At 38.0% G+C, this 57,671-nt stretch carries 55 protein-coding genes and 1 other RNA gene (1 of these 56 running past the window's edge); 51 read left to right on the top strand and 5 right to left on the bottom strand.

What is annotated here, in order from left to right:
• The 10 genes from map to N3I35_14890 form a co-directional block, all read left to right on the top strand.
• Positions 1-285, top strand: partial view of a type I methionyl aminopeptidase gene (gene map / locus N3I35_14935; protein ID MCX8131374.1) — the 3' end only. 480 nt of this gene lie to the left of the window's left edge; the window shows 285 of its 765 coding nt (coding positions 481-765); the start codon falls outside the window, past its left edge; it ends in the stop codon at positions 283-285.
• 147 nt (positions 286-432) lie between these two features.
• Complete coding sequence (locus tag N3I35_14930) at positions 433-720, top strand: KOW domain-containing RNA-binding protein (protein ID MCX8131373.1); 288 nt, start codon at positions 433-435, stop codon at positions 718-720.
• 86 nt (positions 721-806) lie between these two features.
• Positions 807-1,025, top strand: a complete 219-nt coding sequence (gene infA, locus N3I35_14925) for a translation initiation factor IF-1 (GenBank protein MCX8131372.1) — start codon at positions 807-809, stop codon at positions 1,023-1,025.
• Between the two features lie 18 nt (positions 1,026-1,043).
• Positions 1,044-1,157, top strand: coding sequence for a 50S ribosomal protein L36 (gene rpmJ, locus N3I35_14920; protein ID MCX8131371.1), 114 nt, complete (start codon positions 1,044-1,046; stop codon positions 1,155-1,157).
• A gap of 449 nt (positions 1,158-1,606) precedes the next feature.
• A complete protein-coding gene (gene rpsM / locus N3I35_14915; protein MCX8131370.1) occupies positions 1,607-1,978 on the top strand; it encodes a 30S ribosomal protein S13 in 372 nt (123 codons plus the stop codon).
• A gap of 22 nt (positions 1,979-2,000) precedes the next feature.
• Positions 2,001-2,405, top strand: a complete 405-nt coding sequence (rpsK, locus tag N3I35_14910) for a 30S ribosomal protein S11 (protein ID MCX8131369.1) — start codon at positions 2,001-2,003, stop codon at positions 2,403-2,405.
• A 105-nt stretch (positions 2,406-2,510) separates the two neighbouring features.
• Positions 2,511-3,137 (top strand): 30S ribosomal protein S4, encoded by a 627-nt coding sequence (rpsD, locus tag N3I35_14905; protein MCX8131368.1) that lies wholly within the window; start codon positions 2,511-2,513, stop codon positions 3,135-3,137.
• A gap of 201 nt (positions 3,138-3,338) precedes the next feature.
• The gene (locus N3I35_14900; GenBank protein ID MCX8131367.1) at positions 3,339-4,286 is read left to right on the top strand and encodes a DNA-directed RNA polymerase subunit alpha; all 948 of its coding nucleotides are present in this window, start codon (positions 3,339-3,341) and stop codon (positions 4,284-4,286) included.
• A gap of 29 nt (positions 4,287-4,315) precedes the next feature.
• Complete coding sequence (locus N3I35_14895; protein MCX8131366.1) at positions 4,316-4,840, top strand: 50S ribosomal protein L17; 525 nt, start codon at positions 4,316-4,318, stop codon at positions 4,838-4,840.
• 193 nt (positions 4,841-5,033) lie between these two features.
• The gene (locus tag N3I35_14890) at positions 5,034-5,906 is read left to right on the top strand and encodes an energy-coupling factor transporter ATPase (GenBank protein ID MCX8131365.1); all 873 of its coding nucleotides are present in this window, start codon (positions 5,034-5,036) and stop codon (positions 5,904-5,906) included.
• 30 nt (positions 5,907-5,936) lie between these two features.
• On the opposite strand, the gene N3I35_14885 is transcribed toward N3I35_14890, so the two are convergent.
• Positions 5,937-6,533 carry a methyltransferase gene (locus tag N3I35_14885; GenBank protein ID MCX8131364.1) on the bottom strand — a complete coding sequence of 199 codons (597 nt, stop codon included), beginning with the start codon at positions 6,531-6,533 and terminating at the stop codon, positions 5,937-5,939.
• 202 nt (positions 6,534-6,735) lie between these two features.
• On the opposite strand from N3I35_14885, the gene N3I35_14880 reads away from it, so the two are divergent.
• The 16 genes from N3I35_14880 (at position 6,736) to N3I35_14805 (ending at position 25,227) form a co-directional block, all read left to right on the top strand.
• A complete protein-coding gene (locus N3I35_14880; GenBank protein ID MCX8131363.1) occupies positions 6,736-7,587 on the top strand; it encodes an energy-coupling factor transporter ATPase in 852 nt (283 codons plus the stop codon).
• Complete coding sequence (locus N3I35_14875; protein MCX8131362.1) at positions 7,584-8,378, top strand: energy-coupling factor transporter transmembrane protein EcfT; 795 nt, start codon at positions 7,584-7,586, stop codon at positions 8,376-8,378. The genes N3I35_14880 and N3I35_14875 overlap by 4 nt, the downstream gene beginning before the upstream one ends.
• 214 nt (positions 8,379-8,592) lie before the next feature.
• Positions 8,593-11,253, top strand: a complete 2,661-nt coding sequence (locus N3I35_14870) for an extracellular solute-binding protein (protein MCX8131361.1) — start codon at positions 8,593-8,595, stop codon at positions 11,251-11,253.
• 10 nt (positions 11,254-11,263) lie between these two features.
• Entirely contained in the window at positions 11,264-12,163 is a 900-nt protein-coding gene (locus N3I35_14865; protein ID MCX8131360.1) for a sugar ABC transporter permease, read from the top strand.
• Positions 12,160-13,047, top strand: a complete 888-nt coding sequence (locus tag N3I35_14860; GenBank protein MCX8131359.1) for a carbohydrate ABC transporter permease — start codon at positions 12,160-12,162, stop codon at positions 13,045-13,047. Before N3I35_14865 ends, N3I35_14860 begins: the two co-directional genes overlap by 4 nt.
• A 64-nt stretch (positions 13,048-13,111) precedes the next feature.
• Positions 13,112-14,410, top strand: coding sequence for an efflux RND transporter periplasmic adaptor subunit (locus N3I35_14855; protein MCX8131358.1), 1,299 nt, complete (start codon positions 13,112-13,114; stop codon positions 14,408-14,410).
• Positions 14,411-14,415: 5 nt separating this feature from the next.
• Positions 14,416-15,825 carry an ABC transporter permease gene (locus N3I35_14850; GenBank protein ID MCX8131357.1) on the top strand — a complete coding sequence of 470 codons (1,410 nt, stop codon included), beginning with the start codon at positions 14,416-14,418 and terminating at the stop codon, positions 15,823-15,825.
• A gap of 243 nt (positions 15,826-16,068) precedes the next feature.
• Complete coding sequence (locus N3I35_14845; protein MCX8131356.1) at positions 16,069-17,385, top strand: hexokinase; 1,317 nt, start codon at positions 16,069-16,071, stop codon at positions 17,383-17,385.
• A gap of 264 nt (positions 17,386-17,649) precedes the next feature.
• A complete protein-coding gene (truA, locus tag N3I35_14840; protein MCX8131355.1) occupies positions 17,650-18,384 on the top strand; it encodes a tRNA pseudouridine(38-40) synthase TruA in 735 nt (244 codons plus the stop codon).
• 303 nt (positions 18,385-18,687) lie between these two features.
• Positions 18,688-19,122 carry a 50S ribosomal protein L13 gene (gene rplM, locus N3I35_14835; GenBank protein MCX8131354.1) on the top strand — a complete coding sequence of 145 codons (435 nt, stop codon included), beginning with the start codon at positions 18,688-18,690 and terminating at the stop codon, positions 19,120-19,122.
• 23 nt (positions 19,123-19,145) lie between these two features.
• Positions 19,146-19,538, top strand: coding sequence for a 30S ribosomal protein S9 (gene rpsI / locus N3I35_14830; GenBank protein ID MCX8131353.1), 393 nt, complete (start codon positions 19,146-19,148; stop codon positions 19,536-19,538).
• A gap of 106 nt (positions 19,539-19,644) precedes the next feature.
• Positions 19,645-20,841: an amidohydrolase gene (locus tag N3I35_14825; protein MCX8131352.1), complete on the top strand. Its 1,197-nt coding sequence runs from the start codon at positions 19,645-19,647 to the stop codon at positions 20,839-20,841.
• Positions 20,842-20,855: 14 nt separating this feature from the next.
• A complete protein-coding gene (gene tsaE, locus N3I35_14820; protein MCX8131351.1) occupies positions 20,856-21,329 on the top strand; it encodes a tRNA (adenosine(37)-N6)-threonylcarbamoyltransferase complex ATPase subunit type 1 TsaE in 474 nt (157 codons plus the stop codon).
• Between the two features lie 56 nt (positions 21,330-21,385).
• Positions 21,386-22,093, top strand: a complete 708-nt coding sequence (gene tsaB / locus N3I35_14815) for a tRNA (adenosine(37)-N6)-threonylcarbamoyltransferase complex dimerization subunit type 1 TsaB (GenBank protein ID MCX8131350.1) — start codon at positions 21,386-21,388, stop codon at positions 22,091-22,093.
• Between the two features lie 3 nt (positions 22,094-22,096).
• Positions 22,097-22,552: a ribosomal protein S18-alanine N-acetyltransferase gene (gene rimI / locus N3I35_14810; GenBank protein ID MCX8131349.1), complete on the top strand. Its 456-nt coding sequence runs from the start codon at positions 22,097-22,099 to the stop codon at positions 22,550-22,552.
• 251 nt (positions 22,553-22,803) lie between these two features.
• Positions 22,804-25,227 (top strand): AAA family ATPase, encoded by a 2,424-nt coding sequence (locus tag N3I35_14805; GenBank protein ID MCX8131348.1) that lies wholly within the window; start codon positions 22,804-22,806, stop codon positions 25,225-25,227.
• A 69-nt stretch (positions 25,228-25,296) separates the two neighbouring features.
• On the opposite strand, the gene N3I35_14800 is transcribed toward N3I35_14805, so the two are convergent.
• Complete coding sequence (locus N3I35_14800; GenBank protein ID MCX8131347.1) at positions 25,297-27,432, bottom strand: methyl-accepting chemotaxis protein; 2,136 nt, start codon at positions 27,430-27,432, stop codon at positions 25,297-25,299.
• 78 nt (positions 27,433-27,510) lie between these two features.
• Complete coding sequence (locus N3I35_14795; GenBank protein ID MCX8131346.1) at positions 27,511-27,885, bottom strand: DUF192 domain-containing protein; 375 nt, start codon at positions 27,883-27,885, stop codon at positions 27,511-27,513.
• Between the two features lie 469 nt (positions 27,886-28,354).
• On the opposite strand from N3I35_14795, the gene N3I35_14790 reads away from it, so the two are divergent.
• The 20 genes from N3I35_14790 to N3I35_14695 all read left to right on the top strand — a co-directional run bounded on the left by N3I35_14790 (position 28,355) and on the right by N3I35_14695 (position 51,917).
• Positions 28,355-28,909: a sigma-70 family RNA polymerase sigma factor gene (locus N3I35_14790; protein MCX8131345.1), complete on the top strand. Its 555-nt coding sequence runs from the start codon at positions 28,355-28,357 to the stop codon at positions 28,907-28,909.
• Positions 28,906-29,505 (top strand): zf-HC2 domain-containing protein, encoded by a 600-nt coding sequence (locus tag N3I35_14785; GenBank protein ID MCX8131344.1) that lies wholly within the window; start codon positions 28,906-28,908, stop codon positions 29,503-29,505. Before N3I35_14790 ends, N3I35_14785 begins: the two co-directional genes overlap by 4 nt.
• 229 nt (positions 29,506-29,734) lie before the next feature.
• Entirely contained in the window at positions 29,735-30,148 is a 414-nt protein-coding gene (locus N3I35_14780) for a hypothetical protein (GenBank protein ID MCX8131343.1), read from the top strand.
• A 62-nt stretch (positions 30,149-30,210) separates the two neighbouring features.
• Entirely contained in the window at positions 30,211-31,056 is an 846-nt protein-coding gene (locus N3I35_14775) for a VanW family protein (GenBank protein MCX8131342.1), read from the top strand.
• Positions 31,057-31,346: 290 nt separating this feature from the next.
• Positions 31,347-31,601, top strand: a complete 255-nt coding sequence (locus tag N3I35_14770; GenBank protein ID MCX8131341.1) for an HPr family phosphocarrier protein — start codon at positions 31,347-31,349, stop codon at positions 31,599-31,601.
• Positions 31,602-31,784: 183 nt separating this feature from the next.
• Positions 31,785-33,683, top strand: coding sequence for an excinuclease ABC subunit UvrC (uvrC, locus tag N3I35_14765; protein ID MCX8131340.1), 1,899 nt, complete (start codon positions 31,785-31,787; stop codon positions 33,681-33,683).
• Positions 33,684-33,731: 48 nt separating this feature from the next.
• Positions 33,732-34,436, top strand: a complete 705-nt coding sequence (locus N3I35_14760) for a metallophosphoesterase (GenBank protein MCX8131339.1) — start codon at positions 33,732-33,734, stop codon at positions 34,434-34,436.
• 299 nt (positions 34,437-34,735) lie between these two features.
• Entirely contained in the window at positions 34,736-36,022 is a 1,287-nt protein-coding gene (gene tig, locus N3I35_14755; GenBank protein ID MCX8131338.1) for a trigger factor, read from the top strand.
• A 253-nt stretch (positions 36,023-36,275) separates the two neighbouring features.
• Complete coding sequence (clpP, locus tag N3I35_14750; GenBank protein ID MCX8131337.1) at positions 36,276-36,860, top strand: ATP-dependent Clp endopeptidase proteolytic subunit ClpP; 585 nt, start codon at positions 36,276-36,278, stop codon at positions 36,858-36,860.
• A 12-nt stretch (positions 36,861-36,872) separates the two neighbouring features.
• Positions 36,873-38,168, top strand: coding sequence for an ATP-dependent Clp protease ATP-binding subunit ClpX (clpX, locus tag N3I35_14745; GenBank protein ID MCX8131336.1), 1,296 nt, complete (start codon positions 36,873-36,875; stop codon positions 38,166-38,168).
• A gap of 235 nt (positions 38,169-38,403) precedes the next feature.
• Complete coding sequence (gene lonB / locus N3I35_14740; GenBank protein ID MCX8131335.1) at positions 38,404-40,080, top strand: ATP-dependent protease LonB; 1,677 nt, start codon at positions 38,404-38,406, stop codon at positions 40,078-40,080.
• Positions 40,081-40,241: 161 nt separating this feature from the next.
• On the top strand, positions 40,242-40,886 hold the full coding sequence (locus N3I35_14735; GenBank protein MCX8131334.1) for a thermonuclease family protein: 645 nt from the start codon (positions 40,242-40,244) through the stop codon (positions 40,884-40,886).
• Between the two features lie 199 nt (positions 40,887-41,085).
• Positions 41,086-41,898, top strand: coding sequence for an undecaprenyl-diphosphate phosphatase (locus N3I35_14730; GenBank protein ID MCX8131333.1), 813 nt, complete (start codon positions 41,086-41,088; stop codon positions 41,896-41,898).
• A gap of 299 nt (positions 41,899-42,197) precedes the next feature.
• Complete coding sequence (locus N3I35_14725; protein MCX8131332.1) at positions 42,198-43,229, top strand: LacI family transcriptional regulator; 1,032 nt, start codon at positions 42,198-42,200, stop codon at positions 43,227-43,229.
• Positions 43,230-43,418: 189 nt separating this feature from the next.
• Positions 43,419-44,750 (top strand): maltose ABC transporter substrate-binding protein, encoded by a 1,332-nt coding sequence (locus N3I35_14720; GenBank protein ID MCX8131331.1) that lies wholly within the window; start codon positions 43,419-43,421, stop codon positions 44,748-44,750.
• Positions 44,751-44,872: 122 nt separating this feature from the next.
• Complete coding sequence (locus N3I35_14715) at positions 44,873-46,174, top strand: sugar ABC transporter permease (protein ID MCX8131330.1); 1,302 nt, start codon at positions 44,873-44,875, stop codon at positions 46,172-46,174.
• Positions 46,171-47,022, top strand: a complete 852-nt coding sequence (locus N3I35_14710; GenBank protein ID MCX8131329.1) for a sugar ABC transporter permease — start codon at positions 46,171-46,173, stop codon at positions 47,020-47,022. Before N3I35_14715 ends, N3I35_14710 begins: the two co-directional genes overlap by 4 nt.
• 63 nt (positions 47,023-47,085) lie before the next feature.
• Positions 47,086-48,837: an alpha-glycosidase gene (locus tag N3I35_14705; protein ID MCX8131328.1), complete on the top strand. Its 1,752-nt coding sequence runs from the start codon at positions 47,086-47,088 to the stop codon at positions 48,835-48,837.
• A 257-nt stretch (positions 48,838-49,094) separates the two neighbouring features.
• Positions 49,095-50,114, top strand: a complete 1,020-nt coding sequence (tsaD, locus tag N3I35_14700) for a tRNA (adenosine(37)-N6)-threonylcarbamoyltransferase complex transferase subunit TsaD (protein MCX8131327.1) — start codon at positions 49,095-49,097, stop codon at positions 50,112-50,114.
• A 435-nt stretch (positions 50,115-50,549) separates the two neighbouring features.
• Positions 50,550-51,917 (top strand): DUF512 domain-containing protein, encoded by a 1,368-nt coding sequence (locus tag N3I35_14695; GenBank protein MCX8131326.1) that lies wholly within the window; start codon positions 50,550-50,552, stop codon positions 51,915-51,917.
• Positions 51,918-52,013: 96 nt separating this feature from the next.
• On the opposite strand, the gene N3I35_14690 is transcribed toward N3I35_14695, so the two are convergent.
• On the bottom strand, positions 52,014-52,670 hold the full coding sequence (locus N3I35_14690; protein ID MCX8131325.1) for a lytic transglycosylase domain-containing protein: 657 nt from the start codon (positions 52,668-52,670) through the stop codon (positions 52,014-52,016).
• 204 nt (positions 52,671-52,874) lie between these two features.
• Positions 52,875-53,192, bottom strand: coding sequence for a hypothetical protein (locus N3I35_14685; protein MCX8131324.1), 318 nt, complete (start codon positions 53,190-53,192; stop codon positions 52,875-52,877).
• A 375-nt stretch (positions 53,193-53,567) separates the two neighbouring features.
• Here N3I35_14685 and N3I35_14680 point away from each other — a divergent pair, with 375 nt between their 5' ends.
• The 5 genes from N3I35_14680 to ssrA all read left to right on the top strand — a co-directional run.
• Positions 53,568-55,094: a methyl-accepting chemotaxis protein gene (locus N3I35_14680; GenBank protein MCX8131323.1), complete on the top strand. Its 1,527-nt coding sequence runs from the start codon at positions 53,568-53,570 to the stop codon at positions 55,092-55,094.
• Between the two features lie 88 nt (positions 55,095-55,182).
• Positions 55,183-55,665, top strand: a complete 483-nt coding sequence (locus tag N3I35_14675; protein MCX8131322.1) for a DUF402 domain-containing protein — start codon at positions 55,183-55,185, stop codon at positions 55,663-55,665.
• 9 nt (positions 55,666-55,674) lie between these two features.
• Complete coding sequence (locus N3I35_14670) at positions 55,675-56,532, top strand: PHP domain-containing protein (GenBank protein ID MCX8131321.1); 858 nt, start codon at positions 55,675-55,677, stop codon at positions 56,530-56,532.
• A gap of 466 nt (positions 56,533-56,998) precedes the next feature.
• A complete protein-coding gene (gene smpB, locus N3I35_14665; protein MCX8131320.1) occupies positions 56,999-57,463 on the top strand; it encodes an SsrA-binding protein SmpB in 465 nt (154 codons plus the stop codon).
• A gap of 29 nt (positions 57,464-57,492) precedes the next feature.
• Positions 57,493-57,671: a transfer-messenger RNA gene (gene ssrA, locus N3I35_14660) on the top strand; the annotation flags it as partial.

Here is a 57,671-nt window from a genome sequence, read left to right as displayed (position 1 = left end):
GAAAGTAATGGATTTTCCGTAGTGCGGGAGTATGTAGGTCATGGTATAGGAAAAGAAATGCACGAGGCACCACAAATACCTAACTACCGTACGAGAGAGAGAGGTCCAAGGCTTCAACCCGGAATGACACTAGCTGTGGAACCTATGGTTAATGCTGGAAAATACTTTGTCAAATTACTTGAAAATAAATGGACTGTTGTTACTGAGGACGGTAGCTTGTCTGCCCATTATGAAAATACTATCGCCATTACAGATAAAGAGCCGATTATTTTAACAAAAATCTAGTGTGCTGAAATCAACTTTTAATTGCAGTTTGGAACAAAGTATTTTATTATAGTAATGTTGACTGCAATTATTCGGTAAGTGCCGACAGTTAAAAGCGTTTGATAAAACTTGAAAGACTAGCTTATGCAGTTGACAGAGGTGATTTTTTTGGATATTGCCTTAGGCCAGGTTGTTTATTCAAAGGTAGGAAGGGATGCCGGAAGAAAATTCATTATTTATGATATAATTGATGATGCATATGTGGTGATTGCAGATGGTGATCTCAGAAGGATAGATAAACCTAAAAAAAAGAAACTAAAGCATTTGGGAATAACAAGTGAAATAATAGTTACTTTAAATGAAAAATTGGTAAATAAGCATAAGGTGACAAATTCTGAAATTAGAAAAGCCCTTGCAGCATTGAACAGTGATGAACAGGCTGCTTGTGAACAATAAATGTTGTTAGCTTTAATGAGTAATGCACAGAAAGAGTAATTACAGTTTTATATATAGACTGAGATTACGTAAGGAGGTTTTAAGTTTTGTCGAAAGAAGATGTAATTGAAGTTGAAGGCAAAATAATTGAAGCATTGCCAAATGCAATGTTTCAGGTAGAACTAGAAAACGGACATAAAGTTTTGGCTCATGTATCGGGAAAACTAAGAATGAACTTTATTAGAATTTTACCAGGGGATAAAGTGACTATAGAACTTTCTCCTTATGATCTGACCCGTGGTAGAATAACATGGAGAGCTAAGTAAGAAAAGGAGGGAGTAACAATGAAAGTAAAACCATCAGTTAAAGTAATTTGTGAGAAATGTAAAATAATAAAGAGAAAAGGCAGAGTAATGGTTATCTGCGAAAATCCAAAGCATAAGCAGAAACAAGGTTAGTATCGAAAGTAATATGGGATATTATCTGAAGCCAGTGACAATAATGGTTTTCAGGTAAAGATAATTACAAAACAATTGATAATTGACAGTTGACAATGTATAATGAATACAATGCCAATTTAGCCTGGCATTTTAACTATTATAAATTGTCAGTTATCAATTGAAAGCTAAGTTTAGAAATTACATCTGGGAGCGGCTGCACGATTGTATATAATTGTGTCCTGTGATGATAATTTATATAATTTGAACCAGTAAGATTTAAACTTGACCCTTTATATTAGGGAGACAACTATATTGCTGGTTAGTAAGAAGTTTGGGTGAAAGAATCCGATTGGATTGTCCGAATTTCATATGTTCATGAAAGCAAGGTAAACATAGCTTTCATGTATTCAATTTGTCAATTGTCAAGTATCAATTGTCATTAAGATTTAGTGGAGGTGTAGTAAAGAATGGCTCGTATTGCCGGAGTTGATTTACCCAGAGAAAAAAGGGTAGAAATTGGGTTGACTTATATATTCGGAATTGGTAGGGCTAAATCAAATGAAATTCTTGCTCAGACTGGCATAAATCCTGATACAAGAATTAGAGATTTAACAGACGACGAAATAAGCAAACTCAGAGAAATGATAGACAAAGAGTACAAAGTTGAAGGTGACTTAAGAAGAGAAATTGCTTTAAACATTAAAAGACTTATAGAAATCGGTTGCTACAGAGGTAGAAGACACAGAATGGGTCTTCCTGTAAGAGGCCAGAGAACAAAGACTAATGCAAGAACAAGAAAAGGTCCTAAGAAGACAGTTGGCGTACAGAGAAAGAAATAGTAATAAGGAGGTTGGCTACTAAATGGCAACTAAAACTGCTGGTGCTAAAAGAGTTACCAGAAAAAGAAGAGAACGTAAGAATATTGAACGTGGTGCAGCGCATATCCGTTCAACGTTTAATAATACAATCGTTACCTTGACTGATACTGCTGGAAATGCTTTATCATGGGCAAGTGCAGGCGGTTTAGGTTTTAGGGGTTCAAGAAAAAGTACTCCGTATGCAGCTCAGATGGCTGCGGAAACAGCTGCAAAAGCAGCTATGGAACATGGTTTGAAGTCAGTTGAAGTATATGTAAAAGGGCCTGGTGCAGGTAGAGAAGCTGCAATCAGAGCTTTACAGGCTGCAGGTCTTGAAGTTAGCCTTATCAAAGACGTAACTCCAATTCCTCACAACGGCTGTAGACCACCTAAAAGAAGAAGAGTGTAAGAAAGGCAATTTGCAATTTACAATGTACAATTGACAATGAAGGAAAATTAATTGTCAATTGTCATCTGTCAATTGTCAATTAATTTATGGAGGTGTAGAAATTAGATGGCTAGATATACGGATGCATCTTGCAGGCTTTGCCGTAGGGAAGGTGAAAAGCTGTTCCTGAAAGGTGAAAGATGCTATACTAATAAATGTTCGGTAGCGAAGAGAGTTTATGCTCCAGGTCAACATGGTCAGCAAAAGAAAAAGCTCTCTGAGTATGGAATCCAGCTTCGTGAGAAGCAAAAAGTCAGAAGATTCTATGGTGTACTTGAAGGCCAATTCAGAAAATATTTTGAAATGGCAGCTAGCAAAAAAGGAATTACAGGTGAAAACCTTCTTCAGACACTTGAATTGAGACTTGATAATGCAGTTTACAGACTTGGCCTTGCTACATCCAGACCGGAAGCAAGACAGTTGGTTAAACATGCACACTTTACTGTAAATGGACAAAAGGTTGATATACCTTCCTATTTGCTAAAAGTAGGAGATGTGATTGCAGTAAAGGATAAGAGCAAAAGCTCACCCAAAATAAAGTCAGTTACTGAAATAACTGGAAGCAAAGTTATTCCGAAGTGGATGGAATTTGATGCTGAGAATCTGACTGGTAAGGTTGTTGCAATGCCTTCAAGAGAAGACATTGATCTACCAATCAAGGAACACCTTATAGTTGAGTTATATTCCAAGTAATGAATTAAAGATAACTATACTTGGAACAGCAACTGAAGATTCTACACAATCAGGAATAAAGTATTTTGTTATATATACGCCAGAAATAACGAATTATGAATCAGTTGCCCTCAAAAGAATAGAAGTTTTGCTTAGTTTAAACGCGGAACAGTTTAAACGGATGAAAACTTGTTTAAAAAGTTTGATAAGGGAGGGTTTTTGGTGATAGAAATAGAAAAGCCGAAAATAGAATGTGTAGCTAGCAGTGAAGACAACACTTATGGAAAATTTGTTATTGAGCCGCTTGAAAGAGGATATGGAATAACTCTTGGAAATTCATTAAGAAGAATTCTTTTATCTTCCTTGCCAGGTGTTGCTGTAACCTCTATAAAGATTGATGGAGTTTTGCATGAATTTTCAACAATTCCTGGAGTTGTTGAAGATGTTACAGAAATAATACTTAACATCAAAGCGTTGTCTCTAAAGCTTCACAGTGAAGGACAGAAGATAGTATATATTGACGCTGATGGTGAAGGACCGGTTACAGCTGCAGATATTAAAGCAGATGCAGATGTAGAGATTTTAAATCCTGATATGCACATTGCTACATTAAATGGTGACCATAGATTATATATGGAAATGACCATAAGCAAAGGAAGAGGTTATATATCGGCTGAAAAGAATAAACAGCCGGGACAGCCGATTGGAGTTATACCGGTAGACTCCATTTATACTCCTGTAAAGAAAGTGAACTATACAGTGGAGAATACCCGCGTAGGACAGGTAACTGACTATGACAAGTTGACACTGGAAGTTTGGACTAACGGAAGTATAAAACCTGATGAGGCAATCAGTTTAGGAGCAAAAATATTAAACGAACACCTTAATCTGTTCATTGATTTATCTGACAATGCTAAGCATACAGAAATCATGGTAGAGAAGGAAGAGACTAAGAAAGAAAAGGTTCTGGAAATGACTATAGAGGAACTGGATCTTTCAGTTAGATCCTATAACTGCTTAAAGAGAGCAGGTATAAATACTGTTGAGGATCTGACAAATAGAACCGAGGAAGATATGATGAAAGTAAGAAATCTCGGACGGAAGTCTCTTGAAGAAGTTCTCCAGAAGCTTCAAGCTTTGGGATTATCACTTGCTCCAAGTGAAGACTAAGATTTCTAAGTGAAGGAGGGAATTAGCAAATGGCACTTCAAAGGAAGTTAGGACGTGCTACCGATCAAAGAAAGGCTATATTAAAAGGCCTTGTTACATCTTTGTTTGAAAATGGTAAAATAGAAACAACTGAGGCTAGAGCCAAGGAAGTTAAAAATATTGCTGAAAAACTGATAGCAACAGCTATCAAAGAAGTTGATAACTTTACTTCAAAGCAGGTTAAAGTTACAGTTGCTAAACTCGATAGTGCTGGTAAAAAAATTACTAAAACTGCTACATCTAAAAACGGTAAGAAGTATGAGGTAGTTGACAGGGAAGAGAAGACTGATATGGTTACAGTAGACAGCCCTACAAGACTTCATGCAAGAAGACAGGCTATGGCATGGCTTTACAGAGTTAAAGATGCTGATGGTAAAGCAGTAAACCTGGCAGATAAATTATTCAATGAAATAGCTCCGAAATATAAGGACAAAAACGGCGGGTACACAAGAATATACAAACTCGGACCTAGAAGAGGAGACGCTGCTGAAGTAGTTCTTCTTGAATTAGTTTAATTAATATAAAATGATAAAAGTGGGATTAGGTTATCGTAAGTGATTTAACTTATGTGAGCTTAATCCCTAATTTTATTTGTATGCAGGTTATAGATAAAGGAAATTTAGTTGAGCCTTTTTATTAGAAGAAAATAATGATAAAATTTTATGGAAGACAAACTTAGAAATATTATCTTATAAGAGTGGTGTTAGTATGAAGAGATTTATATCCGTGGAAAATGTAAGCTATATATATAAATCACATAGCGAAGAAAATGTTGGAGTCCGTGCTTTGACGGATATTGACATAAATATTGATGAGGGCGAATTTGTTGTAATTTTAGGGCGAAACGGTTCAGGAAAGTCTACTTTTGCCAGACTTGTCAACGCGCTTTTGCTTCCTGCAAGCGGTACTGTTTATATAAAGGGTATAAGTACCAGAGATGAACAGTTAGTATGGGACATAAGAAGAACTGCTGGTATGGTGTTTCAGAATCCTGACAACCAGATTGTAGGGACAGTAGTAGAAGAGGATGTAGCATTTGGGCCTGAAAATCTTGGCATCCAGCCTGAGGAAATAAGGGAAAGAGTTGATGCAGCACTAAAAACGGTAGGTATCTCTGAATACGCAAAAAATGCACCTCACCTGCTATCGGGTGGACAAAAGCAGCGAGTGGCAATAGCTGGTATTCTGGCAATGAAACCAAAGTGTATAGTATTGGATGAAGCAACATCAATGCTTGACCCAATAGGTAGAAGAGAAGTAATGAATGTTCTTAAAAAACTAAATGAAGAAGAAAAAATTACAATTATACATATTACCCATCATATGGATGAAGCAACTCTGGCGGATAGGGTTATTGTAATAGATAAAGGACAGTTAGTGATGCAGGGGACGCCAAGGGCAGTATTCAGGGATGTTCAAAAAGTAAAGGGATTAGGACTTGATGTACCTCAGGTGACGGAGCTTCTTTATGAATTGAGAAAAGAGGGTATAAGTCTGCCTGAGGATATACTGAATGTGGAAGAGGCATATGAGTATCTTGTAAACCTGCTTAATAAGAATAGTGCAAAAACATATACGTAAATAGGGCAGTCATTGCTCTACTTATAGATACTATCGATTAACTGCTTTGTACACCCGTATTCCGCCGCTCTTTTCTATATCTTCTACATTGCCGAAGGCTTTGTTCATGATTTCCTTTAGAGTTGAGCCGCCCTTGTTGTGGAATGCAACAAGCCATAATGATCCGTTTGGGTTCAAATAATTTTTTGAGTCATTTATAAAGCCGGTCAGTAGCTTTTTTCCAGCAGCAATAGGAGGATTTGACACTATATCGTCAAATTTCTTGTTAGTCAGATTTGAAAAAAGGTCACTCTGACATATGTTTACTTCAAGCCTGTTATTTTTTGCATTGAGTTTTGCATATTCAATGGCTCTATTGTTTATATCTGTCATATATACTCTTTGATCAGGGAATATGCTTTTGATAAACAGTCCGATAGGGCCATATCCACATCCCATGTCCAGTATTGAAGAAGCCGATGGAGTAAAATTTTTTATAAGGAGCTCAGAAGCCTTATCTACTCTTAGGTCAAAAGAGAATACCCCACTTACTGCAACAAAACTCAAAGTTTTGTCTTTTATTGTGTAGGAATAGCTCTTCTCTTTTATTTCTGATGTAGGGTTTATGGTATAGTAATGTTCGTCCATCCAGGTCATCCTTTCAGTTGATATACTCGCTTGCTTAATTTTTGAATACTGTTTCTTTATTAATTATATCCTATAAATACCTGTTGTGGGGTAGTATTTTCGCTACGAATATAAAATATACTTGAAGTTATAAACGTAATCTATATAATTAATATAGAGTAATTGTTAATTTTAAAACAATTATTGGAATTAGGAGATATACATGTCGATTGTTATTGAAAACCTTACACATATATATATGAAAGGCAGTCCCTTTGAAAGGAACGCTTTAAACAATGTAACCCTGAAGATAAATACAGGTGAGTTTGTGGGGATTATAGGGCATACTGGGTCTGGTAAATCCACCCTGGTACAGCATCTGAATGGATTATTAAAGCCTACTGCAGGAAGAGTTATAATTAATGATATAGATACTTCGGGTAAGAATCTTAAGGAGCTCAGACAGCATGTAGGTATCATATTCCAATACCCTGAACATCAGCTTTTTGAGGAGACAGTATACAAGGATATTGCCTTTGGGCTTATTAAGCAGGGGTTAGGGGAAGATGAGATAAAGAAAAGGGTGTATGATACACTTAGCATTGTAGGGGTGGATGAATCTATTCTGCAAAAGTCTCCGTTTGAATTATCCGGAGGTCAGAAGAGGCGGGTAGCTATTGCAGGGGTTCTTGTTATGAATCCGGGTATACTGGTGCTGGATGAACCGACAGCGGGTCTTGATCCCAAGGGACGGGATGAGGTTTTTAAATTCATATCAGGAATGCATAAAAGGCTTGGAATAACCATTGTTTTGGTTTCGCACAGCATGGAGGATATTGCAAGGTTTGCAGAAAGAGTTATTGTAATGAATAAAGGAATGATTGAGATGGATGGAACACCTGCAGATGTGTTTAAAGATGTAGAAAAGCTAGAAAGCGTAGGACTTTCCGCTCCCCAGATAACATATCTTATAAAAAAGCTGAAAAAAACCTTTCCAAACATCGCGGATGGTGTATTTACTGTAGAAGAGGCAAAATCGGAAATCATGAAATATCTGAGAGGGGTAAAGCTATGATTAAGGATATTACTCTGGGTCAGTATATACCTGGAGAATCCTTCCTTCACAGGGCTGATTCCAGGATAAAAATTATTCTGACTATCATATATATGACTGCTGTTTTTATTATAGATACTTATATGGGATTTGGTATGCTTGCCATGTTCACTTTGGTGGTGATTATTGCATCAGATATTCCGTTGAAGTATACAATAAAGGGTTTAAAGCCGGTTTTGTTCATAATCATCTTCACTGCTGTCATAAACCTGTTTACGACAAAAGGAACACCCATCGTGGAGCTGGGTATCATAAAGGTCACGTATGAAGGGTTGGATCTTACAGCTAAAATGACACTAAGGCTTTCATTACTTATAATTGGGGCCTCTCTGCTTACTTTGACTACTACACCAATACTTCTGACGGATGGGATAGAAAAACTTATGGGGCCTTTAAAGCGCATAAGAGTACCGGTTCATGAAATAGCCATGATGATGACTATTGCATTAAGGTTTATTCCAACTCTTCTGGAAGAAACAGATAAGATAATGAAAGCTCAGGCTGCAAGGGGCGCAGATTTTGATACAGGAAATCTTGTGCAGCGGGCAAAAAGCTTTATTCCTGTGCTTGTACCTCTCTTCGTCAGTGCATTTAAGAGAGCAGATGACCTGGCTATAGCTATGGAAGCCAGATGCTACAGAGGTGGTGAGGGCAGGACCAGAATGAAGCAGCTTAAACTGGGAAGAATAGATTTCGTTGTCAGTATGGTTATGGTTGTTTTTGTTGCATTTGTAATATATCTTGAATATTAACGAAGTTGTTGCTAAAAGGGAATATCCGGACACTAAATCACAGTGTGTCCGGATATTCCCTTTTTAGCTAGCTGATTTATTTTCGGGATAAAAATTTCTATTTTACAAAACCTTTTTTCCACATTAATACACTTATAGTTATATACCCTGCTTCGGAGCAAAAGGGTATAGGAAAAACATTAAATATTACAAACAAATGTGGAGGGAGTTTAGAATGAGCTTTAAAAAAGTGATAGCTTTATGCCTGGCGCTTGTAATGCTGGCAGGTATTACGGCCTGTTCTTCAGATGATACCGGAAGTGGAGCAAGCCAGATAAGTATTTATGTTTTAGAATATGATACAAATACAAAGAATGCAATAAAAAAGTTCAATAGTGAACACAAGGATGTCCAGATTAAAGAAAAGGTATTTTTCAATGATCAGGTCAAAGAGTTTGAAGACACTCTAAAATCCGAAATTGCAACCGGTGGAGGGCCGGACGTGATAGTGGCCAATACATTTTCGATACCAAATCTATCTCAATACATGGATAGAGGAGCTTTTTGCGATTTAAAGGGGTTGATTGATAATGATAAATCATTCAAAATGTCGGAGTACAACGAAAAAGTACTTAGTTATGGTGAGTATAAAGGCAAAAGATATTTGATTCCCCTGTTTTATAACCTTAGTGCACTATTTACAACAAAAGATCAAATGGAAAATAATAACGTAACTCTTGATATTAGTAAACTATCTTTGGATGAATTAATTACTTCAGCCCGCGAATTGATGAAAGTAAACTCAGATAAGGAAAAATATTTTCTAAATGAAATAGACATCAAGCCTTTATTACAGTCACTAGATACCCCCATTATTGATTATGAAAAAAAAGAAGCTGCTGTTGATACTACAGAGCTTGCTATGCTTATGGAAAAGTACAAAGGGCTTTATCCGGCATTTGTCCCTGCTGACCATATGGCAAAGGAATACTCAATTTCAAGCATATCTGATATCTTAGTGAATGATAAAGCTGTAATGGCTGGTGGCATGGTTACAGGCCCCAAAAACTTATGGCAGAATTATTCCAGTTTTAAATCCGAAGTAGACCCTGTTTTGTATCCTATCCCTTCTTTAGACGGTAAAAAGCATGTCACAGCGGATATCAGTGTTGTTGCTGCAATAAATGAAAAGTGTAAGAACAAAAAGGCGGCTTTTGATTTTATCAAACTTATGCTATCCAACGAATTCCAGGGTAATGATTTTGCTTCTGGTATACCGGTGAATAAGGAAGCTTATGAAAAACTGAAAAAAGAATGTATTGACGGGCCTTCAGGGGATAATATGAGTTTTAACCCGGGCAGAGGTGGTGGTTGTAAGACTGATGTAACAATAAAGAAGCTAATTGAACAGTTGGATGCTTTGGTTGACGGTATGCAAGAAAGCAGGTATATCGATAATGAAGCCTTCAATATAATCAGGGAAGAACTTCAGAAGTTTATAAAAGAGAATATTAAGGCAAGTGAAGCAGTTGATAGAATCCGTGAAAGGATAAACAGCTATTTAAAATCAGAACTAAAGACAGAAATTAATGAAGAGGCAAAGAATAAGGTGAAAGCTGCTGAAGGCACTAAAGCATCATCCAGCCTTAAACTTTATTATGTTGACTTCCAGATGTTTGTTACCAATACCGTAAGGGAATTTAATGAAAAGTATCCTGATGTTTATATAGATGCAAAATCATTTTCATTTAGCCAGTATGAAGAATACAGAAATACGCTGGCGACGGAAGTTATGGCTGGAGAGGGGCCTGATGTAGTTATTTTCAAACCCGACTTTTTCAATTCATTACGTAAAACCCTCTCCAGTGGAGCATTCTGTGATATGAATGAATTGATTAAAGGGGATAAGGGTTTTAACTTATCGGATTACAACGAAAAGGTACTTAATGCAGGTAATATTGAAGGTAAAAGATATTTTATTCCCTTAAGATATGATATTGATATGTTTGCTACTTCGAAGAAAATACTTGAAAAAAACAACATAAAAATTGAAGAGGGGAACTGGACCTGGAACACTCTGGGGGAATATGTAAGGCAGTTTTTGAAAAAAAACCCCACAAAGAAGTTTTTTGATTCTAATTTTAGCTTCAAAAATATCCTTAAGAACTGTGAAATTGAATTGGTAGATTATAAAAATAAAAAGTCTTATTTCTCAAGCAAGGAATTTATAGGCTTACTAAAGGTTTATAAAGATATTGAAAAAGCTATCGGAACAGATGAGGATTATCAGAAATACAGCACTCCTGCCGGTTTGTTAGGCAATAATGCAGCAGTCATGATAACCGAGCGCGGGCTTGGTTCACCTGAGAGGTTAATGTCCTCCAATTCTCTGTACAAATCGGTGCTCGGAGAAGATATGGAACTGTTGGCGATGCCTACATGTACCGGTGTAAAGAGTGTAACACCCGAAATATCGGATCTTGTAGCTATAAACTCAAAATGTAAAGACAAAAAGTCAGCATTTGAATTCGTGAAACTGTTATTGTCAAAAGATCTTCAGAAAACTCTCGATAGCCATGGAAATCCCAATATTACTATTGGATATCCAGTAAACCTGAAAGCCTATATTGAGGATGCAGAATATTATTCAAGTGATAAGGCAAAAGGAATGGAGTACAACTATGGTTCAGGTTCATTCAAGTCAATACCGCTGACAAAAAATCTTACAGACCGTATAAGCAGCTTGGTTGAAAGAGCTGAAATAAGAATGGCTCATGACAGTCAGATCGGTAAAATAGTAAACGAGACACTTAATGACTACCTTGCGGTAAAAAAGACTGCAGAGCAGGCTGCCAGGGAAATGGATGACAAGGTTATGCTATTTTTGAATGAATAGTGAGGAAGATATGAAAAAGAATATACTTTCAGAGGATAGAGGCGTGATCAGACTGAAGACAAGGGAAGCAGCAGCAGGATATCTCTTTGCCGTACCAAGCCTTTTAGGTTTCAGCCTGTTCTTTATGATACCTTTTGTCATAAGCTTGTATTATTGCTTCACAAGAGGAATAGGAGGATCTGAGTTTGCCGGTCTGGACAATTTTAAAGAGCTGCTTAACAGCGGCTCTTTTCTCCTGGCATCAAAGAATACTTTGATATTCAACGCAATCAGTGTTCCCTTGATTATTCTGTTATCATTCTTCTTTGCGCTCCTCCTTAATGGAAAGATAAAAGGGGTATCATATTTCAGAAGTTTTTTTATACTTCCGCTGGTTTTACCTGTTGCATCTGTAATATTAGTATGGCAGATCATGTTTGATGAGAATGGAGCTTTAAGCGGAATTGCAGCTTTCTTCGGAATAGGGCCTGTTGATTGGATGAGAACCCGGTGGTCGGTGGTTGTGCTTGTTATGTTATACATATGGAAAAACTGCGGATATAATGTTGTTTTATTTCTTGCAGGTCTTGCCAATATACCTGCGGAATATTACGAAGCAGCACGCATGGATGGTGCAGGCAGGTTCAGGTGCATGACAAGCATAACGATTCCGTTTTTGGCCCCTACAGCATTTTTTGTATTCATAATATCAATCATAAACTCTTTTAAGGTTTTCCGTGAAGCATACCTTTTGGCGGGCAGCTATCCCGATATGCACATTTATCTGCTCCAGCATTTTATGAACAATAACTTCTTCAATTTGTCATATCAGAAACTTACTACTGCTGCATTCATTCTGACTGTTGTAATAGCCTTTTTAGTATCTTTTCTCTTTAAAATGGAGTCAAGATTCGGGAGGAATATCGGATGAGCATCAAAACACTTGGAATGCGGGGCGGGATCGGAAATATATGCAGGTACGTGATTCTGTTTTCAGTATCAGTAGTGCTGCTATTTCCGGTAGCATATATGCTTACCAACTCATTTATGGACAGTAAGGAAGTAGCCGAAACATATAATACTGTAGCTGATAATGGTGATATACAGAATAAAAGGCAGGATACTGTCAGTTTTAAGCTTATTCCTGAGAGTGTAAGTTTTATGCAGTACTACAACGTACTGCTCAGAAAGCCAAAGTTTCTTATAATGTTCTGGAATTCTGTAATCATTACCATTCCTATAATAATCGGACAGATTATAGTTTCATCCATGGCTGCGTACGCTTTCAGCAAATTGAGCTTTCCGTTCAGGGATAAAATATTTTTTCTCTATATAATTGTGATGATGATGCCCTTCCAGGTTACACTGGTTCCGAACTACATTATGCTTAAACAGTTGGATATGCTTGGGACTTATGCGGCAGTGATAATGCCCGGGGTGTTTTCTACATTCGGTGTATTTTTATTAAGGCAATTTATGATGTATATACCTAATCATTATTGTGAAGCGGCTAAAATCGACGGAGCAGGGTATTTCCGGACTTTTACCGGAGTGATGCTCCCTCAGTGCAAAGGAGCTTTGGCTTCTCTTGCAATTCTTGTATTTATTGACAATTGGAATATGGTAGAACAGCCACTGATATTCCTGAAGAATGTAAATATGCATCCACTATCTGTTTTTTTGTCCAGGATCAATAGTGAAGATATCGGCATTGCTTTTGCATGCGGGCTATTATATATGATTCCTGCACTGCTGGTTTTTCTGTATGGTGAAGATTTTCTTATAGAGGGTATCCAGCTTTCCGGAATCAAATAGGATTATTTACAACAAAACACTGAACTGAATACATGTTTACTTATATGTGCCGGAGGTTAATAAGATGGAAAACGCTAACATCACAACAGGTATGAAACCGAGGAAGAGACTAATAAGAGGCTTTTCAGCAATATTCATTATAATAGTGATTATCCTCACATTCTTTTCCAAGACAATAAATAATTTCCTCCTGCCTGAGGTAGAATGCGGCAGCCCCAGAAGCGGTATTCTGCAAACTGAGATCAGGGCTAAAGGGGAGGTCAGGGTGGAAAGCACCGAAAAAATATTTGCTTATGGGGACTGGCGAGTAACAAACGTAAGGATTAAAGAAGGAAGTACAGTAAAAAAAGGTGAGGAATTGGCAAGAGTTGAGGTAGGTGATGTCAAGCTGGATGTTAAGAGAAAGGAGCTTGATATTATCAAGCTGGAAAATGAGCTGCAAAAATACAGGGAGAATTTTCAAAGCGTAGATTTAGAAACATATGAGAGAAAAATAACACAGGCCGGGAAAGATGCAGCAAAAGCAGAAAGAGAGCTGGAAACCGCTACAACTCTTTATGAAAGTGGTGCAGAATCAAGAAAAAGTGTTGGCGAGGCTGAGGAAAAACTTGAGAAGGCAAAGCTTGAGTATGAGACTGTACAAAAAGAGCTTGAAAATAAAAAGGATGAAATAATAAGAAATTCAAATGAATACCAAAGATATATAAATGAGAAGGAGGCGGAATTACAGCTGAAGAATCTTGAGTTTGCCAATCTACAAAGCAAGCTCCCCAAAGATGGAATCATCAGATCGCCTATAGATGGTTTCGTCAAAACCATCTCAACTGAAAAAGGTGCAACAAGCAGCTCCGGACAGGTGCTTTTTGAGATAACCGGAAAAAGCTCAGAGATTACCATACAATGGAAACTAAATGCTAACAAGTCAAAAGAGCTTAAGGAAGGCGGGAGGGCGGATTTTGAACTGAAGGATGATTCTCATTTTACGTTTGATGGGAAAATAACTGAAAAGCGGTACCTGTCAAATGAAGATATGTATATCTTTATTTCTAGGGTAAAAAATGATAAAGGAAACCTCAAAGACGGACAGGAAGTGGAAGTCAATATCACTAAAAAAAGCAGGGAATACAGGCTGATTGTACCTAAAAACAGCGTAGTAAAACAATCCGGAAAGGATGCTGTGTTTGTGCTGAAGGAGCGCGGGGGTGCTTTGGGAGAAGAACATTACGTAGAGATGATATACGTCAGAGTTGAGGAAACCGATGATTTCGATGCGGCCATATCAGGTGTAATAGATACCGAGAGCCGTGTTGTAAGCTATTGGTCGAAAGAACTTGTTGATAAGGCGCAGGTAAAGTTGAGGTGATATTATTGGGCAATGCTGATAAGTTGAAGCGGTATTCTTCCTTCAAGATATTCAGGTCTTTGGCTGTGCTGCTCTTCATTCTGATTGTTATGAACGGTATAGGTGTTTCCTTCATATCAGTGGCAGGTATTTATACGAAAAGAATAGAGGTTAATATAAAAAGCATGACGGAGTATGATGAGACAAGGCATATCGGGTATAAAAGCCTGAGTAAAGCTTCCGGCTTTTTCAAGAATGGAGCTGTATCGGTATCAACAGAGGTTGATTCATTTCTTGTAAAAGGAGATATCACGCTTCCGGTAAAGACTAAACTGACTGACAGTGGATATATGAATTTTTCCGGTATCAAGGTTACCAGAGGGTCATATTTTTCTGCAGATGCATTAATTAGAGGGTCAAATATTGTCTTAATAAGCGAGAAGCTTGCAGTCAGACTCTTTGCGGGCTTAGATGCAGTAGGGAATGAACTGGAATTATTCGGAGAGACATATAAGATAGTAGGTTTATACAAAGAAAACAGTGGCATATTTGCCATACTTGGCTCAGATGGGGCTGAAAGGGTATATGTTCCTTTTACAAGCCGGAAAAATTATGAAAACTTGCGTGTAGATACCATGTACCTCAAGGATGCATCATTTGAAAACACAGGTTCAAGAGGAAATGAAGTTAAAAAGTTTCTTGGTGAGAAATTACTTGTCCAGCCCGACTTGTATAATATAAAAGATTATTACGGTGCTTCTGCGATGGTATCACAGCTGGAAAGTGTATTTATTCTTGCTGTCGGGGTATGGTGCGTTTTGATGCTGGCGTCTGAGTTGATAAACTATCTTAAGTACAATTTTGCTGTACTGAGAAGCAGGAAAAAGGATCATTATTTTATAGGGTTCATTAGAAGAAACATACTTTATATTTGCAGCATAATTTCCGGTGCTGCTGTATTTGGCATTAGTGCTGCATTGCTGATTGCAGCAGTAAAGACCGGGATTTATATCCCCACTGAATACATTCCCCTGAATAATGTTTTTGATTTCGGCTTTTATGCCGATAAAGTCATTGAAGCAATAAACAATTCAAATGCCTCTTCGGGATATTTTCCAACATGGCTTGAACATAATTTTATCAATGCATTGAAGATAAATGTAATATTATTGTTTTTTGCAGTTCCCGCATGTTTCTCGTTTGTTTCGGGCGTTCGTCTGATAAAGCTTTCCGGCAGTTATGTGACGGAATCTGTAAAAGCCATATCGGCAGCTTTCATACTTGCATTCGCTGCAGCATTTATTTTCTCTTTTCTGGCAGGTCTTGAATTTGTGGTGCCTTTGAAGGAATTAACTATTATGGTTGTGTTTTGCATCCTTACAGTAGTGAAAGGTAGGGACAAGAGAAAAGTGTATACATTTGCCCGCATACTATGATTTTCTTTTGAGGGCAGTAGTATACCAAATCATTTGGTAAAAATATCCCCACTGTGCTCTAAGATACTGGAATATATCTTTAAAATAAAGTATAATATTCATATTGGTTTTTCGGAAGTTGATTTTATTGAGCTTTCGAGATAACAGCCTGGGATCCGTAAGCTGGAATATATATATTGATATGGACTAATACGATTTTTAAACAAAAAAGTTTAAATATAAATATATTTGTGGGGGATATTTATGAATAACGTAAGAGAAAAAGTGAGTGTTTTTTTAAAAAAGTATGAGATGGATTTTTCAACTGTCGACCTTGAAAAAAACTGTGAAATGTTTATGGAAGAAATGCAAAAGGGGCTTGATTCAGCAAACAGCTCTTTAAGGATGATTCCTACATATATAAGTATGGATAAGGAAATTCCTGTCAACGAGCCTGTTATTGTAATTGATGCCGGGGGTACGAACTTCAGGGTATGTGTCGTACATTTTGATGAGGATAAAAACGCGGTTATCGAGGATTTTAATGTATATCCTATGCCGGGGACCAAGGGTGAACTGAATAAGGATGAGTTTTTTGACACGATGGCAAAATACTTGCTGCCTGTAATAGATAAAAGCAGGAAAATCGGCTTCTGTTTTTCTTATCCTGCCGAAACACTTCCAAATAAGGACGGACGTCTGATGAATTTCAGCAAGGAAGTAAAAGTCCGTGGGGTTGAAGGTGAGATGATAGGCGAAAACCTGTTGAAAGCTGTAGGACAGCATGGCTATGACAATAAAAAAAGCATAGTGCTGCTTAATGATACTGTAGCTACTTTGCTGGGCGGCAAAGCATCTTTTCCAAACAGGGTGTTTGACAGCTATATCGGGTTCATCCTCGGAACAGGAACAAATACCTGCTACATAGAAAAAAACTGTAACATCGGAAAGGTGGAGGAACTTAAAACATCAGAAGGTTCAATGCTTATCAATGTAGAATCCGGTGGCTATAAAAAAGTGCCAAGAGGTAGAATTGATGCCGAGTTTGACAGTGGAACCGTCAACCCAGGGGAGTATGCTTTTGAAAAGGCAATTTCAGGTGCATATCAAGGTGGACTAGTACTTGCAGTCATCAGGAAGGCAGCTGAAGAAAAACTCTTTTCGGGGGAATTCAAAGAAAAACTTAAGGAAGTAAAAATACTATCCTCGAAGGAAATCGATGACTTTCTGTATTATCCTTATGCAGATAATATTTTGGCTGCATGCTGTGCGGCTTCCGGTAATGAAGAAGATAGACTGGTATTATTCAATCTGGTTGATGCAATATTTGAGAGAGCGGCAAAATTTGTCACCTTTAACCTTGCAGCTACAATCCTCAAGACAGGAAAGGGCACTAACCCTTGCGCTCCGGTATGTATTACGGCTGATGGATCTACCTTTTATAAATCAAAATTGTTTAAAGGCAAGCTGGAACACTATGTAAAAACATATATGAATGAAACCAAAAATATCTATTGTGAATTTGTAAAGGCTGAAAACGGGAACCTTATAGGTACGGCGATTGCTGCACTGCTCAACTGATTCTGCCGGCAGATTTGCTGCTTAAACATCACATTTATGGGGCGGGGAGAGATTCTCCGCCTATTATTATGAGCTATTTTCAAGACATAGTCTTTGTAGAATAGATGCTATACTAATTAAGTAAACTAGCATAACAGATTAAGTTATGTGTTTTATACATAAAATTATCAAAATGTCACAACTGAGTTAGACTGGTAAATTGGATACTTTAAGGAAATAAAATATTCTTCGGGTTTACACAAAAGAGTAGTAAGGTGGGATAGCATGCGAAACATCAAACTTACAATAGAATATGACGGAACCAATTATCATGGGTGGCAGAGCCAGCAGAATGCAGTGACGGTACAGGATACAGTGATAAAAGCTGTAAGAAGGATAACCGGAGAAGAGGTTAATCTGACTGGTTCAAGCAGGACGGATACAGGTGTTCACGCTTATGGCCAGGTAGCTAATTTCTTCACGGAATCCAGGATACCGGTTAATAAATTTCCTCTTGCCCTAAACAGTGCCTTGCCTGATGATGTAGTGGTAAGAGACGCGGAAGAAGTTGAAGAGGAATTCCATTCAAGGTTTTCTTCCAAGGGGAAGAAGTACAGGTATTTAATATGCAATTCTACTGTTCCATCGGCATTGATGAGAAATAGAGCGTTCTTTGTCCCGGGCGGACTGGATATAAAAGCTATGGACAGAGCTTCACGGCACTTCCTGGGCAAGCATGACTTTTCTGCCTTTAAAGCCACAGGCAGCAGTGTGAAATCTAATGAAAGGACAATAACAGATGTATCACTACGAAGCAATGGGGAGTTAATTGAATTTGAAATCCAGGGTGACGGATTCCTCTACAATATGGTAAGAATAATTGCGGGCACTCTGGTTTATGTAGGCCTTGGCAAAATTAATGCAGATGATATTCCGGCAATCATACGGGGGGGAGACAGGAGGAAAGCCGGGAAAACAGCGCCGGCCCATGGACTATATCTTGTTGAAGTACATTATTAGATAAGAGCTCCCAATGATCCGAAACCTTTTTATAGCGGTATTATTAGAATTAGGCTGTATACTCTTATTGTAAAAAATGAAATGACGGACGATTATACACGAGAAATATATATATTGAGCGTAAAATATAGAGATAGGGGGAGATAAATTAAAATCATCGAAAAATATACTTGACATGTTGAAGGTAACTATATTACAATGTTAAAGCGACAAAAATTTGGTTCAGGTGAAAACTATTGAACTGAAATTATTAAATTTTTATAAATTAAGCAGAAGCAGTAGTTCGAGGAGGTTAGGAATTCGATGAAAACTTTTATGGCTAAAGCCGAAGAAGTTAAAAGAAAATGGTATATTGTCGATGCAGAAGGCAAACCATTGGGTAGACTGGCAAGTGAAGTTGCCAAAATTTTAAGAGGAAAGAATAAACCGACTTACACACCTCACGTAGATACAGGTGATTTTGTAATAGTTTTAAATGCTGAAAAGGTTGTTCTTACCGGTAAAAAATTAGATCAGAAGATTTACAGACATTATTCAGGGCACCCGGGTGGAATGAAGGAAATCAAATACCGTCATTTCATAGCTACAAAACCTGAGAAGGCAGTAGAACTTGCTATAAAGGGCATGCTGCCAAAGAACAGTCTTGGAAGGGCGATGTTCAGAAAGCTTAAGGTATACAAAGGAACTGAACATGAGCACCAGGCGCAAAAACCTGAAGTATTGGAACTCAGTATCTAGGATGAGGGGAGGAAGAATAACCAATGGCAAAAGTTCAATTTTACGGAACTGGTAGAAGGAAAAAATCTGTTGCAAGAGTTAGACTTGTTCCAGGAGATGGAAGAGTCATGATAAATGATAAAAACTTAAACGAGTATTTCGGATTGGAAACTCTTAAGGTTATAGTTAAGCAGCCTTTAGTGCTTACAGATACTGCAAGTAAATTTGATGTTATTTGTAAGGTTGTAGGCGGAGGATTTACCGGTCAAGCCGGTGCTATAAGGCACGGTATCGCAAGAGCATTGCTGAAAGCTGATGAAGAACTCAGAGCAGTTTTGAAGAAGGCTGGTTTCCTTACCAGAGACCCAAGAATGAAGGAAAGAAAGAAATACGGTCTCAAAAAAGCGAGAAGGGCACCACAGTTCTCAAAGAGATAATATCAGATACAGGAATACAACAGAGAGCACTTTCAGTGCTCTTTTTTGTTGTATTTATCTGAGTGTTATAATAAAATATGGTTAATTATTATATATGGAGGTCCGAATGCTGTTAGTAAAAAACGGAAAAATCCTTACAATGGCCGGTAAAAGTCTTGATAAAGGATATATATTAGCTGATGAGGGGAAAATAATCGAAATAACTGAGAATAAGGATAAGATAGAGAAAAGGATTGAGGGAAAATCCGGTATTATAGTAGTAGACGCCGAAGGGGGATATGTTTTACCCGGATTTATAGATGCACATTGCCATATAGGTATATGGGAAGACTCTGTAGGTTTTGAGGGTGATGACGGCAACGAATCTACAGATCCTATCACACCACAATTGAGGGCTATTGATGGGGTGTACCACGCTGACCGTGCTTTTACAGAGGCGAGGGAAGGCGGAGTTACTACTGTCGTTACCGGTCCTGGCAGTGCTAATGTAATAGGTGGACAGTTTGCTGCTTTGAAAACATACGGAAGGCGTATTGAAGAAATGATACTGAAAGAACCCGTTGCTATGAAGGTTGCTTTTGGTGAAAATCCTAAAACGGTTTACAATGAAAAAAGACAGATGCCCATGACAAGAATGGCTACAGCAGCTTTACTCAGGGAAAATCTGATGAAGGCAAAAGAATATAAAGAGCAGATAGAGAAATATGAAGACAACAGTGAGGAAAATGAGAAGCCGGATTATGACATGAAGCTTGACGCACTGATGAGAGTTATCAAGAAAGAGATTCCTCTTAAAGCTCATGCTCACAGAGCAGATGATATACTTACAGCTATCAGGATAGCAAAGGAATTTGATGTGAACATCACGATTGAACACTGTACGGAAGGATATCTGATTCAGGATATTTTGAAGGAAGAAGGTATATCGGCTATAGTTGGGCCTCTTCTTACGGATCGTTCAAAAATTGAGCTGAAAAACCAGAGCATAAAAGCACCGGGCATTCTTTCAAAGGCTGGTATAAAGCTGGCAATAATGACGGATCACCCTTGCATACCGGTACAATACCTTGGATTATGCGCAGCTATGGCGGTAAAAGAGGGAATGGATGAAGAGTATGCTTTGAAAGCCATTACGATAAATGCAGCTGAAATCACAGGGATAGCTGACAGGGTAGGGAGCTTGGAGGTTGGTAAGGATGCGGATATGGTAATATTCAGCGGGCATCCTTTTGAACTGAAATCCAGGGTGATTTCTACCATAATAAACGGAAATGTTGTTTATCAAAAGGAATGTGGGGAGTAGAAAGGGAGATACGCATGAAGGTATTCAGAACATGTTCATCTATGGAGACCGTGGCAGTTGCAAGTGAGCTTGGAAAACTGCTGAGGCCGGGGGATGTTATATGCCTGAATGGTGATCTGGGAGCAGGTAAGACCGCTTTTACCAACGGAATAGCTGAGGCATTAGGAATTAAAAGATACATAACAAGTCCTACCTTTACCATAGTGAATGAATATGACGCGGATATTCCCCTATACCACTTCGATGTGTATAGAATATCCGATCCGGAGGAGATGTTTGATATCGGCTTTGAAGAATACCTCAGCGGAGAGGGTGTAGTGGTAGTAGAGTGGTCTGACCTGGTAAGAGATATCATACCGGAAGAGAATATAAGGGTGAATATCAATAAGGACATTTCCAACGGGCAAGATGTAAGGATAATAAGTATGCAGTTTATCGGAGACAGGTATAAGGAATATGAAAACCAGTTGGCAGGTCCTAACAAATAGAGTTTGAGAATGCTGAAAAAAAGGATAAGACCTACATTGTAAGGAGTATAGAAAATATGAAGATACTGGCGGTAGATACTTCGTCATCTGTAGCGGCAGTAGCAGTTATGGATAATGAGAAGCTTCTGGGTGAGTATTCTATAAATCATAAGAAAACGCACTCACAAAAGCTTATGCCTATGATTAAAGAACTAATGAGCAGTCTGGAGCTGCTTCCTGAAAATATTGATATATATGCGGCTTCAAGCGGGCCTGGGTCCTTTACGGGACTGAGAATCGGAGTAACAGCGGTTAAAGCTGTTGCATACGCAGTTCAAAAGCCTGTTATAAGCGTACCGACCCTCGATGCAATTGCATATAATATACCAGTGTGTGAATCACTTGTATGCCCGATTATGGATGCAAGGAATAGTCAGGTATATACAGCACTGTACAGGCGGGGCGACGGGGGGCATGAGAGAATTTCGGATTATGTGGGAGTTCATATATCCGAACTCATTGAAATGGTAAGGGATAAACATAGGAAAGTCATATTTGCCGGAGATGCCGTAGAAATTCATGGAGAACATCTCAAGAGCGAGCTGAAGGATTTTTGTGAGATGGCACCGGCCAATCTGCTGCTGCAGAAGGCGTCTTCGGTAGCTTATGTTGCACTGCTGAAAGCACGGAGGGGAGAGATGGAAAGCTGCTTTGAGATGGTTCCGTATTATCTGAGGAAGTCCCAGGCAGAGCGTGAACTGGAAAAAAGATGTCAGGTGGATTGAATTATGTACAGCCGGATATTGATTAAGAAAATGACAGAAGAACATATTGATGATGTAATGATAGTAGAAAACTTGAGTTTTAGGATACCCTGGTCAAGAAATGCTTTTGTTGAAGAGGTTACAAACAACAAGTTTGCAAGATATGTTACTGCGTTGATAGATGGAAAAGCAGTAGGTTATGCGGGTATGTGGAAAGTCTGTGATGAAGGTCATATTACTAATGTGGCGGTACATCCTGAGTTTAGAGGCAGCGGCATAGGTGCAGCTCTTGTTGAAAGGTTGGTTGAGCTAGCCAGTGGCGAAGGTATAGTTAGTATGACTCTTGAAGTCAGAAAAAGTAATATTGCAGCCCAGAGGCTCTATAGTAAGTACGGATTTGTCGAATCCGGCTGCAGGAAGGGCTATTATGCGGATAATGGGGAAGATGCCATTATTATGTGGAAAAACGATATAAATTGACCTGGACTTAAATTGTGTGATTTTACTATTTATATTTCTACAAAAAGCATATTGTAAAAAGGATTTTTATTGAAGTAAGTAGAATATACTAAAATAATTATTCTTTTTTCGACCATTTTTATTAGTATTTCTCTAACTTTATTATGTGAAACAAGTCAATTTCAGAGTCAAAAATCAATATTAATAAGTATAAGAAAAATTGCCAATTGAGTTTATCCTTAATTGCCGATCGATCAAAAGGGGGGCTCCACATGTCAAAAGCAAGTGTTAAAGAATTACCATATTACATGCTCAGGAATGAATGTGACCCAAGTATGTTTTCCTTCAGCGATACTTCAGAAGTTGAACCGTTGCATGAGATTATTGGCCAGGAACGGGCAGTTAAAGCTATGGAATTCGGGCTTAAGATAAAAATCCGCGGATATAACCTATATCTGTCCGGAGCCACGGGGACAGGTAAAACAAGTTATGCTCAAAACTACATAAAAAAGATAGCGGCAACTGAAAAAGTGCCTGATGACTGGTGCTATGTCTATAATTTTGATAAACCCAACCAGCCTACTGCAATAAATCTTCCAGCCGGAATGGGCAAAGTCTTTCAAAAAGACATGGACGAATTTATTAAAATACTTAAGCAGGAAATAACGAAAGCTTTTGACAGTGAGGATTATGAGACTGAAAAATCCTCCATAGAAAAAGAGTACGAGAGCAAAAGGGATGTTCTTATAGAAAAGCTTAATGAGGATGCGGAAAAGCAGGGTTTTAAGGTTAAGACAACCAACGCAGGCATATATTTCCTCCCGGTTATTGAGGGGAAAACTTTAAGTGAACAAGAATACGGAGAACTTGATGAACAGTTGAAGCAGGAGTTAAGTGAGAAATCCAGTATAATTCAACGGGAGACCATGGAGATTATCCGTAAACTGAGAAATATTGAGAAGGAAGCTGAGGAGAGAGTTGCCGAGTGGGAGAATAAAATTGCACTTTTTGCTGTAGGCATGCACATAAATGATCTTAAGGAGAAATACAGCACTTATGAGAAGATAAACACCTATCTGGAAAAGATGCAGGAGGATATACTGTCAAACCTTAGTGATTTCAGAGAAGAAGAGGCTGATGACGAACAGCAGCAGGTAATAATCCCCTGGGTAAAAAGTAATACAGAATCAGCTACAGACAAATACAAGGTGAATCTGCTGGTAGACAACAGCGAGCTTAAAGGGGCACCATTAATTACAGATTTCAATCCCACCTTCTACAATCTATTGGGAAAACTTGAGTATGAAAATGAATTTGGTACTATGACTACAGACTTCACAATGATAAAAGGCGGATTGTTTCATCAGGCTAATGGCGGTTATCTGATTTTACAGGCCAAGGATGTAATAAATAACGTACAATCATGGGAGTCGCTAAAAAGGGTACTGAAAACAAAACAGATAAGTATTGAGAATATGAAGGAGCAAATGGGACTGGTAGCAGTATCGGCCCTTAAACCTGAACCCATTCCGGTAAATATAAAAGTACTACTGGTAGGAAGTGAATACCTCTATCAGCTCATGTATGAATATGATGAAGACTTTAAAAAGCTGTTTAAAATAAAAGTAGACTTTGATGAAGAAATGGATAGGAATGAAGAGAATGTGATGAGGCTTGCCCAGTTCGTCAGTTCGTTCTGTAATAGAGAAGATACTTTGCATTTTGACAGGACCGGATTTGCAAAGGTTGTGGAGTATAGCTCAAGGTTGGTAGAAGATCAAAGCAAGCTCTCCACACGCTTCAATGATCTTGTAGAGATATTATGTGAATCTTGTGCGTGGGCGGAAATAGAAGGAAGTACTGTTGTCACAAAGGAGCATGTTAAGAAAGCTTTCATAGAAAAGGGAAACCGTTCAAACAAATATGATAAAAAGCTGCTCGAGCTGCTGGAAGATGGAACAATCATGATTGATACCAGCGGTGAGGTTATAGGTCAGATAAATGGATTGACTATACTTGACATGGGCGATTATGTTTTTGGAAAACCTTCAAGGATAACTGCAAACACCTATATGGGGGAAAGCGGTATTGTTAATATAGAGAGAGAGGTAGAGATGAGCGGTACTTCTCATACTAAGGGAGTGCTTATTCTGAGTGGCTATATCGGTCAGAAGTATGCCCAGGAGATACCCCTGTCATTATCGGGAAGCTTATGCTTTGAGCAGCTTTACAGCGGGGTTGATGGAGACAGTGCTTCCAGTGCAGAATTATACGCAATGCTATCCAGCCTTGCAGAAGTGCCTATTAAGCAAAGCATAGCTGTAACAGGTTCTGTTAATCAAAAGGGCGAGATTCAGCCGATCGGGGGAGCCACCAATAAAATCGAAGGATTTTTCGAGCTTTGCAAGCTGAGAGGGCTAACTGGGGACCAGGGAGTTATAATTCCTCATCAGAATACTAAAAACCTTGTACTAAACGATGAGGTGGTAGACGCAGTCAAAGCAGGTATGTTTCATATATATCCTGTGAAAACGATAGATGAGGGAATAGAAATACTTACAGGCGTGGAAGCAGGGGATAAGAAAGAAGACGGTACATATGCGGAAGATAGTATAAACTATAAGGTTTATGAGAAATTGAGACGTTTTGCAAAGACAGTTGTAGGCTTCGGTAAATCAGCAGGCAGTGAACAATAAGGGGATCAGTAAGTCTAGTAGGATAAAGTAAAAGAGCACTTCGTCGTGAAGTGCTCTTTTTTTATCGGGCTATATCTTAAACTGAGATATGGAACCATCAAGCTCCTGTGCCATCCTGTTCAAGTCTTTTGCAAAGTTGGACAACTCCTCTGCATCTTCCATTTGTTCCTCTGTGCTGGCCGATACCTCTTCAGAAGTTGCTGCAGCCTGCTGGGATACCGCCGAAACATTTTCTATGACACTGAGGGTTTTTTCCTTGGAGGCTATAATTTCTTTAACGGACATCTCCATATGGTCTATTTGCTCGGAGATGCCTTCCATCGCGCAAAGTATTGTTTTGAAAGCATGATCTGTTTCCTGCACTGCGTCCATTTGCTGGGTGATAATGGAACCGGCTGTATTTGCAGCCTCCGTTGTAACCTCTGTTTTCTGTTGAATAGTATTCAGAATATTATTTATCATTATGGATGCATCTTTTGATTGGTCTGCAAGCTTTTTTACTTCATCTGCAACAACAGCAAAGCCTTTACCTGCTGCCCCTGCTCTGGCAGCTTCTATTGAAGCATTTAAAGAGAGTAAATTCGTCTGCTCTGCGATATTAACTATAACTTTTACTATTTTTTTGATCTCCCTCATATCAAAGTTCAGGTTGTTTATATCATTTACAATCCTATTTGTCACCTCACTGGTTTGCATTGTTTTATCATTTAAGGCTTTTACTGCTGATAAAGCTTTTTCACTAAGCTTTTTAGTATTATTCACAACATCGAGTACATTATTTGTATCGTTACCTACTTTATTTATGTCATCAGACAGCCTGTTCATATAGTTCATACCCTGAGCTATTTCTGAGGCTTGCTCCGAAGCACCTTTGGCTATTTCCTGTATAGTATTGGAAACCTGCTCTGAGGACGCATAACTGTGTTCTGATGAAGCAGCTATCTTTTGGGCATTATCGATAACGCTAAGTGTAGAGCTGTGAACTTTTGAAATAAGGATCCTTATATTTGAAACCATGTCATCAAAATTGGTGACTAACTGGCCGATTTCATCCCTTCCACTATCATTTATGTTTATTGTAAGATCTCCGCTTTTGGCTTCTTTCATGAGTCTTCCAAGCTTGCTTAGAGGTGCGGATATACTTTGCGTTATCACATAAGAAAGTATGACAGCGATAAGTACACATACTATAAAGGAAATAAGTATAAGCCCCCCGATACTTCTGGATTCGGCATTCAGAAAGGAATAAGGTACGGCACCTACTATATACCAGCCGGTACTTTCATCAAGCTGCTTTGAAGTTATCATACACTTTTTGCCGTTTATATTTAAGGAAAAGGATTTGTTAGCATTAGCCTTTACTTTACTGATTATGGAGCCTTCTTTCAAATCAGCTTCTGAAGCCTTCTTTGCAGGCTCAAGTATTACATTCCCGGCGGAATCCAGCACATAAATGTTTGCTCCTGTGCCGATATCTACCTTCTCAAAAATACCGGTGATAACTTTGGGAGCTAACTCAGCAAAAACAAAACCGAGTGATTCGCCGGTAGTTATAGATACTAGCCGCTTTGATAATACAAGGTGTGCATTTTTGTTTGAATCATAAGTGTAATTCCAGGTAAGTTTCCCTTTAGCTTCAGTTGCGGTTTCTATCAGCTTTTTCAGGGATTTCTCATCTGTTGTAAAATAGGGACTGCCGTGTTGGGAAGAAAGCTCGTTATTTATATATATACAGATTGACATTATTTCGTTATTGGTAGTAAAAAACTTTGACATATACAGCTCTTGTATAGCATTTAGTTTTACAATCTTATCATAGGCATCTGCGTTTTCTATGCCGGTCAAACTGTCGGATAAGGTTTTGGAAGTAGAAAATTCGAGTATGGCATCCTTGTATTTGTTAATCTTTGTATTAACGTTTGTGCCTATCTGACTCATTATTTGATTGGAATACTTATCTATCTTTTCTTCTATGGCACTGCTGGATCTTCTGTAGGAGAATAAGCCTACTATGAATAATGGCAGAAGAGACAGTACAAGGAATGACACAATAAGCCTCGTCTGTATCCTTGTATTTCTTAATACTTTTCCTAAATCTGAAAGTTTATCCAAAAAACTATTTATCGCTTCCATATTTAGTTTTGTATAAGACTTCGGAAGTTTGGGAAGCTTTGGTTTCGGGATTTTATCCAAGCTAAATTTCATAACGGCATACCTCCATCATAGCAATGTATACTTTTGTATTCGACGAAATACATAAAATACCTTTTTAACTGAAAAATTTTATACTTCTATAAGATTTTGTTCTGAAGACAGTTTGCTAAAAGTCAGTCTGTCACCCACTTTCATTTCTGTTCTACTGATAGTTCCACATGGCAGTTCAAGTGCACAATAAGCTCTTTTTACTATCTTCGATACACGCCAGGGTTTGATGCCTTTGATAAGGTGAATTACTATATTGTCTTTATCTATAAAAACTATATCCAGAGAAAACTTCATAAAAAACATATGTATAGAATTACATGGCATTATCAATAAACCTTCGCCTTCGGGTAGGCTCGCTTTTCCCATCAAGCCCGCGAATCTGCTTATGAATGTATTGGCAGTTTTACAATTGACAGATATTATAGTATTACTTGCAGTATTCTTAACTATCATATTCTACCCGCCTATTAAGCTTATAGGTTATAGCTGGCATTTTTCTCTTCCAAAAACTCACAAAGCCAACCGCGCAGATTTTTAATTTTCGTACTGGAAATACTAATTAAGCAATTATCTGATTGAAACATTGTATTGTTATTCTAAAATATATACTTAATAAATAATTATATTTTAAATTGCATAAACCTGCCATGGTAAATTTGTACAGAGATAAGCGTATTATGAAATGTGTTATCCCCCAATTATAAAGGGAATGAATACATGCTGTCCTATACCTAAATTATATAACAAATTGCGGCTAAATACTAATAATTTTTTTCGACCAGCTTGGGAGTATCGCTCTTAAAAGATTTGCACATTGAAAACATTTTAGAATCAAAGCAGTTTAAATTTTTAAAAACAACAGACAATTGTCAGAATTTATCGTAAAATAGATATATGGGAAATGAGGGGAGGTGAAACATCGTTGGAAACAAGTGACCTCGAACTGGTGCAAAAATGCTTATCAGGCGAACAGGAAGTATTTTCGGAAATTGTCACCAGATATAAGAAGTTGATTTATAGTGTAGTTTATAATATGATAAGTGATAAGCAGGAAGTAAATGATATATCGCAGGAAGTATTTATAAGAATCTATAAGTCACTGGATAAATATAATCCTGAATACAAATTTTCTACATGGGCTGTAAAGATTGCGACCAATTTGTGTCTGGATATACTTAGAAAGAAAAAGGTTGATTCTGTATCAATAGACGAGGTAATAGACATTTCCAGCAGTGTAGACACTCCTGAAACAAGGTACATAAAGAAGGAAAAAAGTGAAATAATCAGGCAAGCTATAGCCGAACTGCCTGATAAATACAGAGTACCGATACTTTTATTCCATCAAAACGGTTTGTCATATGAAGAGATAACCGAAATATTGAAAGAACCGATGACTATAATAAAGAACAGACTTTATAGAGCAAGGCTGATGCTAAGGGAAAAGCTGGAGTCCCAAAGAAAGGAGGAGGTATTATGAGCTGTGGGTTATATGATGACAGTATGATGAAATATTTTGACAAAGAGCTCAATGATATTGAAACTGCACAATTCAAACAACACCTGAAGGGGTGTGTGAGTTGCAGCGAAGAATTTGAACAGCTGTCCGGCATTTTGGGCAGTATAGAAAAAGACATTTTTATTGAACCTCCGCTGGAATTTGAAGCTCAGGTTATGGGAAAAATAGCCGATCTGGAGCTTGCAGAGAGAAAGAAGCCTAGTGTTATTAAGATACTTATACTTGGAATGGGAACAATATTGACATTCCTTATGGCCTCAGCGCTTATCTACAGTATTTTAGGTATAAGCATATTCAAACTTATGTCTTATGCACTTAGTGATTCTCCTACTTTCGCTAATATATTCGAATCCGCAAACACTGCATTTGAGGGAGGAATTACTTCAATTGTAGAATATGCAAAAACTGTGCTGGAAGTCGGAATTGTTTTAGCAAAAGCACACTATTATATTGTAATACTGGTTGCGGTTTTGTTATTTGCACTTCAATGGATGATTGTAAGCCTCATAAAACAAAATATATATAGGCAGAAACAAGTAGTGCAGAATGCACGCTAAGTAATTTAAACCACACAACAGAATAATTACTACATTTTAAGTAAAGGACATAGTAGAAAAAATATTTTATAAAATTTTTTCTACTATGTCCTTTTATTTTCTCGAATATAAGTTTGCTTAATACTTACACTAATTATAGATTTGTAAGTCTAAACACAAATCTGAAAAAAGGAACGCTTTTGCACTGATATTTTACTGCTGTAGACAAATTGCATGAGGAGGTGAATTTATGGATGAGAATTTGAAAAACAATAATCAATATTCAAATACCATAGAGTCTCCTGAAGGTGAGCAAAAAGAAAGCATGCAGGAAAATGCCGATAACTACCGTAGTTTTACAATGGATAGTAAAGGAATAATCAGGCAGGACAATATTCATGCGGGAAGAGGCGGAACAGCCGTACTTACCCAGAGTATGAGAAGATTTATTGTACTGGGATGGATTAGTGCTGCGTTAACTGCGTTTGTTTCACCGTTGTTTGCAATAGCAGGTATCATATTTGGAGTATTGATAAACAGGCAATCTAAGGGTAAGGGAAATGTTATCATTATTACTAACACCGTATTGGCAGCGATTAACATTATTTTTGGATTTGGGATTCTTTTGCTTGTATCAATGAGCCGGATAATGACAGGATATTAAGGCATTTTAGGGGTAAGGGGTAGATATTTCTACCTCTCATTCCTAAAAAGGAGGAACTGGTGATGAAGAGGTATATAATAGTACTGTCCACAGTGTTCATGCTTTGTTTTTTCATTTTTTCAGCATGCAATTCTTATTCGGGGATTTCAAATGAAGAAAGCATAAAAAAGAATGTAATGGTTGAAGGAGAAAATGTAGGAGGTCTGAAGAAATCCGAAATAATGAGGAAAATACTTATATACTGCGGAAGGGTTGATAAAAGTGCACAAGATGCCAAGCTTGACAGTGAAACATGGGAAGTGGAAATAAATGAACACAGCGGGAAAAAGGTAAATGTAAAAAGGACTGTAGAATTGCTTCTGAATGCAAACCCGGGAGAGAAGGGCAGACTAATTATTGAAGAAGTACACCCAAGAGTTACAGCTGAAATGCTGGAAAATAATATAAAGCTGCTGGGAAGTTTTACAACAATCATTCTGGATCAGAGAGACGAGCGTACCAATAATATCCGTCTTGCTTCTGAGCGGCTGGATTATGTAAAGGTAGGGCCTGGGGAGGAATTTTCATTTAATGAAGTTTTAGGCAAGCGCACCCCAGGAAAGGGTTATGAAAAAGCACCAATTATAATAAAAACAGAAAAAGGACCTAAAAAGACATATGGAATCGGAGGAGGCATTTGTCAGTTATCCAGTACTCTTTATAATGCAGTGGAGGAAGCAGGACTAAAGATAACTGAAAGGCATTCCCATTCAAAAGCGGTGGGATATGTGCATAAGGGCAAAGATGCAATGGTATTATACGGTTCGGCGGATTTCAGATTTATTAATCCGGGAAATTATCCCATAATGATCAGAGTATTTATTTCTGGAGATAAACTGACGGTAAGGATACTTGAAAACAGGAATTGAGTTTGTTCCGACAGGCTTAATAGTCAGAGCATTCCTAAATTGATTTGTATTTTTTTTTATTATAATATAATATATGCTTATAAATAGGTTATTAAGTATATGTCATTAAATTGAAAAAATAAATTTACACATTGTTCATATTTATTGTAATATATACATATGAAACGCTCTAATGTGTGCGGTTATGGGCTGAAAGTAGCGGGTGTTAAGTGGGCAGTCTCACCTTCACACCGTTACTTGCTAATCGCATGACAATACGCACTATGTATATTCAGGAGGTTGTAATAGAAATGGTTACAAAAGAATTGACAGTTGAAGGAAAATCGGGGCTGGAATCAAAACCTGCAGCTTTGTTTATTCAGAAGGCATCAAGCTACAAATCCAGTATCTGGATAGAGAGAGAAGAACGAAAGGCAAATGCTAAAAGCCTTTTGGGGCTATTATCGCTCAGTATAGGATATGGAACCAGGATTACCATCACAGCTGAAGGGGAAGATGAGGAAAAAGCTATTGAGGAATTGGGAGAATACATAAATTGCTTGTAACCCTAAAATTGCCATAGAAACAAAAGAAAGTTGACGGTAAAATATACTTATAAGCGCAGCAAAGCTGCGCTTTGATCGTTAACTACAGGTTATTGAGTACAAGTATCGGCTTGCTCAGCCTTTCATAATATTAATGATGGCAGCAAGCGGCTGGCCGTTCTGTACCAAACAAGGTGAGGTATAATGTTTGATATTCATGAAGCGCTTAAAAAACTGCCCGATAAACCGGGCGTTTATATTATGAAAGACCAGTATGGAGAGATTATTTACGTAGGTAAGGCTGTAGTACTGAAAAATAGAGTAAGACAATACTTTCAAGCCTCTATTAATCATACTCCTAAAACAAGGCTCATGGTTTCCAAAATCGGGGAATTTGAATATATCGTTACCGATTCCGAACTTGAAGCGCTGATTCTGGAATGTAATCTAATAAAGAAATACAGACCCAGATTCAATATATTGCTAAAAGATGATAAAAACTTCTATCCTTATATCAAAATCACAATGAATGAGCAATATCCGAGAGTATTAATGACAAGACGGATCGAAAAGGATGGGGCAAAATATTTCGGGCCTTATGCCAGTGCTTTTACAGTCAAGAATACACTTGACCTGATAAAAAAAATATTTCCTATAAAATCCTGCAAAAAAGTGTTTCCAAGAGATATAGGAAAAGAAAGACCATGCCTTAATTATTATATATATCAGTGTCTGGGACCATGTCAGGGAGATATAAACAGGGATGAGTACAGAAGCCTGATGAAAGATATAGCAAACTTTCTCGATGGTAAGCAGGAAAATATCATAAACAGGTTGGAAAAAAATATGAGGGATGCTGCTGATAAAATGGAATTTGAAAAAGCAGCGGATTTAAGGGACAAACTGAACAGTTTAAAGCTGATTGCCGAAAAGCAGAAGGTTTTATCCACATCTATGGAAGATCAAGACGTTATAGCCTTTGCAAAAGATAAAACCGACTCGTGCATACAGGTATTCTTTATTCGCGGAGGCAAACTGGTAGGCAGGGAGCATTTTGTGTTTGAGGGTATAGGCGAGCTGGAGGACAGAGAGCTTATGTCATCTTTTATAAAACAGTTCTATAGTACAGCTGCTTATATACCGGGCGAAATAATCATTCAGGAAGAAATAGATGAAATAGATGTAATTGAGAGGTGGCTCAGTGAAAAACGTGCTTCAATAAATGAAAGAAAAACTGCAAGAGTTCATATAAAGATTCCTAGAAAAGGAGAAAAGCATGAATTGATTGAAATGGTCGGGCAGAATGCGGAGATAGCCTTGAACCAGTTCAAGGATAAGGTGCGGAAGGAAGAAACTTTGTCTTCAGGGGGTCTGGAAGGTATAGCAGGACTTCTTGGTCTTGAAAATCCGCCTGAGAGGATAGAAGCTTATGATATTTCTAACACAGGCTCTACAGAAATAGTTGCTTCAATGGTAGTATTCGAAAATGGTATGCCTTCAAAAAAGGAATACAGGAGATTTAAAATAAAATCCATAGATAAGCAAAACGACTATGCAAGTATGCAGGAAGTTATATACAGACGGTTTAAACGTGCAGAAAGGGAAAGAGATGAATACGCTTCAATACACGAAGGATCACTCCCCGGACAGCCGCCAAAATTTATGAGACTTCCGGATTTAATTCTGATAGACGGAGGATTAGGGCATCTGAACTCAGTCAATGAAGTTTTAAGAAACTTGGAAATCAGCATACCTGCTCTTGGAATGGTTAAAAACGACAAGCACAGGACAAGGGGACTGATATCAAATGGGAAAGAGTATGATTTATCAGCAAATCTGCCTGTTTTAAGGTTTGTCACAGCTATACAGGATGAAGCTCACAGGTTTGCTGTAGAGTATAACAGGAAGCTTAGAAATAAAAGATATACAGGGTCGGTTCTTGAAGAAATTGAAGGTATTGGAGAAAAACGCAAGAAGGCTCTGTTAAAGCACTTTGGTTCTGTGAACAAGATAAAATCAGCCGGACTTGACGATCTTACTGCTGTTGAAGGCATTAATAAGGATGTAGCGGAAAAAATATATAATTACTTTCATAATAATTGAGAGGTGGAGAGTGAGTATACTCTCAACTGTGCAGCGAGGGATTACTTTATGGCAATCTATGCAATTTCTGATTTGCACCTGGCTTTCAGTATAGAAAAACCCATGGATATATTTGGTGCCAGGTGGGAAAATTATATGGAGAAAATAAAAACAAACTGGAATGATATTGTTACTGACAATGATTATGTGATCATTCCCGGAGATATTTCATGGGCTACTTATCTGGAACAGGCATATGAGGACTTCAAATTCATAGACGGACTTCCGGGAAGGAAGTTAATATCAAAGGGAAACCATGATTATTGGTGGACTACGATGAACAAGCTGGAGCAGTTTTTAAACAGCAACTGCTTTTCGACTATAAGTTTCATGCATAATAACAGCTTTGAGATCGAAGGGAAAGTAGTTTGTGGTACAAGAGGGTGGAAATGTCCGGGAGACGACGATTTCAGCGCTGAAGACAGAAAGATATTTAGCAGGGAATTGCAAAGGCTGGATTTATCACTGAAGAGTGCCAGTTCAGGCAATAGCGGGGAAATAATTGTGGCTCTTCATTATCCTCCCTTTAATTCAAAGTGGGAAATTTCCGAATTTGTAACAGTCATGAAAAGCTATAATGTAAAGGTGTGCTTATATGGACATATACACGGAGAGGCATGTAAACATGCTGCAGAAGGCGTAATTGAGGAGATAAGCTTTAAGTTTATATCCTCTGACTACTTAAATTTCAAACCGTTAAGAATATTTCCATAAGGTTTTACTAATGCAAAGAGGAAATAACAAGAAAATATTTCTTTTTTTCGACCTTTTTGTTGGAATTTAAAAAAGTATTGTGTTATAATGTAAGGGTTAATTTGAAGGAGACTGCCTATAGCACTAAGGCGCAGTTGACAATGTACAATTGACAGTTAATAATGAATGATCGAGGGTTTTAGTGTCATAGAGGTTTACAACAGAGGCTTTTATGCATGTTGAGACATTCTTGGTTTTATTATTGATTAATATATAAATTATCATTTTATAATTTAATATGGTAGGAGGATACATAATAAATGAACGTTAAAGTGGAAAATATTGATAAGAATGTTGTACAACTTGAGATAGAAGTTGATGCAGCGAAATTTGAAGAAGGTATGCAAAAATCCTTTTCAAAGAATGCCGGCAGGTTTAACATACCCGGGTTCAGAAAAGGTAAAGCTCCAAGAAAAATGGTTGAGAGATACTATGGTGAGCAGGTACTTTACGAGGATGCCATAAATATAGTGTGCCCTGAGGCTTATGACAAAGCAGTTGAGGAAAATGACATTCATCCTGTAGAAAGACCGGAAATTGACATCAAGCAGATAGGAAACGGAGAAAATCTTATATTTACTGCTAAAGTTACAACCAAGCCTGAAGTGGAATTAGGTGAATACAAAGCTGTAGAAGTAAATAAAGTGGAAGTAAACGTTACAGATGAGGATGTAGAAAAAGAACTCAACAAAGCAGCAGAGAAAAATGCAAGAATTATTACTGTTGAAGACAGACCTGTACAATCTGGCGACATTACAGTCATTGACTTTGAAGGGTTTATTGACGACGTGGCTTTTGAAGGTGGCAAAGGTACAAATTATGAATTGACTATTGGCTCTGGACAGTTCATACCGGGATTTGAGGATCAGCTTATCGGTGCTAAAGCGGGAGATGAGATAGACGTAAATGTTTCCTTCCCTGAAGACTATGGAAAAGAAGAGTTAGCTGGTAAACCGGCTTTGTTCAAAGTGAAAGTAAATGAGATAAAAGTAAAGGAACTTCCGGCATTAGATGATGAATTTGCAAAGGATGTAAGTGAGTTTGATACTTTAGATGCATATAAAGACAGCCTGAAGGAGAAGCTTACAAAAGATGCCGAACACAAAGCAAAGCATCAGACTGAAGATGCAATAATAGATAAGGTTGTAAATAATGCTAGCGTTGAAATACCAAAGGTAATGATTGAAAAGAGAATAGACAATCTGGTATATGACTTTGATATGAGACTTCGTTACCAGGGTCTCGATATAAACAAATATATTGAGATAATGGGGATGGATGCAAACTCCTTCAGGGGACAGTTTGAGAGTAGAGCAGAAGGTGAAGTAAAATCACAGCTTGTGCTTGAAAAAGTGAGCAAAGTGGAAAACATAACGGTAGCTGACGACGAAGTAAGCGAAGAAATCAAAAAAATGGCGGAAAATTATAAGCAGAGTGAGGAAGAATTTAAGAAACATTTGAAGGAAGACGATATAGAATATATTAAGAATAGTTTAGTCATGAAAAAGACCGTTGACTTTATTGTAGAAAATGCAAAAATAGTATAATGGACTGATTTGTTTCAGGCTTGACTTGTTTTGTTATACAGTTTTCCTGCATATGTGTTTATTTCGCAGGGAAAGTGGGAATGAATATATGGGACACCTTTGGTGCGGTATTGTACCTGAGGACGTATTAGCTATAGGTAATGGGTAGTGGCGGGGTGTCCCCGCCAATATCCATTTTACAAAATAAGCGTGAAAGTAAAGCTTTCATATTTATACTTACTCAATACTATTACATTATTAAGGAGGCGAAATTATGAGTCTGGTTCCTGTAGTTGTCGAACAAACAAACCGTGGTGAACGTTCCTACGATATCTATTCCAGGTTGCTTAAAGACAGGATTATAATGCTGAGTGATGAGGTAAATGATGTGACAGCAAGCTTAGTAATTGCTCAGATGCTGTTCCTTGAAGCAGAAGATCCCGATAAGGATATATTACTTTACATAAATAGCCCGGGGGGCTCAGTAACATCCGGATTTGCTATTTATGATACTATGCAATACGTGAAATGTGATGTTTCTACTATTTGTATAGGTATGGCTGCAAGCATGGGTGCTTTCCTGTTGACAGCGGGTACTAAGGGAAAGAGATTTGCTCTCCCCAACAGTGAAATTATGATACATCAGCCTTCTGGCGGTGCACGTGGCCAGGCAACAGATATCAAGATACATGCGGAATATATTTTGAAGAAAAAAGAAAGAATAAATAGGATATTAAGTGAAAGAACAGGCCAACCTATCGAAAAGATTGAAAGAGATTCAGAAAGAGATTTCTTTATGTCGGCAGAAGAAGCTAAAGCATATGGCATAGTTGATGAAATAATGGTTAGAAGGAAATAAAAGAGGTGTGATATGTCAAGGTATGATGAAAAGAAGCAGTTGAAATGCTCCTTCTGCGGAAAGACGCAGGAACAAGTCAAAAGACTTGTTGCAGGACCCGGCGTTTATATCTGTGACGAATGTATAGAACTCTGTTCTGAAATAATTGAAGAGGAGTTCGAAGAAGCAAAAGGTGATACCGAGCTTAATGATGTTCCAAAACCAAAGGAAATAAAAGAAATACTTGATCAGTATGTTATTGGGCAGGATTCTGCAAAGAAATCGCTGGCTGTTGCAGTGTATAACCACTATAAAAGGATAAATACTGAAACTAAAGCAGGAGATGTTGAACTGCAGAAGAGCAATATAGTTATGCTGGGACCTACAGGTTCTGGAAAAACATTACTGGCGCAAACATTGGCTAAGATTCTTAATGTACCTTTTGCTATAGCTGATGCAACATCATTGACGGAAGCAGGTTATGTAGGGGAAGATGTTGAGAACATTCTCCTTAAATTGATTCAGGCTGCGGATTATGATATAGAAAAAGCAGAAAAAGGTATAATTTATATAGACGAAATAGATAAAATAGCTAGGAAATCAGAGAATCCGTCAATAACGAGAGATGTAAGCGGAGAAGGAGTTCAGCAGGCGCTTCTGAAGATACTTGAAGGAACAGTTGCTTCGGTTCCACCTCAGGGAGGAAGAAAACATCCACACCAGGAATTCATACAGATAGATACTACAAATATCCTGTTTATATGTGGTGGAGCATTTGACGGCATAGAAAAGATTATACAAAACAGAACAGGGAAGAAATCTCTGGGGTTTGGTGCGAAAATAGAAAGCTCCAAGGAAAAGGATGTAGGTGAAGTGTTGAAAAACATACTTCCGCAGGATCTTCTGAAATTTGGACTTATACCTGAGTTTGTGGGAAGGCTGCCTATTGTTGTGACGCTGCATTCACTTGACAGACAGGCACTGATTCAGATACTTACAGAACCAAAGAACGCCTTGGTCAAGCAGTACCAGAAACTCTTTGAAATGGACGATGTACTGCTTGAGATTGAAAGTGACGCTTTAGAAGCTGTCGCTGAAAAAGCAATCAGCAGAAACACAGGGGCCAGAGGGCTAAGAGCAATACTTGAGGAGATAATGCTGGAGGTAATGTATGATGTACCGTCATCTGTTAATATTGAAAAATGTATTATCAGTAAAGACACGGTAGAAAACAGAGCAGCTCCCCAGTTGGTTATAAATGAGAATAGAAAGTCTTTAAAAAAGCCTATTAGCAAAAAGGCAAGGGTAAAGCGTGAATCTGTATCATAAAAGTTCCAGATATATAAAAAGGACGGTTCTTCCGGTGGAAATCACTGGGAAAACCGTCCTTTTTATAATATTGAAATATATTCCTATTTATTATTGCAGGATAAAAAAGTCTACATCGTTAATACTAAATACAGCAAGTATTTAGTGAAGAATATCAATAAAAGCCGCATGATGCATTGTTCGGATATAATCTATACGAAGGAACAGCATGAATGATGATTAGGAGGAAGGGACATTGCTCACAAGTACATTATTTATCATACAGTTTTTTTTCTCAATCATTATAGGGTTATATTTCTTGAATCTGTTAAAGTCTCAGCAAGGTAATAAGAGTGCAATTGACAAGGAGTCAAGAAAGGAATTGGATAAGCTTAGGCGATTAAGGGAGATAAAGCTTACAGAACCTTTATCAGAAAAAACCAGACCTTCCACATTGAATGACATAGTAGGTCAGGAACAGGGCTTGAAAGCTCTTAGAGCTGCTTTATGCGGACCTAATCCACAGCATGTCATAATTTATGGACCTCCGGGAATTGGAAAAACAGCTGCAGCTAGGGTTATACTTGAAGAGGCTAAATCCATTTCCATATCACCTTTCAGAAAGGAAGCAAAATTTGTAGAGATTGATGCTACGACATTACGGTTTGATGAGAGAGGAATTGCAGACCCATTGATGGGATCTGTACATGACCCTATTTATCAGGGGGCCGGAGCTTACGGAGTAGCAGGCATTCCCCAACCCAAACCAGGTGCTGTAACAAAGGCCCATGGAGGAATACTTTTTATTGATGAAATAGGCGAATTACATCCTTCGCAAATCAATAAACTCCTTAAAGTACTGGAGGACAGAAGGGTGTTTTTAGAGAGTGCTTATTATAGCTCTGAGGATAATAATATACCCTCGCATATACATGAAATTTTCCAGAAAGGGCTGCCTGCCGATTTTAGACTGGTAGGTGCGACCACAAGAACTGCTGACGAACTTCCGCCTGCTTTGAGATCAAGATGTGCTGAAATATACTTCAGGCCTCTTGTGCCGGGGGAGGTAGCCAAAATTGCCAGAAACGCAGCTTTAAGAGGTGGCTTCAAGGTGGAAGAGCAGTTTGACGGGCTAATCGCCAAATATGCGCAGAATGGCAGGGATGCAGTCAATATAGTACAAATAGCCGGGGGAATTGCACAGATAGAAAATAGGAGCCTTATCACCAGAAAGGATATTGAGTGGGTAATTGAGTTTGGACATTATAGTCCTCGCCTGGAAAAGAAGGTCTGCGCTATAGAGCAGGTGGGCTGTATAAATGGACTGGCGGTTTTCGGCAGCAATACAGGCACAGTATTAGATATAGAAGTATCTGCTATAAAGGTTTCTTCAGGTAAAGGCAATATCAAGATAACCGGTATAGTGGAGGAAGAAGAAATGGGAGGGCATGGACACAAATATAAAAGAACCAGTTCAGCAAAAGGGTCCGTGGAAAACGTAATGACCGTTTTAAACAGGTTTATGGATATAGACATAAAAGAATACGATCTGCATATGAATTTTCCTGGAGGAGTGCCTATTGACGGGCCTTCAGCCGGAATAGCCATAGCTACGGCAGTGTACTCTGCCATAAAGAATATACCGATAAGCGGAGATATTGCAATGACAGGAGAATTATCAATAAGGGGGAAAGTAAAGCCGGTAGGAGGAGTAGTTGCTAAAGTTGAAGCAGCAAAACTGGCGGGTATAAAAAGGGTGCTGATTCCGGAAGAAAACTGGCAGGAGTTATTTACGGATATGGGCATAGAGGTTATTCCTGTTGAGAATATAAATCAGGTAATAGATATAGCATTCAACAAGGAAAGTTCAAAAACAGAAGAAGTTATGGTGCCGGGACAGAATGTGGCGATACTTACCGCTTCCAGTACCTGATATAAATTTAAAGGTAGTTTATTAAGGATGTATAAACAAAATTTATACATCCTTTTAGTTTGATTGGGTTTATTGATATGCTAAAATAATAATACGCACACGTTCTGTTTTTAGAGTTAATCAGGACGACTGCGCTATTTTATTTACAAGGTGGTTGTTTAATGAAAAATAGGCTTTTGGCTCCCATTGCGGCTATTATTATAATACTTGGCGGATTGGTTTATACTAACTTTGATTTTACCCAGTTCAACCCGGTTAAAAATATTCAGACAAGTGAGGTTGTACCGGAAGCTCCTGTTAAGCTGCTGGAAACCAAGAGCGAGGGTATGGCTCCTCACAAATATATAAACGCTTTGGTAACTAAGGTAGTCGATGGTGATACCATTCACATAGAGTATAAAAAAAAGAAGTATAAAGTAAGGCTGCTCGCGGTGGATACTCCGGAAAGTGTAGAACAGGGTGTGGCTGTTCAGCCTTATAGTAAGGAAGCTGCGCAATTTCTTAAGAATTCTGTTTTAAACAGGGAAGTCAGACTGGTTTTCGAAAAAGGTATAAAGGACAGGTATGGCAGATTACTTGCGCACGTTATAGCAGATGGAAAAAAGCATATTAATTCTATGCTTGTGAGGAATGGGTTTGCAAGGGTGGAAATCATATCCCCAAATAAGACCTTCAGCGATTATCTATACAGGCTTCAGGAAGATGCGATAAAAGAGAGGAAGGGAATGTGGAGCTTGCCTGAGGATCAGCAGCCTTTTATAAGAAGCAGTGGACATAAATATGTTCCGAGAGAAAAGAAAAAATAGAAAGCTTTTGCGACTATTTCTTAATGTTTTCTTAAAAATAAGGAAATAGTGTTTACATCTTTTTTTCCGGAGTATATTATAATATGTGGTTTAACTTAATGTTTTTTATCATCTGGCTTTTCATAAAAATCTATCAAACCGGCACATTAGGTTTACCTAAATAAAGGATTTGAAATATATTATATCGGGAGAATTTATAATGAGTGTAATACAAGGGCTTATTCTAGGACTGATTCAAGGATTGACGGAGTTTTTACCTATCAGCAGTTCGGGTCATTTGGTATTGTTTCAAAAGCTTTTTGGACTTAAAGAAGGGGTGCTTACATTTGATGCTGCTCTGCATCTGGCTACCTTACTTGCAGTAGTCTGGATTTTCAGAGAAGATATCATAAATATGATTAAGAAGCCTTTTTCAAAGCTAACCTTGTTGGTGGTAGTAGGAACGATACCAACAGGCATTATCGGGATAGCATTCAAAGATCAAATTGAAAAAATATTTGAATCAGGTGTTACGATAGGAATAGAATTTATTTTGACAGGTATTATTTTATGGCTTGCCGAAAGTATCAGAAGAAAAAACAAGGGAATTGAGAAAACAAGCTACCTGGATGCAACATTGATGGGAACTGCACAGGCGATAGCGATACTTCCAGCAATATCACGTTCGGGGCTTACCCTGGCAGCGGCATTGATGAGAGGTCTGAATAGAGAATTTGCGCTCAGACTCTCTTTCTTAATATCTATAATTCCTATATTCGGAGCAGTGGTTTTTGATTTGAAAGATGCATTAGAGCCTGGAAATGGTATCACGTCAGGGGTAGAAGTGCTGCCGCTTTTGGTTGGCATGGGGGCGGCAGCCATATCGGGTTATCTTGCAATAAAATTTATGCTTAAGATATTTTCTAAAGCAAGTTTGAAGATTTTTTCATACTATGTGTTTATATTAGGAGCCCTTATTATAGCAGAACAGCTTGTGAGAGGCAGCAACAGCATATTTGGCGGATTATTCTGATATATAGGACTCAGGTCCTATATATGGTACCCAAGTCCCTGAAAACAAAAGTACGAACGCACTATATAATTTGAAGGAATACTTTGGTAATATAATGGTGAACATTAGCATTTCTCCTATTTGGGGACATGGGGTATAACAACTCCATGTTTTTTTGTTATAGGGCAATAGTTATTTCATAGATAAAATTCCATGAAACATAGATATTGACAAACATTAGTGGGAAATGTTATTATTAATTTGCGGTTAAGTTTACATAGTTAACCGGTTAACTGATTGACTAACTAGCGGGAGATGGAATGAAGAATCGAACAACAATCCGTGACGTGGCAAAGTATCTTGGAGTTTCTGTTGCCACTATTTCCAATGTATTAAATGATATAAACAAAACCTCGGAAGAAACAAGGGAGCGTGTTTTGCAGGCAGTAAAGGAACTGGACTATCAGCCGGATTTTACTGCACGCAGTTTAGCAAAGAGAAAATCGAACCTTATTGGTGTAATGCTTCCCTATATTGAAGAAAATACCGATACCAGTTTTTTATCGCGGGATAATTTTTTCTATGGAGAGTTTATTGGCGGAATAGAACATGGAACTAAGCTAAGAGGCTATGATTATCTTATTACCGGTACCAAATCGGGACAAAGCTGTAAGGAGTGGATCAAGAAAAGAAACCTGGATGGGATAATAATAATGGGTATCTATCCGGAGGCTTTGTTTAATGAATTTAAAAAGATGAATATACCGGTTGTATTAATAGATACTTATGAGAAGTACACCGGAAGATTTCATAACATAGCAATTGATGACAAATCCGGTGGTATGACTGCTGCAAACCACCTTATATCACTGGGACACAAAAGAATTGCACTTGCGACAGGCTCTATAAATACCAGTGATGTAAACTTTATGAGGTATGAAGGGTATAAAAAGGCTTTACAGGATTCCAACATAACTTTTGATGAAAAGCTGATTTATGAGGATGAAGTATCCTTTGCCGGAGGCTATAGAATAGGTGAGGAGATACTGAAAAGAAACAGTGATATTACTGCCGTATTTGCTGTGGCAGATATTCTGGCTTTGGGCATAATGAAGTCTTTTGTGAAAAACGGAAAATCCATACCTGATGATTTGTCCATAGTAGGGTTTGACAATCTTAAAATGTGTGAATTTGTAACGCCGGGACTAACGACTATAAGTCAGAATATTTTTAAAAAAGGTGTCATTGCGGCAGATACGCTACTTGATGATATAGAATCCGGTGTGAGTACAAAGGAAAGAATTACATTGCCAATTAAGCTGGTTGTCAGGGAATCCACTAAAAGTATATAATTTTTTTTATTAATTGGTTAACCGGTTAACCAATATATTTATAGATGTACAGCCACAATTCTTTATACATATCCTGTTAGCCCTTAACGACTGCCTGCGGCGGCAACAGTTGACTCGAGGGATGATTTAAGCTGTTAAAAGGTACAAAAAAGCCTTTTGATAAAATAAAATGGTAGGGGGAATATCCAAATGAACAAGATGTCAAAAAGAGTTCTTGCAAGAGTGCTGGCCGTAGTATTGGCAGCATTGATGGTTTTTAGTGCAGTAGGCTGCAGTAGCAAGGCTACAGACACAAATGGTGGAGAAAAGCCGGCTACAACAAAAGCTGCAAACGGTAACGAAGGCAGTGCTGCTGCGGGAGATGCAGACCAGGATGAAGAAATTAAGGCTGAACCTGGTGCGAAGCTTAAAGTATGGATTAATGAAGGAACTGAAAAGAAGTGGATGGAAGGTGTAGCTAAGGACTTTACGGCTAAATACAACATCCCTGTGGTAATTGAACCTGTTTCACACTCAGATTCTCCCAAGAAAATCCAGACAGACGGACCTGCCAAGCAGGGAGCAGATGTATTTGAAATGAACCACGACAATATTCCTACAGTATGCAATTCTGGTCTTGTATTGCCGAACGAATTAGACTTTTCACAGTTTATAGATGTAGCCGGTACTGCATTGAAATACCAGGATCAGACATATGGTTATCCTACGGTTGTTGAAACTTATGCACTGCTTTACAATAAGGCACTTGTAAAAGAACTACCAAAAACTTTTGATGATTTGATCAATTTCTGTAAGACATTTAATGATGTAAAAAAAGAAAAATACGGATTTATGTTTGAGCCTTCAACATTCTACTATACACACGCATTCTTCGCAGGATTCGGTGGATACGTATTCGGAAATAACGGCTCGGATCCTAAGGATATTGGTATCAATAATGAAGGAGCCGTAAAGGGGATCGAATACTATCAGAAGTTAAAGGAGATTTTACCTCTGAAGATTCAGGACCTCACATATGACATTAAGAAGGGACTTTTTGCTCAAGGAAAACTTGCATTCAACCTAAGTCTTATGGAAGGTGTCAAGGATGCAAGAGATAATAAAATAGAAGTTGGAGCTATGCCTCTACCGGTTTTACCAAATGGTGAACATCCCAAATCCTTTGCCGGCGTACGTGGATTATACATAAATTCTTACACCCAGTATCCGGAGGCTTCTAAACTTTTTGCAATGTTTGCTACATCAAAAGAGATGATCAAGAGGCGTTTCGCTGAAACAGGTCAAATACCGGTTTATAAAGAACTGATGAATGATTCTGCCGTTGTAAATGATGAGTTGGCTAAAGCTTTCCTGGAACAGGCAAGCTATGCTATCCCAATGCCTAACATTCCTGAAATGATTAGCGTATGGCAAGTTATGAATCCTGCACTGGAGCCCATATGGAACAAAGGGGCAAACGTAAAGGCAACACTTGATGATGCAAGAAAGAAGCTGGATCAGCTTATAGCTGCAAACAAATAAGGATTTTCCTGAACTTTAAAACACGAAGTGGCCTTTACGGCTGCTTCATGTTTTGAAGCTGAACATTTTTAAGTTGCCTGATTTGGCTTATTTCTGGAATTTATGAGAAAGGGGAATCTTAGATGAATTCTCATTCTAAGAAAGCAGGGGCATTATCGGTTTTATATATGGGTCTGGGGCAGATATACAACAAACAGTATATAAAAGGCATTATACTTGCAGCAATTGAAACAGCGTTTATAATTTTTATGATTCCATATATAGGAAGAAGCATATGGGGGCTTATTACGCTTGGAGAAACTCCCCAAAGGATAGTGAAGGGCAAGGTAGTACAGGGGGATCATTCAATATTCCTGATGGTTCTAGGTATTATAGGGCTTATGGTTGCGGTGGTATTTCTTGTCCTTTACCTTATCAATGTGTCTGATGCCTATAAAGTAGGAAAACTAAGAGATAAGGGTAAGCTGGCCAATAATTTTAAAACTTCAATTTCGACTTTGCTGGACAAAGGATTTCCATACTTACTACTCTCACCTGCGTTTATTTTTGTATTGTTCCTAACTGTTCTGCCATTAATATTCGGAGTCATGATTGCTTTTACAGACTACTCGGGTCCAAATCATTTGCCTCCCCGTGTACTTGTGGAATGGGTAGGTTTTGATACCTTTAAAAGCCTGTTTACCATGACTGCATATAAGACAACATTCATAGGTGTCGGCCTGTGGACAGTGATATGGGCTATACTCGCTACTATAACCAGCTTTTTCTTCGGATTGGTTTTTGCAGTACTGATTAATAGTAAAGGTATACAGATTAAAAAGTTTTGGCGTACATTATATATTTTACCCTGGGCGATGCCGTCCTTTATTTCAATTTTAATTATGCGTACTATCTTCAACGGGCAGTTCGGTCCTGTAAATAAGTTCCTTGTATCAATGGGTATGGAGGGGCTTCCGTGGCTTTCAGATGCCAATCTGGCAAAGACTGTATGTATCATGGTAAATATCTGGCTCTCCTTTCCATACTATATGGCAATGATGTCCGGCATACTAACCGGAATATCAAAGGATTTATATGAAGCAGCTGAAGTTGAGGGTGCTTCTGAAAGCCAGAAATTCTGGAAGATCACTATTCCTCTGGTTATGTTTGCAGCTGCACCACTGCTGATTTTAGGGTTTACCGGTAATTTTAACAATTTTACACTGATTTATCTGATTAACGAGGGTGGACCTGCAAATCCGGACTATCAGTTTGCCGGAGGAACTGACATACTGCTATCCTGGATTTACAAACTTACGCTTGATAATAACAAATACAATCTTGCATCTGTAGTATCAATACTTATATTCATTCTTATTGCTGTAATTTCAATAATTAATTTCCGCCGGACAAAATCATTTAAAGAGGAGGATATGATACAATGATGGCTTCAGAAGTCAGAAAAAAGATAACAAAAGGTGGCATTTATCTAATCCTCACTATAATGGCGATTCAATCGGTTATACCTATATTATGGACTATTATGGCCTCTTTCAACACAGGCTCTTCACTATATAGTGTGTCCCTGGTACCGGAGAAAATTACATTTGCCCATTATCAGGAAATTTTTAATGACAGACAGTATGGAAAAAACTTTGGCTTATGGTATTGGAATACTTTTAAGATTGCAATTCTTACAATGATATGTGCGACTTTGTTAATAATTATTACTTCCTATGCACTATCACAATTCAGGTTCAAGGGAAGAAAATTTACGCTGATGACAATGCTTGTCGTACAGATGTTTCCGGGCTTTATGAGTATGTTTGCAATTTTTATACTATTACTACAACTGAATCTTATAAACACACATATGGGGTTGATTCTGGTATATGCAGGTGGGGCTATTCCAGGAGGTGTATGGCTTGTAAAAGGATATATGGATGGTCTGCCGCGGTCATTACCGGAGGCGGCAAAGATCGATGGTGCGAGTAATATTACTATATTTTTAAAAGTTATTATGCCGATATCCACACCGATTCTTACTTTTATTGCATTGCAAAGCTTCATATCACCTTGGATGGACTTCATTTTTGCAAGGCTGGTACTAAGGTCCGATGATAAGAAGACGCTTGCAATAGGGCTGTTTGAGATGGTAACCGGAAGAACCAATACAGAATTTACTATGTTTGCTGCAGGATCGGTGCTTGTAGCTATTCCAATAACAATATTGTTTACATATTTACAGAAGTATATTGTAGAAGGATTGAGTGCAGGTGCTTCTAAGATATGATTTTAAGTAGTTATACGGCAAGTATATGCCATAAGAGATTAGCAAATTAAGGAGAGATTTATCATGCTATTGGAAGCAATATATCATTCGACATATTCGGAATACTGCCATGCTATAGATAAAAATACCTTTATAGTAAGGCTGAGGGCGAAAAAGAATGATCTTAAAAGATGTGTTGTGTGCTTTGGCGACAGAATGTTCCAGGGAAATCCTGTCCGTATGGAAAATGTCGAAATGTTTGTCGTTGCCTCAGACAGGTTTTATGATTATTTTGAGGCGACAGTTCATACAAAGCTCACCAGAGTATGTTATTATTTTATGATTTATGACGGTATAGAGTCGCTTTACTATTATGACAATGACTTCCATGAAAAACTGGATTATGATCGTCAGAAGTACTTTACATTCCATTATATCAGAGAGGAAGATATTGCTGAAGTTCCGGGATGGGCAAAAGAAGCGGTAATTTATCAGATATTCCCTGACAGCTTTGTCGGCTCCGGGGATAAGGCCATCCGTGCACGCAAGGAGATAAAAATCGATAATGGTGTATGTAGCCGTAATATGAACGGAGGTACTCTGAGGGACATAATTGATAATATACCGTATATCGTGGAGCTGGGTATCAATTGCATATACCTGAACCCGATTTTCGCCGCAAACTCGTGGCATAAGTACGATACTATAGATTATTACTCTGTTGACCCGTGCTTTGGTTCAAATGAGGATTTTAAAGAGCTTGTAAAAAAATGTCACGAGTCAGGAGTCAGGGTTGTTCTCGATGCAGTATTCAACCACTCGGGACCGGACTTCTTTGCATTCAGGGATTTGAGGGAAAAAGGGGAGAAGTCGGAATATAAGGACTGGTTCTATATTTATGATTTTCCTCTCAGATATGAAAAAAACCCTAATTATGAATGCTTTGCATATGTTGAGACAATGCCCAAGCTGAATACCGGAAAAAAAGAGGTTGTCGATTATTTCGTAGACGTGGGAAAATACTGGATTAAGGAAGCTGATATTGACGGATGGAGGCTTGATGTAGCAAATGAGGTAAACCACGATTTTTGGAGGGAATTCAGAAAAGCAGTAAAGGCTGTAAAACCCGATGCTCTTTTAATAGGAGAAATATGGGATGATGCAAGGGCATGGGTACAGGGCGATCAGTTTGACTCTTTGATGAACTATAACTTTACATATGCATGTATTGATTATTTTGCAAAAAGTGTCATTAGTGCAGTTCAGTTTGATGCTAGAATAAACTATCTTCTAATGAGATATAAGCACAATATTCAGTATGCGCAAATGAACCTTCTTGACAGCCATGATGTAATAAGGTTTCTCTCGTATGCAGATGGAGATATAAGGAGACTTAAGACGGCTGCTTTATTCCAGATGATGCATGTAGGTATGCCTTCCATATATTACGGGGATGAAAAAGGCTTAATGGGAAGGGAAGAGGTAGAATACAGGAAACCTATGAAATGGGATGATGATGAGGTTTCAACGGATATATTCAATTACTATAAAAAGATTATTGCCATAAGAAAGAAATATATGAAATCAATGCTTGGAAAATACGTTACTAAATCTGTTGATTTGCAGAAAAATATATATGCATTTTCAAGACAGGCTGACGATGAAGAACTTTTAGTGGTGATAAACAACAGTGAAACGGTGCAGACTTTCGAAATAGATATAAACAGGGATACAGGCAAGGTCTATGAAGAAATAAGCGGAAAGATGCATAATATCAGCAATGGCAAAATATCTCTTGAAATAGATGCATTGAGCGGGGCAGTTTTTAAGATTTAATTCACCCCCTTTTACTGCCTGCTTAATACAGAATTGACTATTGAACAATAGAAGAGGCTTTTCCTAAATACGACAGGAAGAGCTTTTTCTATTATTTTAGATACATATGCACATGCTTTTTTACGGATAAAACGTGAAATCATTGCTTAATATATTCATAAGGAAGATATGAGTCCCGACATATATGCTTGTAAAAGCTTATCCGTTAAGCTATTATATATTGAGAACTATTGATATGAAAAGCGCAGGTGTTTATGGTGAAAGAGATAATCGTACTTGGTATAGAGACAAGCTGTGATGAAACTTCGGCTGCGGTGGTAAAAGACGGTAGACAGATACTTTCAAATATTATATCTTCACAGATTGATGTACATCAGAAATATGGAGGGGTAGTACCTGAAATAGCTTCCAGAAAGCATGTGGAGCTGGTGATGCATGTCATTAATCAGGCTATAGAGGAAGCTGGAATAAAAATCGATGACATAGACGTGGTTGGTGTTACTTATGGGCCTGGACTTGTAGGAGCTCTTCTTGTAGGATTATCAGCTGCTAAAGGTATGGCTTTTGCCAAGAATAAGCCACTTGTGGGAGTACACCATATAGAAGGGCATATAGCAGCAAATTATCTTGATTTTGAAGAGCTTGAGCCGCCTTTTATATGTCTTGTTGCATCAGGAGGACATAGTCATATTGTTTATGTACATAGCTACGATAAGTTTGAAATTATGGGACAGACAAGGGATGATGCAGCGGGTGAAGCTTTTGACAAAATTGCCAGGGCCATAGGAATGGGCTATCCCGGAGGGCCTTTGATAGATAAGGCTGCTCAGAGCGGGAATAGTAAGGCCATAGACTTCCCAAGGGTTTATTTCAGCGATGGCAGCCTGGATTTCAGCTTTAGCGGAGTAAAAACTTCAGTGCTCAATTATCTTAACAACCTTGAGCAAAAAGCCGAGAAATGCCCTGTAGAGGATGTTGCTGCGAGTTTTCAGCAAGCAGTAGTTGATGTTTTGGTGAGAAACACCATTGAAGCTGCAAAGCTAAGGAATGTCAGAACTATTACTATTGCTGGCGGGGTAGCGGCAAATTCTGCTTTACGAAAATATATGAAATCTGAGGCGGAAAAAGCGGGGATGGAGGTTTTCTACCCAAGACCTGTTTTGTGTACCGATAATGCTGCTATGATTGCTTGTGCAGCTTATTACGAATATGCTAACGGGCATAGATCAGATATGAATTTGAATGCTGTTCCGGGGCTCAGACTGGGTGAGAGATAACTGTGGATAACTTTATTATTTAGGAATAAACAGTTGTATCCTTTTTGATGGGAATTTTATACATAAACTGTATTATTATGCAGATGAATTGACATAAAATGAACGTGTGTCGAATAAACTGGATGATGCAAAGAATACATAAACCTTCACATGCAATGGGTCTTAAGGCCTATTTTTATGTTCCTGTTTTTTGTCTGACAGTGTTGAAATATAAAGTGTTAATAATGTGGAAATTCTGTATAAAGCACGCATTTTGTTATATTTTGAGATGTGGATAAGTATGTGGACAGTGTGGATTAATATTTGTACATGCTATGTAAAATTTTATTTTTTTATAGAACTTAAGTATTTTTTTGTTAGTATTATGCTAAATTATGTAACTTTAATTGCCAAAACCTGTTTTTTTGTTGGTAGGGCTGATGGAGCAGAGGTATTATGAAAATAGCAAGCAAAGAATATATCATAAATACAGTTTTTAGAACCAATATATTGCCTATAATAACAAAGTGCAATACATCATGTGTTTTCTGCAGTCATAAGCAAAACCCCAGTGAGATAGAAGTTTTTCAGATTCCGGAGATGAAAATGGAGGATTTTGACGAACTATTAAATTATATATCTCCCAACAAGAAAATAGTAATTGGGGAATCTGCAACCAGAATAGTTGAGGGTGAACCTTTACTGCATAAGGATTTTTCCAGTATCTTATCGTTGATCAGGTGCAGATTTCCGGAAACAACGGTACAAGTCACAACAAATGGGATTTTGCTCACGGAAGAGCTGGTCGACGAGTTTGTACGATTAGGTAACATAGAACTGAATATTTCTGTCAACTGTGTCGATGCAGAAAAACGTAATAAGGTTTTGGGAATAAAAAGAAGCAGAAGTGTGTCAGATATAATAGCGATGCTAAAAGGCAGGATTAAGTTTTCCGGAAGTATGGTGTATATTCCTGATATTATGGATGAGTGTGATGTTGAGGACGTGGTGTTGCTCTTAGACAGCAATGACGCAGAAGCAGTCAGGATATTTCTTCCGGGGTATACGGATAAAACGGAAAAGCACCGTGATATTGCGCATATATATAGGGAAGTCGATTTGCTGATACGGGTATTAAGGCAAAAATATGAAATACCTGTTATAGTTGAGCCACCTTTTATTAATGACCTGTCAGCCAGGGTTGAAGGGGTAATCAGGGGTACACCTTCGCGGGCAGCCGGAATAATGCCCGGGGACATCATCCGTGAAATAAACGGTGATAAGGTTAATTCACGGGTAGAAGCTTACAATAAAGCTTTTAGCTCTAGTAATCCGCTGCTGCATGTGGAAAGATCCGGCAAGGTATTTGAGATAAGGCTGAAGAAACCAAAAAATTCATCTTCAGGATTGGTCTTCTTATATGATGTGGATCCTGAGGTTGTAAAGCAGATAGAAAGAGTAATAGAAAGAAATCTGCTTCCCAAAAGACATATGAAGAATAATATATGCAAAAACAAAATATGGTTTTTAACTTCGGAGCTAGCTGTAGAGATTATAAAAAAATTGTTGGATATCAGCGGCTTGGCATTTGATTATGAAATATATGGTATAAAAAACCGGTACTTTGGAGGAAGCATTATGTGTGCCGGATTACTGACGATCCAGGATATTGCACAGTTTTTGGAAGAAAAATTCAGGTATCTGGAAAAGCCTGACTTGATTCTGCTGCCACCGGTTATGTTTGATTTTACAAAAAGGGATTTGCTAGGTAGAAGCATTAGAGAGATTGAGCAGGAGTTTGGAGTATTGGTTGATACATTATAATTGCTTGAAAGTTTGAATTTATGTGTTTAGACAGCTTTTCATCAATACTTCGGAAAGGCAAAAGCGCAAATAAAGGTGGCATTAGCCACCTTTTCTCTATCCGGAATACTGTCTGTAATATTTCATTACTTTTATTACATAATCCTGAGTTTCTGCATAAGGCGGTATGCCGTTATATCTTCTAACAGCGTTAGGACCTGCATTATAGGCTGCCAAAGCAAGGCTGATATCTCCGTTGAAAGCTTTTAGTTGATCTCTCAGATATTTGGTTCCACCTTCAATATTCTGTGCAATATCCCATGGATTTTCCACACCAAGAGCGTCTGCCGTACCGGGCATAAGCTGCATAAGGCCCTGTGCGCCGGAATGGGAAAGAGAATTTGGATTAAAGCTGGATTCCTGTCTTATTACAGCTCTGATAAGATTTGCATCTACTCCGTATTTCTTTGAAGCAGCGTCAATGTTGACATTGATGAGCTCCATGAGCTTTTCCTTGTCTTTAGGTATAACTGCAGAACTATTTGCTCTGGAAATCCTGGCTCTTTCCACATCTTTGCTTCTGTCTTTGCCTTCCTTATCAATTGCATTGGACTTTGATGAAGGCAGCCCTTCGGTTTGTGTATTGCCTACAGCACTATCCAGTACTTCCTGAAAGGAACTGCTATCCTGTTGAAATCCATTTATTTTTATAGGTACTTTGCTTTGGACCTCATTAAGTTTTTGTATAAATATATCTCTGACATTAAGATTCACATTCTTCACTCCAAATCAACATGTATAAACCGTAACTGTTGTAAAATGAAACAGGAACGGAATCAGCTCCTTAAGCACAGACAAGCTTATGCTATAAATTATACTACATAATTAACTTAATTTATATGGGAATTGATATATGTCCACTATATATATCGGTATTTTCACATTTGAATCTTATGAGAGATATTAATGTAAATCTTGTCAGGATACTTCCGATTGAGTCTTTCTAATAAATTTTGAACATGCGTTTTTATTTTCGCCATTGAACGGGCGGACAGAAAACAATTGGCACAAACCTAAACCTGGTGTATCTTTCGAATTATTTATGTTAAGTATGAAGTTTTCACAGTGGACGCATTTAAAATTAAGGTCTTTATAGGTTTTGGGAACAGGGGAGTATCTGTGCTTTGAGCAAACATAATCAGGAGAAACTACGCCTTTATCCCTGCATAAAATATCGCTGTTAACTGTCATCGGTGTTCCTTTTAAACAGTTATTGCATGACCTTTTTTCCTTCAATGTCTAAACCCCCTAACTTAGTTCTTTATATTATAACATCGTACAAATTCATATGGAATAATATGGGAAATAAATATTGTTTTTTTTCAAAATTTAATTTTACAGCTTTTGGTCTTTAATGTATAATTTATAAATAAGATGTTTGGGAAATTTTATGTTGAATTATGCTAAATTAATTGGATTTTTGAATTCTTTGCACGTAAATGCTGCGAGCTATAATTTGGATTAACATAAATATTTATCAACTAAATATGTTGTGCTGGCTTGAAAGTGTTGTTAATAGAATAAATGTAAAAGGGATGCTGCAGGTTGCAGTATCGGATTCTATGAACAAAACCTGACGGGCACGGAACATTAACTTAAGGAGGGGGACAAATGAATCAGAATGGTATTCTGGTAAAAAATGAATGCGAGGCTAATCGTTTATCGGCAACAATAATGCTATTAACGATTATATTTGCAGTATTGGTGTATGTCCTTGATGTGGTAGGCATTTTCATTGTCGATTTAAAGGTAATGACAATAGCGATTATAATTTCCATTATACTGGATGTTATTCCTGCCTTTGTAGTCTTTTTACTAAAAAAAGATTCATGGTGGGTGAAGTATTTGAATGTGACTGTGGCTACTCTCATGATTGCTGAAGTGAGTATGTTCCTATCTTATCACATAGTTGTACTTTACGTATTCGGGGTAGCTATAGCTTCTCTGTATTTTTCAAAGGGGTTAAGCTGGTATGCTGTAGGACTTTCAATAATTGCATTATCTATAAGTCAGATTTGTGGAGTTTATTATAATTTCCTCGAAGACAAAAACTATGTGACTGTGCCTGATGCAGTTATATTTGGTGTCATACCTAAAGCATTACTTCTTCTTTTATTGTCTTTAATATTTACCGTATTGGCTAAAAGAACGAGGAATATGCTGGAAAATGTCATGGGTGCCGAAGAACAAAAAAATATGCTGGAGCGCATTTCCTCAATAGTGAAAAAATCTTCAGAAGTATCCGTAGTTCTTGCAAACTCGGTAAAACACTTGTCAGAAATAACAACACATACTACAAGAGCAAATGAACAGATAGCTGAAAATACCAGTAACATAGCAGCAGGTTCGGAAGATACCCTTAAGTATATAGATGAAGCATCAAATGCTGTAGAAGCTGTATCCAAGAACCTTAACAGGATTGCTGACGAGAATAGGTTCATAGCGGATATATCAATGCAGGTAAATGAAATGACTCAGAGAAGCGGTTTGATTATTAAGGACGCAGTTAACGAGATGCAGATAATTGAGAAAACAACTGAGGAAAGTAAGGAGACGATCTATAAGCTGGGAGAAAGATCCAGTGAAATAGGTAAAATAATTGAAGTCATAACAGGAATTGCTGGGCAGACAAACCTATTGGCGCTGAATGCAGCTATTGAGTCGGCAAGAGCGGGTGAGCATGGAAAAGGCTTTGCTGTGGTAGCGGAAGAAATAAGAAAACTTGCCGAGCAGTCACAAAGGGCTGCCAAAGATATATCCAATCTTATAAAGGAAGTTCTTGCTGACACGGAAAAAGCGGTTGATGCAATGGACAGGGGTTCCCAGTTTGTCGGAAAGGGACTCGGCGTAATAAATGAAGCCGGAAAGGCATTTGACAAGGCTTCTGCTGCCGGTATGGAAGTAAATGATAAGATACAGGAGATCAGTGGTGTAACAAGGCAAGTTGCTGAAAGTGGAAATAGAATTACTGAAATTGTTTATAATATAAAGAATATAAACCACAAGAGTATCGGAGAACTGCAAAATATTGCAGCTGCGTCCGAAGAGCAGCTGGCTTCTATGGAACAAGTTGCCTCATCGGTGGATACAATAGAAAAGATATCAAAAGAGCTTCTCGATGTTGTAAACGAAAAATAGTTAATATTCGGAAGCAGGCGGATCTCTGCTTGCTTTTTGAATTTTATGAAGCATATATTGATAATAAACCGGTGTTCAAGGAGTGAAAATGTTGCAAAAACCAACCATATTCAGAAGAAGGTATATACCAAACGAAACTATTGACATAACAGGCGATGAACTACTATACAGGGATGAAGAGGTGTTGATTACAAAGTGGAAAGCTATAAGGCCGCGACCCGATATCTCCGGAGGGATTTCTTATACATTCCTTAAGGAAGGGTATAAAATCAGCCGGTTTTATGATAACTCAGGCAAGTTTATTTACTGGTATTGTGATATTATCGATGTAGACTATAAGAGTGACAGTGACACATATACCCTTATCGATCTGCTTCTCGACGTGAAGCTTTTGAAGGATGGAACCCTCATGGTGCTTGATGCGGATGAACTTGCGGAAGCTCTTGAAAAGGCCTTTGTAACTAAGGAACAGGCATGTAGAGCTATGAGAATAATGAATAAAATTTTGAAGATGATATATAAAAAGAACTTTCCTCCTGAGATTTGCAAAAAGGAAGAATATTGGATTTAAGGATGGACTATGGAACGATATATAGATTTGCATACTCATTCCACCGCATCTGATGGCAGCATGACTCCCAGAGAGCTTGTACGGCATGCAAAGGAATGCGGTCTTTCCGCTATTGCGCTTACAGATCACGACACGGTAGAAGGCGTAGACGAAGCAATTGATGAAGGTAAAAGAATCGGACTTGAAGTAGTTGCAGGAGTTGAAATAAGTGCCGATTATAAGCCTGAAATGCACATTTTGGGTTACTTTTTCGATGAATCTCACAAAAACATTAAAGCTACTCTTGAGAAGCTTAGAGAAAACCGGAGAATCAGAAATCCCAAAATTATTAACAAGCTGAATGAAATCGGATTTGATATTAATCTGGAAGAAGTAGAAGCCGAGGCGGCAGGTAGTGTTGTAGGCAGGCCGCACATAGCAAAAGTCCTCGTCAAGAAAGGCTATGTAAGGAGCGTAGAGGAAGCTTTTGAAAAATATCTATCCAGTGGAAAACCTGCTTATTTTAAGAAGGACAAGATGAAGCCTGAAGAAAGTATACAGTCTATCATTAACGCAGGCGGGATTCCTGTAATAGCGCATCCCAAGTACCTTGAGCACACGTTGGACGAACTTGATAAATTGTTTGGCAGTTTGAAAAATGCAGGCTTAATGGGCATAGAAGCGTACTATGTTGATAATACAAAGGATGACACAGGGAATCTTTTAAGGCTTGCCATTAAGCATGAACTTCTGCCGACAGGCGGCAGCGATTTTCACGGTAACTTTAAAAACGGCATTGACATAGGCAAAGGGCGGGGAAATTTGAAGATTCCTTATAATCTTCTTGAGAAATTAAAGCAACAGTACAAAAATAATCCCTATTCTTAATGGACTAAAAATATATCCAAAGAGTAGGGGGAGGTTGGTAAGAAAACCTGGATAATTTATTTTGAGAGCAAGAAAACACTAAACATCAATATGTATATTTAAATTGTATAGAAAATCCCGGTGTCTATATTATGCTATAAATAGCACGAAATAACAATAAATAATAGTACCTATAGGACTTGAGGTTAATATACTATATATAGGCATTAAGTACTATTCAAAATCTGATACGGCGTTGAGTGGAACAGTTTTCCGGGTTCTTTAACTTGACACTTGAGTTTAAAGTGGTATAATGTAATAGCGTAAAAATGTTAATATTACTTACGTACAGAACCTTTCGTCCCGAAGGGTTATTTTTATCTGTGGTGAGGCAGTATATGCCGTAATAGTACTGATAGGCTAAAAGCTTGATGGAAAATCACTTTCAAGCATGAATTTTTCGCAGCGCAGCTGCATAGAGGTTTTTATGTCTAAGGAAGAGATAAAAGTTGTGGCCCAGAATAAAAAGGCCAGGCATGATTATTTTATAGAACAGACTCTGGAAGCGGGGATAGTGTTGTCAGGCACGGAGGTAAAATCCATACGCCAGGGCAAGGTAAACCTCAAGGATAGCTATGCCAGAATAGATAATGGGGAAGTTATCCTCAGTGGTATGCATATCAGTCCTTATGAACAGGGTAATATATTCAATAAGGAGCCTATGAGAGACAGAAAGCTTTTGCTTCACAGATATGAAATAAACAGACTGATAGGATATACTCAACAGAAAGGCTTGACCCTGGTGCCTATACAGCTTTACTTTAAAAAGGGCAAGGTCAAGATAGAACTTGGAGTTGCCAAGGGTAAAAAGCTGTATGACAAGAGGGATGATATAGCAGAAAGAGATGCCAAGAGAGAAATCGACCGGAAGCTCAAGGAGAGTTTGCGATAGAATTGTACATTGTCAATTGAATTTATCATGGGGGCGTAATGGTTTCGACGGGATTGTTGAGACTTGGGTAGCGGGTAGAGGATTCTCGTTGGCCTCTTAAAAAACGAGAAACTAAAATTAAACGCTAAAAACGATAATTTCGCTTTAGCTGCTGCTTAATTAAGCAGCCCGTCAGTCCAGGGTTCCTGCACCTTGGGTAGCTGGCGTC

Source organism: Clostridia bacterium, assembly GCA_026414765.1.
Classification (GTDB): Bacteria; Bacillota; Clostridia; order Acetivibrionales; family DSM-27016; genus SKW86.
Note: the sequence above shows the minus strand (reverse complement) of the source record. Positions and strands in the feature narration are given on the sequence as shown.

Coding starts and splice junctions, on each gene's coding strand:
- rpmJ (MCX8131371.1), top strand. CDS start 1,044: ATGAAAGTAAAACCATCAGTTAAAGTAATTTGTGAGAAATGTAAAATA.
- rpsM (MCX8131370.1), top strand. CDS start 1,607: ATGGCTCGTATTGCCGGAGTTGATTTACCCAGAGAAAAAAGGGTAGAA.
- rpsK (MCX8131369.1), top strand. CDS start 2,001: ATGGCAACTAAAACTGCTGGTGCTAAAAGAGTTACCAGAAAAAGAAGA.
- rpsD (MCX8131368.1), top strand. CDS start 2,511: ATGGCTAGATATACGGATGCATCTTGCAGGCTTTGCCGTAGGGAAGGT.
- N3I35_14895 (MCX8131366.1), top strand. CDS start 4,316: ATGGCACTTCAAAGGAAGTTAGGACGTGCTACCGATCAAAGAAAGGCT.
- N3I35_14890 (MCX8131365.1), top strand. CDS start 5,034: ATGAAGAGATTTATATCCGTGGAAAATGTAAGCTATATATATAAATCA.
- N3I35_14885 (MCX8131364.1), bottom strand. CDS start 6,533: ATGGACGAACATTACTATACCATAAACCCTACATCAGAAATAAAAGAG.
- N3I35_14880 (MCX8131363.1), top strand. CDS start 6,736: ATGTCGATTGTTATTGAAAACCTTACACATATATATATGAAAGGCAGT.
- N3I35_14875 (MCX8131362.1), top strand. CDS start 7,584: ATGATTAAGGATATTACTCTGGGTCAGTATATACCTGGAGAATCCTTC.
- N3I35_14870 (MCX8131361.1), top strand. CDS start 8,593: ATGAGCTTTAAAAAAGTGATAGCTTTATGCCTGGCGCTTGTAATGCTG.
- N3I35_14865 (MCX8131360.1), top strand. CDS start 11,264: ATGAAAAAGAATATACTTTCAGAGGATAGAGGCGTGATCAGACTGAAG.
- N3I35_14860 (MCX8131359.1), top strand. CDS start 12,160: ATGAGCATCAAAACACTTGGAATGCGGGGCGGGATCGGAAATATATGC.
- N3I35_14855 (MCX8131358.1), top strand. CDS start 13,112: ATGGAAAACGCTAACATCACAACAGGTATGAAACCGAGGAAGAGACTA.
- N3I35_14845 (MCX8131356.1), top strand. CDS start 16,069: ATGAATAACGTAAGAGAAAAAGTGAGTGTTTTTTTAAAAAAGTATGAG.
- truA (MCX8131355.1), top strand. CDS start 17,650: ATGCGAAACATCAAACTTACAATAGAATATGACGGAACCAATTATCAT.
- rplM (MCX8131354.1), top strand. CDS start 18,688: ATGAAAACTTTTATGGCTAAAGCCGAAGAAGTTAAAAGAAAATGGTAT.
- rpsI (MCX8131353.1), top strand. CDS start 19,146: ATGGCAAAAGTTCAATTTTACGGAACTGGTAGAAGGAAAAAATCTGTT.
- N3I35_14825 (MCX8131352.1), top strand. CDS start 19,645: ATGCTGTTAGTAAAAAACGGAAAAATCCTTACAATGGCCGGTAAAAGT.
- tsaE (MCX8131351.1), top strand. CDS start 20,856: ATGAAGGTATTCAGAACATGTTCATCTATGGAGACCGTGGCAGTTGCA.
- tsaB (MCX8131350.1), top strand. CDS start 21,386: ATGAAGATACTGGCGGTAGATACTTCGTCATCTGTAGCGGCAGTAGCA.
- rimI (MCX8131349.1), top strand. CDS start 22,097: ATGTACAGCCGGATATTGATTAAGAAAATGACAGAAGAACATATTGAT.
- N3I35_14805 (MCX8131348.1), top strand. CDS start 22,804: ATGTCAAAAGCAAGTGTTAAAGAATTACCATATTACATGCTCAGGAAT.
- N3I35_14800 (MCX8131347.1), bottom strand. CDS start 27,432: ATGAAATTTAGCTTGGATAAAATCCCGAAACCAAAGCTTCCCAAACTT.
- N3I35_14795 (MCX8131346.1), bottom strand. CDS start 27,885: ATGATAGTTAAGAATACTGCAAGTAATACTATAATATCTGTCAATTGT.
- N3I35_14785 (MCX8131344.1), top strand. CDS start 28,906: ATGAGCTGTGGGTTATATGATGACAGTATGATGAAATATTTTGACAAA.
- N3I35_14780 (MCX8131343.1), top strand. CDS start 29,735: ATGGATGAGAATTTGAAAAACAATAATCAATATTCAAATACCATAGAG.
- N3I35_14775 (MCX8131342.1), top strand. CDS start 30,211: ATGAAGAGGTATATAATAGTACTGTCCACAGTGTTCATGCTTTGTTTT.
- N3I35_14770 (MCX8131341.1), top strand. CDS start 31,347: ATGGTTACAAAAGAATTGACAGTTGAAGGAAAATCGGGGCTGGAATCA.
- uvrC (MCX8131340.1), top strand. CDS start 31,785: ATGTTTGATATTCATGAAGCGCTTAAAAAACTGCCCGATAAACCGGGC.
- N3I35_14760 (MCX8131339.1), top strand. CDS start 33,732: ATGGCAATCTATGCAATTTCTGATTTGCACCTGGCTTTCAGTATAGAA.
- tig (MCX8131338.1), top strand. CDS start 34,736: ATGAACGTTAAAGTGGAAAATATTGATAAGAATGTTGTACAACTTGAG.
- clpP (MCX8131337.1), top strand. CDS start 36,276: ATGAGTCTGGTTCCTGTAGTTGTCGAACAAACAAACCGTGGTGAACGT.
- clpX (MCX8131336.1), top strand. CDS start 36,873: ATGTCAAGGTATGATGAAAAGAAGCAGTTGAAATGCTCCTTCTGCGGA.
- N3I35_14735 (MCX8131334.1), top strand. CDS start 40,242: ATGAAAAATAGGCTTTTGGCTCCCATTGCGGCTATTATTATAATACTT.
- N3I35_14730 (MCX8131333.1), top strand. CDS start 41,086: ATGAGTGTAATACAAGGGCTTATTCTAGGACTGATTCAAGGATTGACG.
- N3I35_14725 (MCX8131332.1), top strand. CDS start 42,198: ATGAAGAATCGAACAACAATCCGTGACGTGGCAAAGTATCTTGGAGTT.
- N3I35_14720 (MCX8131331.1), top strand. CDS start 43,419: ATGAACAAGATGTCAAAAAGAGTTCTTGCAAGAGTGCTGGCCGTAGTA.
- N3I35_14715 (MCX8131330.1), top strand. CDS start 44,873: ATGAATTCTCATTCTAAGAAAGCAGGGGCATTATCGGTTTTATATATG.
- N3I35_14710 (MCX8131329.1), top strand. CDS start 46,171: ATGATGGCTTCAGAAGTCAGAAAAAAGATAACAAAAGGTGGCATTTAT.
- N3I35_14705 (MCX8131328.1), top strand. CDS start 47,086: ATGCTATTGGAAGCAATATATCATTCGACATATTCGGAATACTGCCAT.
- N3I35_14695 (MCX8131326.1), top strand. CDS start 50,550: ATGAAAATAGCAAGCAAAGAATATATCATAAATACAGTTTTTAGAACC.
- N3I35_14680 (MCX8131323.1), top strand. CDS start 53,568: ATGAATCAGAATGGTATTCTGGTAAAAAATGAATGCGAGGCTAATCGT.
- N3I35_14675 (MCX8131322.1), top strand. CDS start 55,183: ATGTTGCAAAAACCAACCATATTCAGAAGAAGGTATATACCAAACGAA.
- N3I35_14670 (MCX8131321.1), top strand. CDS start 55,675: ATGGAACGATATATAGATTTGCATACTCATTCCACCGCATCTGATGGC.
- smpB (MCX8131320.1), top strand. CDS start 56,999: ATGTCTAAGGAAGAGATAAAAGTTGTGGCCCAGAATAAAAAGGCCAGG.